Here is a 53564-nt window from a genome sequence, read left to right on the forward strand (position 1 = left end):
AAGTAACCGCGCTTAATTTGCTGACAGGTACATAACACCGTCTAGTGCGACAGATAGCCGCTAGGAAAGTCGGAGAGTATCAAAAAGTGTGGGCAATCTTATTGTCTGGCTTATCTAGCTGTTGGTTTGCTCTTGTTTCGGGAACTCGTCGGGTGTGAGCCTGATATCTGCTTCGGTGAATGGGAAATTGTGGCCATTGGCAAATCCCAATTGATAGGCTGCTGGTAGACGTTATAGGCGTTTTGGGGTGTTCCAGTGAAAACAGACAGTGAGCTAAGATAGGTTGCTTTCCAGGTCGTGTTCAGATTGATGGGGCGAGCGGTAGCCGAGCGCGGAGTGGCGACGGTCTAGATATAAAGTAGACGTCGAGGTACCAAGCGATTTCCAGGCGAGCTTCTTCCAACGAGGCAAAGGCGTTGCCGGGGATGAGTTCGGTTTTGAGCGTGCTCCAGCCCACTTCCGCCTGGGCATTGTCCTAGGGATTGCCGGGTTGGCTGAAGCAGGGCAGCGCGCCCGTCTGGTCGATGCGGGCGCGGCAGGCGGCACTGGTGTACTAGCTGCCGCGGTCGGCGTGAATAAGCAAGCCCGGCGCGGGTCAGCGCAGCGTCAGGGCCTGTTCCAGGGCCAGCAGCACGAGTTCAGTGGGCATTTGCTCGGCCAGGTGCCAGCCCACCACCCGGCGCGGGCAGGTGTCGGGCCACGTGGCCAGGTAGCACCAGCGGCAAATAGGTGATGTCCCCGACCCACACCCGGTCGGGGGCGTGGGCGCGGGCTGGCCGAGTAGCCGTTTTTCGGCCACAATGGCGGCCAGGTCCGGGACCGTGGTTCGGGGGCGTTGCAGGTGGGCGCTCAGGGCCTGTAGACCGTGCTGGTGCAGCCAGGAGCGCAAGGCGAAGCGCCCCACGGCGTGGCCTTCGGCGCATAATTCGGCGCGCAACCAGCGGGTGCCCTAGCGGCGGGCGTGGCGTGTAAAAGCGGCTTGTGCGGCGGCTTGCTACGCCGCTGCCGGCCGGGTCGGGCGCTGGGGCCACTGGTAGTAACCGGCCGGACTCACTGCCAGCAGGCGGCAGAGTAACTGCACTGGCCACGGCTCGGTGCAGGCTCGGACAAAATTCGTATAGTATAATGAATTAGGTGGTTACGCAAAGATGGTCACGACTTTTTTTAAAATATCTCGCTCTATTTCTACGCGCTTGAGCTCAGCCCGTAGCCGCTTGATTTCGTCGCGTTCCGCACTACTGGGCACGGCTTGCTCCAGCGCTTGGCGCTGCCAACGACCGAGCAAGGCCGGCGAAATGCCCTGGGCACGGGCCACATCGGTTTGGCGGGCACCGGCCGCCACTTGGCGCACGCATTCCGCTTTGAAAGCCGGCGTGTATTTCTTGCGAGTGACAGACAAGTTGCTAGGGTTCAGGTTTTCAGTCATGGGCAGTGGAAGTTAAGACTTCGCACTGTCTATTTTAGCTAGACCACCTCAATAGTACCCATTCGCAGTAGCTATGGTCCTTTTGCTGTCGACAACCTCGAAGTTATTTAGTTGCTGTTGGAAAAAGCCGGCGCAGTTAATACCCAGCCTATCACCACTACCACTACACCCACTGGTACCATGCTTTGCGCCCAGCATCCTAGTATGGGGTAGTGCAGTGGAAGACCAGAACTCGTCTAACAGATTCTTGGCTGAAGAGCAACTCTCAATAGCACAGTGATTCACATTGGAATCAACGCCGTCTAAGCAGATAGAAATACTGTCACTTCCCCTGCGTACGTCAGCGTGAGCAGGTGCATGGCCCGGGTACACGCAACGTAAAGCATGCTTTTATCGACCGCCGTTTTGTAAATACGAGCGGAGGCAAAGGGCACAATAACCTCGTCGAATTCCAGTCCTTTGGCCAAATGAGCTGTAGTGACGATGACGCCTTCTTTGAAGGCCGTGGATTCATCCGTGAGTAACTGAATACTGACGTCTTCCAGCGCCCGATACGCCTGCTCGGCCTGCCGGAGGGTTTTGCATATGATGCCTAGGGAATGACGGTCGGAGCGTTGAAAGGCCCCAACCATCCGTTGAATAGCCTGCAATTCCTCGTCTTCGCTAGCGAAGCGCGCCACAACGGGCTCTGGTCCGTGCCGTTCCAGGGGGATGATGTTCGGATTGGGCGTGATACGCTGGGCGAAGGCGGTAATCTCGACGGTTGAGCGGTAGCTCCGATACAGCCGAACCACCTCGGCTTGCGGGAAGACACATTCAATAGCTTCGGCAGAAGACGCGCTATAGGGATTCACTGTTTGGCTGACATCGCCGAGGATGGTTTTTCGACAACTAAATACGCGGGATAATACGGCGTACTGCACGGGGGTATAATCCTGCATCTCGTCCACCAGCAGGTGCTTGACATGGTCGTAGGCAGTGATGCCCTCCAGCCGTATGCGCAGGTAAATGAGGGCAAAGACGTCCGCGTATTCCAAGCTCGTACTGTGGTCGAACCGGAAGAGCGCAGGTTTTCCAATCCAGCGATAAAAATCCCGGTAGAAGTCCAGCACGTTGTTGAATTTGAACATACGAGGTATCGCCTCCCCAATGGTCATTTTCTCTTGTCCGGTCAGCTTACGGCGGGTAGCGTCCCGGACGTGGTTGCGGACGTCTTCGGCCACCAGCGCAAACCGTTTCAGAAGCGGAACCCGGTGGTAGGCCTTGAATTTAGCCTGAATGAACGGCAAAGGGACAATTATTTGGCCAACTCGCAGCTCATTACCAGTAAAATAGTTATTCTCTACATAAAGAAGATACTGGTTCAACTGGCTGAGAAAGTCCGACGAAGACTTGAATTGGATGCGTTCGATGAAGGCCGGGTTGTGGTCCTCCAGCAGTGCCGATACCTGCTCGAAGAAAGTCTGGAACGGGTACTTGTTGTCGAGCAGGTCGGCCGCCAGCTCTTCCATGCCCAACTCAGGAAGGTGCTCCTCCCCCAACTCGGGCAAAACGTTCGAGATATAATCGGCAAAGACTTTGTTGGGCGAGATAATGAGCACGTCTTTGGCCGCAATGCTCTCGCGGTAGCGGTAGAGCAGGAACGCAATCCGGTGCAGAGCAATCGAGGTTTTGCCCGAGCCGGCCACACCCTGAATGACCATCACTGGCGCGGTCTCATTACGAATCACCGCGTTTTGGTCGCGCTGGATGGTCGCGACAATGTTCTTCATCTTGTCGTCAGAAGACTTGGCCAGTTCGCGCTGCAGTACATCGTCGTGAATGTTCACATCATTTTCCAGCATGAACTCCAGGCGGCCGTCCCGAATCTTGTATTGCCGTTTAAGCTCAATGGTACCCGGGACCATTCCAGCAGGCGTGGCGTAGGCTGCTTCTCCCAGCTCGTAATCATAGAACAGGGACGAGATTGGAGCCCGCCAGTCGTAAATCAGGCCCTGTCGCTGACGCTCGTCCATGAAGGAATACACTCCGATGTAGACCGGCAATTTTTCCTTGCCTTGGGGGACGAAATCAATGCGGCCAAAATACGGTGATTGGCTCAATTTGAGGAGCCTACGTTTCCGGCCCACGGCGGCCTCACCTGTAAAAGCCATGCGGTCGATGGACTGGCCGGCGGCAACCATGTCGGCATCATCCAGGCCGGACTGGTGCTCGTGGAGGTATTCCTTTTTCTGCCGCAGCTCGTCGGAGAACTGCTTGACTGCGTCATCGCCTCGCCGGATGGCCAGCGCCAGTTTCTCCTTGATTTCTTCGAGGTATTCTCGTTCTTCTTGCTCCGTTACGTTCATCCGGTCGGCTCATTGAAATGAATGGCAAAGGTCACCGCAAATTTCGACCGGCAGAAGCGGTTGGTTGGCTTTATTTGACATCTAGCTTTCTCTCCTGTGCGGGCAGCAGAAATCGGTACGGAGGGTATAACCCCAGATCAATTTGAATAGCTTCTAATTAATAATGGAGCCGGAAACCCGGGGCTGAGAAACGTGGTCTGCATGTAGTGCATTCAGCAGCGCAGCGGTGGGTAAGCAGTTACTCACATTTGTTTATGGTTAGGTGTAAAACTGGGCTCCTACCCCCCAATCTCCGGCCAGTTGGTGCCTATCAAGCAGCGCACAAGTCTGGGATACCCGAGACAAAACTGACAGAATGTACTTGATAAATATCAAATTTTAAACAGTAAAAACTTGCTAATCATACGTTTATAATAATTGTAATTGGTAAAAGAATAGTGATAAAATTTGTACAGAAAAGCGCGCAAAAACACTAGTAGACAGCATATCTTTGTTGCAATCTGCTGCCGCTTATGATTTCATCTGCTGACATTGTCTGCTTTGAAGAAACGTTCTGGGACCTGCTAGCCGGTGGCCACCGACCTGCTGGCTCTCCGTGCCAGGTGGGCGACGCTGAGTTTGGCCATAAAATGCAGGCGATATTGGTTGCGCACAGCCTTGACCCGGCACTGGTGCAGTTAAGCGCCACCCATCTGACTGGCCTGGTAGGCCTGTGCTACGGGAGCCGCTGTGGCCAGCCAGCGCAATACCGCCTCGCCCATTTTCCCCGATAGCAACCTTCAGATGTTGGTGCAAGCCGCCTGACCACACCACCTCTCTCCTAGTCATTCACATTCCATCCCTTTGCTATATGAGTAAATACATTTACAGCACGGTGCAATCGATTGGTATATCATCGCTCCTCTGTCTGAGCCAGGTTGCGCTCGGCGCTACAGCGACGGCGGCTCACTCTAATAATGCAGAGGATAGCTGGATATGCGAAAAAATCCCCGGTAATCCAGTTAGTGGGAAGGTAGTCGACGCAAAAGGCGAAGCGTTGCCCGGCGTCAACGTTGTCGTTAAAGGCAGCGCACGCGGCACCAGCACCAGCATGACCGGAGAATTTACCATACCAGATATCGAAAAAGGAACCACTTTGGTATTCAGCTTCGTCGGCTACGTACCCAAAGAGGTTGTCATTGGCGAGCAATTGGCTATCAACGTCACGCTGGCAGAAGACTCACAATCCTTGGAGGAAGTGGTGGTAGTGGGTTTTGGTACGCAGAAAAAAGCCACCGTCACCGGGGCCATTGCCTCCGTCTCGACCAAAGAGTTGGTGCAGTCGCCGGTGGCCAACATCAGCAACTCGCTGGCGGGCCGGGTGCCAGGCCTGTTTGCCGTGCAGGGCAGCGGCGAGCCGGGCGGCGACGCCTCGACCCTGCGCATCCGGGGCACGAGCACCTTTTCGGGCGCCGCCGACCCGCTGATTCTCGTCAATGGCGTGGAAGTGAGCAACTACAACAACATCGACCCGAACGAGATTGAAAACCTGACCGTCCTGAAAGACGCCAGCGCCACGGCCATCTACGGCATTCGGGGGGCCAACGGCGTGGTGATTATCACCACCAAGCGCGGCAAGATTGGCAAGCCGCAGCTGAGCTACACCTCCAATGTGGCCATCACCAGCTTCCCCAACGTGCGCCGGGGCATGAACAGCTACGATTACGCCCGCCTCTACAACGAGGCCCTGCGCAACGACGCGTTCGTAACGGGCTCGGTGTACACGCCCCGCTTCAACGACGCGGCGCTCGAGGCCTACCGCACCGGCAGCGACCCGATTTTCTTTCCGGATACCGACTGGTACTCCCTCGTGCTGAAGAAGCGGGGCCTGCAAACCCAGCACAACCTGAACATCAACGGCGGCACCGAGAAAGTGCGCTACTTCATGTCGGCGGGCTTTTTCACGCAGGGCGGGCAGTTCAACAACACCGACATCGTCAAGGAATACGACGCCAACCGCAACTACAAGCGCTACAACTTCCGCTCCAACTTCGACTTCGACGTCACCAAGAACTTCAAGCTGGCCGTGGACGTGTCGTCGCAAACCGAAAACCTGCGGGGCACCAACAACCTTGCCAACGGGAGTGGTACCGGGAACATCGGCGGAAATACCAACGGCATTATCGAAGCCATTGCCAAGGCCAGTCCGCTGACCTCACCAGGCATCGCCGACGGCAAGCTGGTGAATTTGACGGGCGTGGGCGCGGCCACCAACCCCTTGGCTGACCTGTTCGCCCAGGGGTATCAGCGGCAGTTTCGCAACTTCCTGCAAGGCTCGGTTCGGGCCGATTACCTGCTCGACTTTCTGGTGTCCGGCCTGAGCGCCACGGGGATTATCAACTATCAAAACAACAACACCGAAACGCTGATTAACCGGCGCCCGCAGGTCACCTACAACACGTACAACGCCGTGCGGCTGCCCAACGGCGGCGTCAACTACCTGCCCCAATTCGTGGAGGAGCCGTTCGGCTTCCAGCAAAACATCGGCAAAAACCGGCGCGCGTACGCGCAGTTCGGCTTCGACTACAAGCGGGTCTTCGGCGACCACGCGGTGTCGGGCCTGGTCAACTACAACCAGACCAAATACGTCGACCCCAACCTGGCGTTCCTCGTGCCCAACGGCTACCAGGGCGTGGTGGGCCGGGCCACGTACAGCTACAAGGGCCGCTACCTGGGCGAGTTCACTTTCGGCTACAACGGCACCGAAAACTTCGACGTGGGCAAGCGGTTCGGGTTTTTTCCGGCCTACTCGGTCGGCTGGGTGGCCTCGGAGGAGTCGTTTTTCCCGAAGAGCGACGTCATGACCAACCTGAAAGTCCGGGGGTCGTACGGTGAAGTGGGCAACGACCGCATCGGCAACGACCGGTTTCTGTACCGCCCGGCGTCCACCACAGCCACGAACGGCTACTTTTTTGGGGAAACGGGCAGTACCCAAACCGGCTACACGCGCGCCATCGAAGGCAGGCTGGGCAACCCCGACGTGACCTGGGAGCGGGCCATCAAGCAAAATGTGGGCCTGGACATGGCGTTCTGGAAAGGCAAAGTCGCCGTCACGGCCGACGTGTTCAACGAGGAGCGCAACAACATCCTGACCAACCTGAACACGGTGCCCACCGTGGTGGGCGCCACCTTGCCTGCCTACAACCTGGGCCGCATGCGCAACCGCGGCTTCGAGGGCGACGTGACCTACAGCGACAACCTGGGGAAATTCAATTTCACCGTGCGGGGCAACTTCTCGTTTGCCCGCAACAAGGTGCTGTTTCAGGACGAGAACGCCCGGGCGTTCTCGTACCAGTACCGCACGGGGCAGCGCTACGGGCAGTATTTCGGCCTGGTGGCCGAGGGGCTCTACAACACGTTGGCCGAAGTGAACGACGCCAACCGGCCCGTGTCGGCCTTCAACAACAACCGGCTGCAGCCCGGCGACATCCGCTACAAAGACGTCAACGGCGACGGCATCATCAACGACGACGACGCCGTGGCGATTGGGTTCTCCAACCTGCCCGAGAAAATCTTCGGCGTTTCGCTGGGCGGCAACTTCCGAGGCTTCGATTTTTCCGTCCTGTTTCAGGGCGCCAGCAACGTGTCGTACGCCTACACTCGGCGGCAGGTGCGGGGCTGGTTTGAGAACTCCGGCGCGGTGGACTACCTGGTCAACAGCTGGTCGCAGGAACGCTACGAGCAGGGGCTGCCCATCGACTTCCCGCGCGTGACCACGGAGGCGGACGCCAACCACAACAACCGGATGTCGACTTTCTGGGTGCGTGACGGCAGCTACGTCCGGCTCAAAAACGCCGAACTCGGCTACAACCTGCCCACGGCCTTGCTGAGCCGCCTCGGCGTGAGCGCCACCCGCGTGTTCGCGAGCGCCAACAACCTCTACACCTGGAGCTCGCTCTTCCGCGGCGTCGACCCCGAGCAGTCGGGCACGACCCTGGGCAGCACCGGCGCCGGCACCAACAACCAAGAACCCTATCCCCTGACCCGGACCGTTAATTTCGGGCTTAACCTTCGCTTCTAGTATTCATCATGAAAGCACTTTTCAAAGCTTTTGTCGGCGGTGTGCTGTGTTTGGCTACGTCGGCCTGTGACAAGCCCATCGACGAGTTCCTAGATAAAGCCCCCGGCGTAGACGTGACGGAGAACACCATTTTTTCGTCGCGGGTACAGCTGGAAAACTTCATCACCGGCACCTACCGAATCGGTATCCATTCCCCGTTCCCCTACAACGACGGCGCCCTGATTCCGACCGCGCGCACCTTCTGCATGAACGCGCCCATCACCGACGAAGCCGAGTGCGAGGTGACGTTCATGCACCCGGAAACCTGGAACGCGGGCAGCGTCGTGGCCAACAGCGGGCTCGTGGGGTCGGAAGACGAGCGGTTTTTCATCCGCTGGACGGCCATCCGCAACTGCAACATCATCCTGGAGCGGCTCGATGAGGTGCCGCTCACGGACAGTCAATCAGACAAGGACTACAAGAACCAAGTCATTGGCGAGGTGAAGTTCATCCGGGCGCTCAATTATTCGGAGATGCTCAAACGCTACGGCGGTGTGCCCATCATCGACAAACGATTGTCGGTGGACGAGGGCAAAGTGCCCCGCAGCTCGGTTGAAGACGTGGTCAACTTCATCGTGCGCGACTGCGACGAGGCCATCGCCAAGCTGCCCGCCACGTACCCCTCAACTTTCCGGGGGCGGGCCACCAGAACCGCGGCGCACATGCTGAAATCGCGCACGCTGCTGTACGCCGCCAGCCCGCTCTTCAACACTGCTACCCCCTACCTGGCCCTTGGAAGCGCCGACGATAACAAGCTGCTCTGTTACGGCAACCAGGACAACACCCGCTGGAAACTGGCGGCCGACGCCGCCAAAGCTGCCATCGACGCAGCACCGGCGGGCGCCTTCGCGCTCATCAACACCCCAGACGTGAACAGGAACTACAAGATTGCCTGGGAGCAGACCGACAACGCTGAGATTGTGCTGGCCGAAAAAGCATTCGCGGCGGCCCGCCGGCGCGACCAGTACCCGTTTCTCGGGATACAGCCCTTGACCGTATTCAACTCTTTTGGGGGCATATCGGTCATTCACAACTTTGTACGGAAGTACGAGAAAAAGGACGGCACCCCCCAAACCTGGCCGGGCGGCAACAACCTGCTGGCCAAATACAACGAGCTGGACCCGCGCTTCGCCCAGACGGTCGGGTTCGTCACCTCCCGCTACAATGCGGCTGTGGCCTCGCTGGAAACGTTTGAGGGAGGCCTTCACGCCAGGGACTGCGAAGGCGGAGCTTGGCTGAAAAAATTCATCCCCGACGCACTGTCCGCGTCGCAAACCGCGGCGCCAAACTCCATCGTGTTCCGGCTGGCAGAGGCTTACCTGAACTACGCCGAAGCCCTGAACGAGGCGCAAGGGCCTTTGCCCGCCGCTTACGATGCCGTTAACCGCATCCGGCAGCGCTCGGGCATGCCGGTGCTGCCGCCGGGCCTGAGCAAGGACCAGTTCCGGGCGCGCGTGCACAACGAGCGCGACATCGAGTTGGCCTTTGAAAACCACCGCCTCTGGGACATCCGCCGCTGGAAGGTGGCCGAGCAGGAAGGCGTCATGAAGGGCGCCTTCCAGGGCCTGCGCATCACCCGCGTCACGGGCAGTACCGACTTTGCCTACCAGGTGTACAAGTTCGAAGACCGGACGTTTCAGCCCCGGATGTACCTGCACCCCTTCCCGGCCAACGAAGTTTTTAAAGGCTACCTCGTGCAGAATCCCGGCTACTAAATCAACCGCCATCAGGGGCCTTTCCTGGCCATTGACCGGCTCGTGAAGGCCCCTGATGACGCTCATACGCCCACCCCTGACTTCGATTATGATGAAACCATACCATGTGCTTGTTTTTTTGGCGTTGCCGGCCCTGGGGTTCAGCCTCCCCGCGCAGGCGCAAGCCCCGGCCGGCGACACCCTGAGCGCCGGCAGCCCGGGGAGCCCGCAGTACGGTGTTGACCGGAACGTGACCCTCCCGATTGGGTTCGGGCAGCAGCCGGCCTGGCGCGTAACCAGCGCGCTCTCGACCGTGGCGGGCGCGGACCTGGAGAAAAGCTTCACCACCAACCTGGCCAACACGCTGTTTGGCCGCCTGCCGGGCCTGAGCGTGCAGCAGAACGGGGGCGAACCCGGCAACGATTCGCCGGGAGTGCTGGCCCGCGGAATTGGCACCTTCGGGCCGGGGCGCGACGTGCTGATTATGGTCGACGGCTTCGAGGGCACCTACGAGCAGCTGGTGCCGAGCGAGATTGAAACCATTTCCCTGCTCAAGGACGCCAGCGCGACGGCCATTTACGGCCTGCGCGGGGCCAACGGCGTGCTGCTGGTCACCACGAAACGGGGCAGCAACGGCCCGCTTCGGGTCGATTTCAGCACCCAGCAAGGGTTCCACCAGGCCACCCGGCTGCCGCAGTTTCTGGGGTCGTACGACTACGCCCGCCTCTACAACGAAGGCCGGATTAATGACGGCCGGGCGCCGCTCTACACCGACGCCGACCTAGAAGCCTACCGCACGAACAGCGACCCCTACTTCCGGCCCAACGTGAACTGGTATAAGGAGGTGCTGAAGAAGACGGCGCCCATCTCCAACTACAACCTGAACTTCCGCGGGGGGAGCAGCACGGTTCGGTACTTCGCGATGTTGAACGCCATTCGGAGCAACGGAATATACAAAAACGTGGGCGACCTGGAGGAAGAGAGTATCAACTCGCGGTACTCGCGCTTTAACTTCCGCTCCAACGTGGACGTCAACGTCACCAAGCGGCTAACGGCCGCGCTCACCCTCGGCGGCACGGTGGAAGACAACGCCAACCCGGCGGCCAATTCGACCAGCAATTTCTTTAACTCTCTGGCCACGCTGCCGCCGAACGCCTTCCCGGTTTACAATGAAGATGGCTCATTTGGCGGCCGAGGGGTCATGGTGAACCCGCTGGCCAACCTGCTGCAGACGGGCTCTTATACCTCCAACGGCCGGGTGCTGCAGTCAAACCTACGGCTGACCGAGCAGTTGGATTTCCTCCTGCCCGGCCTGAGCGTGTCGGCGGCCGCGTCGTTCAACAATTTCTTCCGCAGCTATTCCAACAAAACCAAAACCTATGCGTCGCGTTTTTTCACTCGAAACGCGGCCGGCGTAATCGACTTCACCCCCTTCGGCCAGAATACTTCCCTGGTGGGCGACGAATCCCGGTCGGACCAGTGGCGGAACAACATTTTTCAGGGAAACCTGAACTACGACCGCAGCTTCGGCGCGCACGACGTTTCGGTGCTGCTGCTGGGCAATTCGAGCAGCTACACCAACGTCAACAACGTCGTGAACGCCGCCAACAGCCTGCCCTATAAGTACCTGGGACTGAGCGGGCGCGCCACCTATACCTACGCCAGCCGCTACATCGCCGAGTTTTCGGCGGGCTACATGGGGTCGGAGGCATTTCCGAAGCAGAACCGCTACGGCTTCTTCCCGGCCGCTTCGGTGGGCTGGATTGCCTCCAACGAAGCGTTTCTGAAGGGCAGCGCCGTGGTCACCTTCCTCAAGCTGCGGGCCTCGTACGGCCTGACCGGCAACGACCAGGTGGGCGGCACGCGGTTCATGTTTGAGCAGCGGTTTCCCTTCGGGCCGCAATATACCTTCGGCACGAACAACGCGCAGGTTTTTGGCATAGCCGAGGGCACCCCTGCCACCACCGATTTGCGCTGGGAAAGCGAAAAAAAGCTAAACCTTGGGCTTGAGCTCACCCTCGCCCAGCGGTTCGACCTGGGCCTAGACGTATTCGAAAACAACCGGTACGACATCCTGACGACGCCTAGCCGCACGGTGCCCCAGTTCTTCGGCGTGGCGCTGCCGCTCCTGAACCTGGGCAAGGTCCGCAACCGCGGGTTCGAGGCCACGGTGCGCTACCGCAGCCAGCCGGCCACGGAGGCAACGGCCGGCGGGTTGCGGTACTCGGTGGAGGCCAGCGGCTGGTACGCGCAAAACAAGATTGTGGACAACTTCGAGGCCATCCGGGTGAATACCTACCAGTACACCTCCGGGCAGCCCGTGGGGCAGCCGTTTGGGCTAGAAGCCCTAGGCTTGTTTCAGAACCAGGCCGAGATTGCCGCCAGCCCCCGGCAGACGTTTGCGCCGGTGCAGCCGGGCGACGTCAAGTACAAGGACCAAAACGGCGACGGGCTGATTGACGGCAACGACACCCGGGCCATCGGTAACACGTCGGTGCCGACCCTGACCGTCAGCCTGCACCCGCGCGTGGAGTTCCGGGGGTTCGATTTGGATGCGCTCTTTCAGGGCGTGACGGGCCGGACGGCGTACTTCGGCGGCCCCGTCTTCCACGCCTTTCAGAACGGCGGCAACGGCCAGATTGGGCCCATCGCCCTCGACCGCTGGACGCCCGAAACGGCGGCTTCGGCGACGTATCCGCGGCTGTCGGCCACCGACAACCTGAATAACTACCGGTTTTCCTCGTTCTGGCAGCGCGACGGCAGCTTCGTCAAGCTACGGAGCCTTGAGCTGGGCTACACGCTCCCCGGCTCCCTGCTCCAGAAAGTGCGGGTGGTCGACGCCGGAACGGCGGTCGTGCGCCTGTTTGTCAACGGCACCAACCTGTTCTCGCTCGACCATATGGAAGGCTACGTCGACCCGGAAGTGAGCAGCGGCTACCCTGCCCTGCGAACCATCAGCGGCGGCCTCCGCGTCCAGTTTTAACCCCAGTCTTACCTTCAACATGAAACGCATTTTATTTTTCCTTTCGGTGGCTGCGGTTGCGGGGCTGAGCGGTTGTGAAGACCTGGACCGGGAGCTTAACACGGACCTCACCCGGCAGCAGGTCACCCGTTCCTTCGACATCACGCAACAACGGCTCAACGCCGTGTACGCCGAAATGCCCGCGGGCTACCTGCAAATCGACGGCGCCATGCCCGCCTCGGCCACCGACGAAGCCGAGCACACAAACGAAACTTCCGCGGTGCAGCGCTTCAACAACGGCTCGTGGAACGCCCTCGACAACCCCGAAAACCTGTGGCCTGTGCTCTACCGGGGCATTCGGAAGGCCAACCAGTTTCTGGTCGCCACCGACAGCATCAATCTGGAGCAGTTTCGGCTCGACCCCTCCACCACGGGCCAGGCTACCTTCCGGGAGCGCCTGACCAACATCAAGCGGTGGAAATACGAAGCCCGCTTCCTGCGTGCGTACTTCTACTTCGAGCTGGTGAAGCGCTACGGCGGGGTGCCCCTGTTCAGGCAGGCGCTTTCAATCAACCAGGACTTCTCCAGCGTGCAACGCAATTCGCTGGCCGAATGCTTCAAATTCATCACCGACGAGTGCGACTCGGCAGCCGTCAACCTGCCCGTTACCTACCCCGCCGCCGATTTGGGCCGGGCCACGCGGGGCGCCGCGCTGTCGCTGAAAAGCCGGGCGTTGCTCTACGCCGCCAGCGACCTGTTCAACACCACTTCCTGGGCGGGCGGGTACGGCAAGCCCGAGCTGATTACCCTAACCGGCGACCGGCGCGCCCGCTGGGCGGCGGCGGCGGCGGCGGCCAAAGCCGTCATCGACCTGCCCGGCACGGGCTACGCGCTGCACAACAACTACCGCAGCCTGTTCGTCACCAACAGCTACACGATTCCGGAGGTCATCTTTGCCCGGCGCAACAGCAATGCCAACGATTTTGAGCGGGCCAACTACCCCATTGGCTACGATTTGGGCGCCAGCGGCACCACGCCCTCGCAAAACCTCGTCGACGCCTACGAACTGAGCAACGGCACCAAGTTTGACTGGAACAACCCCGCTCACGCAGCCAACCCGTACGCCAACCGCGACCCCCGGCTGGGCCTGAACGTTGTGCTGAACAACACAACCTACAAAGGGCGGGCGGTGGAAGCCTGGACCGGGGGCCGCGACGGCCAGGGGGTGGCCAACGCGACGAAAACGGGCTACTACCTGAAAAAATACGTCAACGAAAACCTGAACCTGCTGCTCAACAACACCAGCGCGAAGTCGTGGAATGTTTTCCGGCTGGCCGAAATCTACCTGAACTACGCCGAAGCCCTGAACGAAGACTCGCCCAACAGCCCAGAAATCAAGCGGTACGTGGACTTCGTTCGCACCCGGCCGGGCATTCTCCTGCCTCCCTTGCCCGCTGGGCTGTCTCAGGCTGAAATGCGCGAACGTATTCGCAACGAACGCCGGGTCGAGCTGGCCTTTGAAGACCACCGGAGCTGGGATGTACGCCGGTGGATGATTGGCCCGCAAACGTTGGGCGCCCCGCTGATGGGCGTTAACATCACCCGCCAAGGTAGCGGCTCCACTGCCACTTTCGCATACAGGTTGATAGAAGTTGAAAAGCGCGTATTCGAACAGAGGATGTACCTGTATCCAATTCCGCAGAGCGAACTTAACATCTCCAACGGCCTGATTCAAAATCCTGGCTGGTAATGCATTACAGAGCCAAGCCGTAATTTGGAGGGTTCGAGTGAAAACAGGCAAAGGGCTAAAGTAGGTTGAAGTCGCATATCGATGCGGTGAACGGCAGCTGATAGTCAAATGGCGGCGGTCCAGATAGAAATAGGTGTCTTGGTAATGGGCGACCTCGAGCCGGGATCTTTTCAGTGAAGCAATGAGCTGCCGCCAGGCAAGAGTTCAGCTTTGAGGAGGCTCCGGCTGGCTTCGGCATAAGCGTTGTCGTAGGAATTGCCCGGCCGGTTGAAGCTGGGCATTTGCCATTGCTTGCTCGATGCGCAGCGCTGGTGTACTGGCTGTGGGCGAGGAGCCCCTGGGCGGGCTGGCGCAGCGTTAGGCTTGGGCTTGTTCCAGCGTGTGGAGCACGAGTTTGATGGGTATCTATGCGGCTAGGTGCCAGCCCACGACCCGACACAAACAGGCGTCGTGCCGCATGGCGAGGTAGCACAAGAGAGTCTCGTTGCAAAATCGTACAGAAATTCTCACCTGTGCGCTAGCAGAGACCGAACGACGGCCCCGCTCGGAAAAAGCAACCGTATAGGTTTCGCCGACAGTGGGCAGGGTTCGGGCCGGCGCCTTGGCAAAGCGTATGCTCGGTGTGGTAATCGGCTGGGGTGAGCCAATAGTTTTACAGTGATGCCAGAGCAGTTCGATCAGATAATAGAGGCCGGCAGAGATATAGGTGCAGGCCATGAGCGGTCCCGTACGCTTGGTGTGCCCGCAGGCGGCGCGGTGCACACTGGCGTTATAGAGCACGCACACGGTGGGGTCGGTACACGTCCGTAATATTGGTCGAGGCCGGCCACTAGACGGGCTTCGGCTACGCCCGCCAAGCCGTGGTGTGGGCGAGCATGCGGCCAGCCGTGCCCGGTGACGTGCGGCAAAGAGTACAGCTAATTGCGGCAACGACTGGCCTCAGTAGTAGCCGAGAATTGCCAACGCCGTCGCCGCATACGGGCTGCAGGCAGCCAAACAGCGTACTTCTTCCTGGCTGAGTTTTGTAGCGACGGGTTGAATGCCTTAATGGAAGCAACTTCTGACTGTATGTTTACTTCTGGTCGACGATTACTTACATAGCGCCAAACGTTCTAAACGGTTTGCAGATAGACCGCTTCGAGTTCACTGGCCGTTAGATCATTGGTCGGCATAGTTTCCACTAGCCGCCCTTCGCGCATGATGCCGATGCGGGTACCAACTTCTTTGGCCCGGAAAATGTCATGCGTCGCCATTAGGATGGCCGTTCCCGAATTACCTAGGTCTAGCAGCAGATCAGAGAATTCGTTGGCCGCTTTGGGATCGAGCCCGCTCGTGGGCTCGTCCAGCAGCAGGGCTTTAGCTTGTTTGGCCAGCGCAATGGCGATACCTACTTTCTGGCGCATTCCTTTCGAATAGGTGCCAAGCCGCTTGAGGTGGGCTTCGGCTTGCAGCCCAGCGCGGGTCAGCAAGTGCCGAAGCTCATCAGGAGTGTAACGGAATCCGGCTAGCGAGGCAAAAAAGTTCAGGTTTTCCAGCCCATTGAGGTTGGGGTAGAGCATAACCGTTTCGGGCAGATAAGCCAGCCTTTTTCTGGTTTCGAGCGGGTGGTCTGCTACGTTCAAGCCGTCGATGACAGCTTGCCCGGAAGTGGGCTGGAGGAACCCCAGAAACAGGTTGATAGTAGTAGTTTTGCCCGCTCCGTTTTGCCCCAGTAGGCAGAATATTTCGCCCGGCGCGATGGTCAGGTTTAGAGCATCCAACGCCGGGCGTTCCGACGCTCCGGATGGGTAGCGTTTGGTCAGGTCGAGGGCTTGCAGCATGGCGTTCTGAATCAGGAATTATGGGGTTTACGCTCAGAGATGGTAGAGATGGCGTCGGAAATTCAGCCAGCCCAGTCCGGCGAGCAGCAGCGCGAACAGCAGCGGGGGCAGGAGGAAGTCGGCGACGCGAATCGGCGAACGGTCCGCAAACGTTTCGACGAAGTGCTGGTCCCAGTTCTCGGCTTTGACGGGGTACTCCTCAAAAATTTTGGGGTAGAAATACAGCCGGAGTCGCTCATGAAAGCGCGTCGTTTCGTCTAGAAAACGGACCTGATTGCCTAACCCCGACCGCGCCAAGTCATTGAGCCGTAGTTGGGCGTGCACCGACGGCAACCAGAGCCCGAACTGGCGGCTGGCCGCTTCGCGCTGATAGAGTTTCTGCCGAAGCTCGCCCGATTCACGGGCCGACTCATCGTCGCCCATTTGTTGCATGGCGTAGTACCAGAGCCAGTTGAAGCTGGTATTGGGCAGCGGATAGTGCTTGAACTGCGGGTAATGGGCGTAGAACTTGGCCACCGTCGGGGCCTGGGGCATGTCCCATTTTTCGTGATAGCCTCTGCGCTGTTTCACCGTGGTAGCCAGGGCTTCAGGTAGCGGGTAGCGGGTCAGTAAGTACTGGTTCACCGCCGCCGGCACCACCACCAATAGCCCCAGCCAAGTCGTGATGAGCAACACCGCGTTGGTGCTCGACGGCCGGTGCAGCGAGGCCACCCAAAAGCAAATTCCAAACCAGCCCAACACATAAAGCACCGCCGTGGCCGCAAACAGCCAGAAAGGCGCATCGAGCGGCAACCCCAGTACCGCTACCCCTCCCCCTAACAGCAGCACCAGCAGTCCTAATACTACCGCCAGCCGCACCGCAAACAACTGGGCGATGAAGCCCATCAGGTTCCGGCTTTGCACGGCCACCACGCGCCACGTTCCATTTTCGCGCTCCTCCGACACAACGCTATAGGTGAAGGCAATGATGAGCAGCGGAAAGAGGTAAATCAGCACGAAGCTGAAATCGATATTACCTAGCAGCAGGTTGGAGGGGTTATTGAGGTCGGCGTCATATTTCTGCCCTTCCAGCCCCCGAATGGTGAGGCGCTGAATGGACGGGTTGACGTCGCGTTGCCCAATGCTCAGGCCAGCCAGCGGAAGCGTTTCGTTCACCAGCGCAAACGGGGCGTAGTACAGCATTAGTCCCATTTCCTTGGAATTGAACTCGGCGAGCTGTCGCAGGTCAGCCTGCTGAGCCGCCACCACCTCACGGTGGTGGCGATGCTGACGGTCAAGAAACTGTCGGCCGACGAGCAGGCTCACCAGCCCCGCCGTGAGCAGAAATCCCAGCCCTATTTTTACGCCCGTTGACCGAATAAAACTCCGAAATAATAAAGTCAGCATCTCACAATACGCTTAGGCGGTGGGCAGCCCCCCGCACCAGAAAAAACAGCAGCAGCAGCCAAAACCCGAACGCCGCCACCGATACCCACTCGGCCCGGAACACTTCCGCCACCGACGGAGCCCGGTACTGAAAATCGGGCACGTCCTGCCAGTATTTGCGGTCGATGGCGTGGTCTTTCTCTGTTGGCCCCCGCTTTTGGTTGGGGATGTATTGTATCTGCAGCGCGTTCATCTGCTGGGCCAGCGCGTAGCGGTACGTTTCGGCCTGCTGCTGAAAACGGCTGTAGGCCAGAAAGTCGGTGCCAGCCAGTGCCATCGACAGGTTCTTAAGCGCTAAATACGGATTCAGAAATGCCATTGTGCGGGCAAACTGGTTTTGCTGCCCGAACCGGGCCAGTAGAAGATGGTAGTGCTTGTTATAAACCGCCGCACTGATTTTTTCGCCCTCTGCCATCACGTAGCCGCCGTAGTTGAAGGGCAACTGCTCCGTCGAAGCCACGTGATAGGCCCGCAGCAGCGAATCTTTGAGGGCCGCATAGTGTGGGTCGTCAGGGTTGTGGCTGTTGCCTTCCCGGCTGATGTCGGCCTGCACCGCGGACTGGAACGCCGTTTTCGAGGGCAGCGCATACACGTACGTCCCCAGCGCCTGCGACGCGCGCGGTAACACCATCGTGAGCATCAGCCACCAGCCAATCAGTGCCACCAGGGCGGTTTTGGTGGTGCGGCTCACGGCCGAAACCAGCACCGCTACCACACAGCACAGGCCCAGGTACAGCCCGTAAAATAAGGCCAACAACACGAACCGGAGGGTCTCGTCGGCGGTAGGCGCGCCGCCTAGCGCCGCCAGCCACAAGCCGCCCGCCAGCGCCAGCAGCGGCCCGTAAAGCGTGAGGCCCACGGCAAATAACCCCGTGCTTTTGCCCACCAACACCTCCGACCAGCTCACGCCTTGGCTCAGCAGCAGCTTTAGCGTACCGTTCTCGCGGTCGGTGGCCACACTGCCCGCGCCTAGAAAGAAAATCAGCAGCGGTAGCAGTACCTGCAACAGCATCGCTAGGCTTAGGTCGCCAAACCGCAGCAGCCCGGTTGAGAAGCCAGCTTCCGAGAAATTGACCGTATTTTGCTTGTGCGCTTCCAAGTACAGGGCGTTGCCCAGAAAGCGGTCCATGCCCCCATCGAAAAGGCTCAAGGGCGAGCGGGACCGGAACGCGAAGTGGCCGTAGTGAGCCATGCGGTGCGGATGTTTGTCGGGGTTGCCGAGCCAGTCGCGCCGGGCTTCCTGCTGGTAGTGCACCTGGGTGGTCCGCTGCTGCTGAAACGCGACCCAGCCCACCGTGGCCGCGTAGCCAGCGCCGAGGGCCATAAGCAACCACAGCCCCCACACGGCCCGGTCGCGGAAGACTGTGTGCCTGATGTGGCGGGCAATCAGCCGTTGGTTGTTGAAGCGCATCAGCAAAGCGTTAGAACCGGTAAGTGAGTGTGAGCACGGAGTTGCGGGGCGCCCCAGGAAACAAGCGGAGGTAGTTTTGCGCGCCCACCCAGTAGGTTCGGTCGGTCAGGTTATTGATATTCAGAGCTACTTGTACGCTGCTCCCGGCGGGGGTGTAATACAGGGCCATGTCCAGGAGCGTGTAGGCCGGCACCTCGAACGCCCGCGTAAACCAGGGCACCTTGCTGCCGCTGTACTGCACGCCCAGCCCAATGCCGAGGTCGCCGAGGGGCGAGTTGGAGGTAAAGTTGTAGCGCGTCCAGAGGTTGCCGCTGTTCACGGGCGTGTTTTGTTTCCGAGCGCCCTGCAAACTGGCATCGTTGTCGGTTACGATGATGGCATCGATGTAACTGTAGGAGGCATAGATTTGCCATTCGGCAGTCAGGTAGCCCGCAATGTCCATCTCGAAGCCCCGGCTGCGTTCGGCCCCGCGCGTCACGAGCGAATCCGGAAAAGCGGGCAGATTGGCGTTGAGCAGCAGGTTACGCTGGTTGATTTCGTAAATCGCCGCATTCAGGCTGAGGCGCCCCTGCGCCAACGTAGCTTTGGCCCCTACTTCTTTCAGCTTGCTCCGCAAGGGCTCAAACCGGTTGGCCGATTGGGCCGTGTTGGCGAACGCACCGGTGTTCGGCATCAGCGTCACCGTGTTCGACTGCCCCTGAAAGCCTTCCAGGTACGTGCCATAAACGTTCAGCGTAGGCAGCAGCGCATATGTCAGACCGATGCGAGGCAGCAAGGCCGTCTTAGTAAACGACCGTTCACCCGGCGACTCGTAATTGGTAATGTCGCGGAAAGACTCGTGGCGTAAGCCCAATAATACCAGTAGCTTATTCCATTTCAGTTGTTCCTGCACGTAGAATGCATTCGTCGTCGTGAGGGCGGCTGGCAGCGCGGTCCGCACGTTCAGCACATAGTCGTTCACGTTCCGAATGGTGTAGTTCGGGTTGTTGAGGTCGAAATAGCTCACGTTGGAACGCGGCAGCGTGACGCCCCCCAATGTAATGGTCTGATAATTGGCGGCGTTGGCGGGCACGAAGGCTCCCACCACGGTGCCGTTGGCGAGCAGGAAGCCCCGCGCGGCGTTCTGCCCTCCGCCTTTCACTTTTTGCCAGTCCGACAGGTCGTAGCCCGCCAGCAGCTTATGGCCGACGGCCCCCGTCGTGAAATCAAAATTGGCGTAAGCGCTCAGGTTATCAACGTTCCAGAACTGTTTGCGCTGCACGAACTGCATGGCTGCCAGCGACGTAACCGGCTTGTCGTTGATATCAACGGCGAAGGCGTTGGTGGTGCGGTGTTCCTGCAAATCTTCCGTCCACGTCTGCTTCATGTACGTAGCGTTAACGCTGATGTGGTCGCTGAATTTATGGGCCAGATTGCCCGTGATAAGAAGCTGTTTGGAGTTGAAAAAATCGTTGCTAGCGCCCAGATTCAGACTAATGGGCGTGCTGTTCAGCTTTGTAGCGCCCGCCACCGCGCCGAATATGGGTTGTCCCCGGTCGAGGTTGCCGGTCATGTTACTGAAAATCAGCTCGGCGTTGAGGGCCGTTTTGGCATTGGGAATGTAGGAGAACGAGGGGGAAAACAGCAACGAGTTGTTTTGTACCAAATCGCGGTAACTGCGGGCTTGCTGGTAGGCCCCGTTGAAGCGGTACAATAGCGTTTTCTGTGAATTAAGCGGCCCGGTAAAATCGAGCGTACCCCGCAATGTGCTGAAACTGCCCACGCTCAGGCTTGCCTCTTTGCGGTCGACGGCCAGCGGTTTCTTGGTCACCAGGTTGATGCTGCCCCCAGGGTCCACCGACGAAAATGTAGCGCTAGCGGGGCCTTTGAGCACTTCCACGCGCTCGATGTTGGCCGTCAGCGGCTGGAGGAAATAGTACTGCCGCGTCCGCATCCCATTGATAATCTGCCCTTCCTCGTTCTGGCTGATGCCCCGGATGGCGTACTGGTTGTAAAAACTCGACGGGGTGACGCCACTGACTGTCTTCACGGCATCGGCTAGTTGAAATGCCTGGCGGTCAGCTATCAGTTCTTTGGTGACCGTACCGATTGATTGCGGAATGTCTTTGTTAAGCGCGGCCGTCCGGGTGGCCGAAAATGAGTACTCGCTGGCGTAGTCCCGCACCGCGCGCCCCACCACCTCCACACTTTGGAGTTCTGCTGCTTCCGGCACCAGCTCGATAGTAAAAAAACGCTGGCGGGCTCGGGCTGTCGTCGTTTTGAACCCCACCGATGAGACTTGTAACGTGCCTGCCCCATCGAGCGAGAATTTTCCGTCAGCATCGGTAGCCGTGCCTTTGTCGGTGCCCAGCAGGCGCACCGTAGCCCCCATTACCGGCTCACCGGTACCGGCATCGCGCACATCGCCACTGATGGTTTGAGCCCGCAGGCAAAATGCGCTCAGGATGAGCAACAGGGTAAACAGAAATTTCATGAGCACAAGTGATGATGAATACGCAGAAAATACAGGATACCCGAAGCGTTAATCCATGTTAGCGAATCCGGTTAATCCAGAAACGGGAACGTTTTGGGACGCAAATTATGCAACATTGTTGTAAAAAAATAACATCGACCTGTTTTGCCTGCTTCAGGTTTCTGAGCATATGGTACACAAACCGCCCATCTACTTATCGCAGCGTGACTTTTGAGCAAAGATTTATACTCGTAACATATTCATCACCCAGGCCGCGCTTCATGCGATAGCGCAACCCTACAAGTGCTCTTAACAGCTAATTCTTTCTTCACGCTGATGCATCGTTGCGTATTTGCCTCCTCGTTCCGCTTTCGCTTATACCCCAGCGAGCACCACGATTTTCCTCTGGCGAATCCTAGGGCCAGATTGCCTATACCTGTTTATCTTGTCCTGCATTTACACGCATACAGGTAAAGAATTTTCGTACGGACTTTAAAGGCCACCTCATCTCAATGAGCCGCTACATCATGGACCAAAAGGCCGACAATTACGCCTTACTGGCTGGCATGTCGCAGCGGGGCGACTGGAAATCCTGGCTGCTGTACATGCTGTGGGCCGTGGAAGCGACGGGTGTATTGATGACCTATGACAAAATTAATGACCTAGTGGCCAGGAGGTCATTTCCGGGCACCACTATTATCTGAATTTGGAACTGCCTCGAATACTGAGCGAATAGGCACATCCTGCGATTAGACGGCGTTGGTTGAAGCCCAACAGGCAGTTTTATTGCAGGATGGGCTCCCCCACCATGGGGTGAACGAGTTGGTTGTTAGCGTACTGCGGCCGCCCGGCGTGCCTCGGCGGCGGTGAAGAATGCTGCCCCGAGCAGGGTCAGGTCCTTGATACGAAAGCCACCCCCGGCACCCACAGCCCATCAACCAAAGCCAACGAGCCGGGCGTGGTCAGCAGAAATGACAGGGTGGTGAGGAACATGAGTACCGCCCCGAGGCTGCCGTAGAAGGATAGGTGCGGTGCTACCGGCCGCAGAGCGATAAGGAGAGCAAACACGATTTCCGCTCCGCCCACCAAGTTGGAGACGACTCGGACCCGGAACACGTCGTAAATCCACGCAAATCGAGGGCTGTGGGTGAACAGCGGCTGAATGGCCGCCGCCTCGGTGGGAGTAAACTTGAAAATGCCAAACCAGAGCACAATCAGCACGATGCTGTAGCGAAGCACGAAAACGCCGGTTTGTTCCAGTGCCGAAATGGGTGCAAGAGACGAGCGGGAAGGATTGGCGGCTGGAGGGGCTACGAAGCGCGTGGGTTGGTCGAGGGCGGAGGAGTTCATGGGAAAAGGTTAAGGTGGATACAGCCAATGGGACGGCTACCTCTCCCAGAACTTACAGCTATTACCCAAGATTTTTGTTTCTTTGGTCTGTGCGGAAAGAATGCGCATCACTTGAGCCCCCTCACAGCTTAGGCGCCAAATACTGACTGGAAAAATATCTACGGAAACCAAACGGGTAGCCAAAGGACGCCGCGAGAGCGCCGTTACCTGCCAGCACGGGCGGTGCTGATGCTTTGGGAATTATTGCTTCAGAGAGCAAGCCCCTACATTCACCGCTATGAAAAGCTCCCTCCTCACGCTAGTTGCTCTGTTGTGCGGGAAATTTTGCCTCGCGCAAACCCCTGCTGCCAAAGATGCTCTACAGTTGAAAGACAACTACTCAGTCCAGTTTTTATACGTCACCAACAAGGATAAGCAAGTCCTTATTCAGAAAAACCAATATGGCTGGAACCCCATCGCCTTGCGTTCCAACAGGCCCCAATCCATCAAGGAAGCGTTAGACAGTTTGGCTGCTTCCATGGGGCTCACGATTGGTGCCCTCCGCTTGGCCGGCCTATACACGTATAAGTTCGAAGGCCTCCCGGACCACCAGCAAGTGTCTTTTAGGACTCACTTCACGGCGAAACTGACTGCCGGAAAGCTGCGCCAGCCAACGGACACCAGCGTCGTCTACCGGTGGGTCTCGATACCGGAAGCCATTGATAGGATTGAGTTTACCCCCGCAAAACAACAAGCCAAGCAACTACTAACTTTTCCGAAGCAGGTATGGGGAGGCTCCTACCTGATTATCTGGAAAGACGATAAGCTGACCGGCTCTAAAGTTTTAGAGCCCGCCTATTCGCTGTCTCCCACCCCGTAAGTAAACCTAGGTTGCGAATGCTAAGTAGAAGCGGACGTGTCGCCGGCGAATCTGCTCCTGCTTTTTTACGCCCTCCCTTCGGCCTTTTCTAGCCCTGAATTTATCTTTTTATTACCTCTAAACGCATCTAACCACTTGTCTGTCACTTGTTCGGAGGTGCCGATGCAAACTCCCGATACAGCCGAATGCCCCACGAAAAGTCTTCCGGCGACGCCGACTCCCAGCCGTTGAAGGCGTGGCCGGCATCTGAGGTGTAACGCAGGCGGTAGCGGGCAGGTTGATGAGTTGAACGGCTTGGCCCTGCTTGCCGAAAACTAAGCTGGAGTAAGTACCCAGCTGGCATTGGTCCGCAGTGCGTTGCCGACTGGGTTCACGTCGGCAACGCCGGCCCGAAACGACTCGGACACTGGTCAAGCCGTGCCCATGATTTGCTCGGCAATTTGGGTGTGCTGCTCGTCGGCTTGTTTGGCTTCGTCCAGACAGGCCTGCAGGTCTTGCTCGGTTTGCTTCATCCCAACTTGCGCGGCATAAGTGCGCAGCGTGCCGCAGGCGTCAATCCACTAATGCAGTGCCAATTGCCCGGCCGCAATGATACCAAGGTCCTGCGAGAAATCATCTGGAGCTTGCTGGCGAATTCGCCGTCTGACTTCATAGTGGGCTTCCAGGATGGGGGGGTGTTGCCCGTCTCCGCCGTCGGCTTCCCATAACGCCCGCTCGATGCGCTCCTGCCACTGCTTCGACTTCTCATTGCCTTGGTCGAGCGCGGCCTTGAGTTGGGGGTTGCGTGCGTCGTTCTGAATCTCATCAGTTGCTCGAGCCGCGACCTCGCCGCCAGCTTTCAGTGCGGCGGGGCCTTGCTGAATGAGGGTCTTCAATGCCTCTTTTGCCATAGCTCAGGTAAGGTTTGGTTGTGGGTAAAAGATGCTGCTTAGGACGAAATATTCAGCGTACAATACCGTGAAAAGTCGCCGTTTCGCACTCGATACATGGGTAGCAACTATCCCAATTTCTCCACCCGGCTTCGGCCAAGTACAACCATTGGCACAACCGTGACCCGCCAGCTGCTTGTCGACCAAACTCCACCTATAGTCAAGTCATTATTTGAAAGGCAAGGGATTTGTGACACGTAGCACAACGATGTAACCAGCATTATCCACCTCCAATCGACATTTCCCCTATCAGCGTAAGCGCCTCGCGGGAGGTGAAGAAAAGCGGTGCCGGAAAGTCAAAACTCAAAGATGAAGCCGATGGTGGGAACCACGAGCGGGTCGTTGTTGGTGAGCAGCAGCGGCACGCCATTGCTGCCGTCGGGGCGGATGGGCTGACCGTCCGTGGTGACGTAGCCCGAGTTGTCGGGCAGGCGCCGGAAGGAGTATTCCGCTACGCTGGGGTTCGTGAGCACGAAGGCGTTCTGCACATCCAGGAACAAGTCCAGCGAGTAGCGCCGCCAATTCAGGCGCTTGTCGAGGCGGAAGTCGAACTGCTGAAAGGCGCCCAGGCGCTCGGTATTGAGGCGGCCGTAATCGAGCACCGCATTGCCAGTGGTGAGGTAGCTGGCCTGCGAGGCAGCCAGATCGAAGGGCGTGTAGGGAGCCCCACCAGCGGCCCGGTACTTGAGGCCCAACTCCCAGCCTCGCCCAAACCGACGGCCCAGCAGCGCCGAGGCCAGGTACCGAGTGTCCCAGGCGGAGGCCACATAGGTGCCGCTGCGCCCCGTAAACTCCGACCGAAAGCCCGTGAGCGAAACCACGGCAAACACTTTTTGGGTAAATTTCTGCTGGAAGAAAAACTCCACGCCGTAGGCCCGGCCCCGCCCGGTGCTGCTCACGGCTTCGTTGCCAAGAGCCGCGAAGTCGCCGCCCAGGTTAGCCAGGCTGATGCCGTCGCGCACGCTCACCGGATAGTTGCGGTACTTCTTGTAAAAGCCTTCGAGGGTGAAGCGGGTGGCCGGCGCCGGCAGCCACTCCAAGCCGGCCACGTAATGGTCGGCACGAATGTAGCGGCTGGGTTGATTGACGAGACTACCCAGCGAATCACGGAAACCCAGGATGGTGTTGGGTGGAATCTTATAGTAGCGGCCCACCGAGGCATTCACATTCACGGTGGGTAACAGGGCATAGCTCAGGCTCACGCGGGGCGACAGAGTGCGGCCGAGGTTGCGCCCATCGTCGGTGAGCGAGTTGCCGTCGGTGCGCACGCCGGCCGAGACAGTCAGCCGGTCGCCGGCCAGAAACGAGCGGGTGAGCTGGCCGAAGGCCCCGAAGCGCACAAAGTCCACGGCCGTTTGGAAGCGGACGTCCACACCGGGTTGTAGCTGGTTGCCAGCGGCATCAAAAACCGGGCGGCGCAGGCGGTTGAAGTAGCGGTTGTCGTACTGCACATACTGGGTCATCAGGCCGTAGCTGTATTGCCAGCGGCCAGCCGTGCCATTCACGTCGGCGCGCAGCTTGTTCTCCACGTCGCCGGAGCGGGTGAGCAGCACGCGCTGGCTTTCGTCGGTGGTACGGCCGCCGGCAAACAGGTCCACTTTGTTGTACTGCTCGGTGCGGCTCAGGGCCACATTCACGAAGCCTTTGCGGATGAGGTGGCGCAGGTTCAGGCCCACCGTGTAGTTCCACTGCTGCAGCTTAGGTGTGTTGCGGATGGTCACTTCTTTTTCCGGGGTGGTTTCGCTAGGCACTTCCACCCGGAAATTGTCGATGGCCCCCAGGCCCAGGGTCGTGAGCGTGGTTTTGGGCGAGAGTTTGCTCGTGACCTTGTACTGAAAATCGTAATAGTCGGGCCGAATAGGCAGATCCAACACCTTGAATAACAGCTGTAAATACGACCTTCGAGCCGAGAGCAGAAACGTGGTGCGGGCCGTGCCGCTGCTGTCCTTGCGGCTCAATGGGCCTTCCAGCGTGGCCGCCACTTCCGTACCCGAGGTGCGCAGGTTGCCTTGCAGCCGCTCGGGGTTGCCGTCGCGCTGCCGGAACTGCAGCACCGATGAGAGCGGGTTATCGTAGCGGGCGTTGAAGGCCGATGTGCTCAGCGTCACATCCTCGATGAAGCTTACATTGAGAATGCCGGCTGGCCCGCCCGCGCTGCCCTGGGTCTGGAAGTGGTTGATAACTGGCACCTCGATGCCGTCGAGGTAGTACACGTTTTCGTTCGGTGCCCCGCCGCGGATAATGATATCGTTGCGGAAACCAGCAGTGCCACCGGTGCCCCCGCCACCCACGCCAGGCAGCGTCTGCACCACTTTCGAAATGTCGAAGTTGCCCCCCGGGTTGCTCTTGATTTCCTCGGAGTTGATGCGCTGCACGCTTAGGGGCGTTTCGGCCGTGGCCACCCGAATCGCGCGGTTGGCCACCACCTGTACCTCGCTCAGCTGCTGCGCCCCAGCGCTCAGCTCAAGGGTCAGAACGTTAGCGTTACCGCTGCTCACCTGCACGTTGGGCCGCAGCAGGGCGTCATAGCCGACGAAGGAAGCCCGTAGGTTGTACGACCCTGTGGGGACACCCGTGAGGCGAAAGCGACCCGCCCCATCGGTGGCCGTCCCAAATTCAGTGCCCTCCAGCGCTACGGTCACGCCGGGTAGCGTCTCCTGCGTTTTTTGGTCGCGCACGATGCCCGCAATGGTGCCTGTGCTTTGTGCCAGTCCCGATTTTACGGTGCATAGTAGAAGGAAGAACAAGAGAAAACGTGAAAGCATAGGAGAAAAGATTACGTGAGAATGCGTGTTAAACGAATGACATCATTCTTTGTTTGCCTCAAAAGTAAAACATTTCGAGTGTTTTACTACTTAATAGCTCTGTTATCAATTTTGTTGAGGAGCGCCGCTAGTTTTGAGGGGTGGCCCTAATCCCGGTCTTGTTCCGTATTTCACAGCCCATGAACTACACGCTGCTTTCTGAATTGCTGCCGCTACTAGCCCAGTACCAACAGACTACTGAGCCGGAAGCGCAGAACGCGGCAGGCTTTGCGGCGTGGCTGCACTTTCAGCAGACGCCTGTTCTGGCTGACTTGCCGGCTGGCCATTATCCCGCCGCCCGCACCCCAGCCAACCCCTACGAAACCGATGCCTCGGTCCTGACCAAACTGCTGACCTTCGTGTACCGCTACGTGCGCGGCTACACGCGGCACGCCCTGGGGGGCACGCCGTTGGTAGGCTTCGATGACTTCATCTACCTGATTTCGCTCTTCGCGGGCGGCCCTGGCACCCGCTCAGAGTTGATGCTGCGCAACATTCACGAGAAAGCAGCTGGTACTGAGGTCATCCGGCGGCTGCTCCGCCACGAGCTAGTCACCGAAGGCCCCCACCCTACCGACCGCCGCCGCAAAGTGCTTCAAATTAGTGAAACGGGCCGCCAGATTCTGTTGGGAGTGATGGGCCGCATGTCGCAGGTGGCCCAAATGGCAACCGGTGACCTCACCCCCGCGGAGTTGCAGCAGCTAGTGCACCTGCTCCATCGTCTCGATGCCTTTCACTATCCCATTTTCGCTGGGTCCCGCCCCGACTCCTTCACTGACTTGGTAGCTGCGCATTTCCCGGGCGTAGCGCCCAACTGGCCGCCGCGCAACCTCCCGCCAGGCACGGGCCCATTGGAAGTGGCCTAGCACTAGAGGTTTAAGCGTTGACTAATAAGACAATAAGCTCCTGCTGCGAACTAGTTCTTGCGAGTTAATTCGTCTACCCCGAAGTTGCCATCAGCAGCATGGCCACCTGGGTGATAGGCTCGCGGCCTTCAGCAAGTACGATTTATACTAAGAAGAGAGCGAAGCCCAGGTGGATGCCCTTTGTCAGCAATTAACCACCGATGGCTTCACGGCCGGCGCGCCCCGCAAGTTCCACAGGCCCTGGACGTTTTACCGCCCGGATCTGGGAGGAATGATGGTGGAGATGATGGCCTGACCGCCCGCCACTTGCTTTGCATTTGAAGCCCCTCCTGTGGTACTGCTGCTTCGTAGTCAGTCCTGCGCGGCGCGAATATTTGTCAAACAACCTCAATATCAGAATTTCATGGTCTCTATGCCGGCCAACTCAAATGTGGGGTTAACGGACCGGCTTCCCAGTGGCCGGGTGCGGTGCCGAACATTCGCTGGAACGGTAAACAGCTGACCGGGCGCGAGTTAAATCGTATGCTGTTCTAAATCAATGCATAGGATACCCTCAGATATTATCTGCTGACGGGAGCCGGCAAGTGGAGCAGGAAGGAAGGCTGCTCAGCCTGAAACGGAGCAATCAGCTGAAGGCTCAAGGGCCCACTCAATGAGATGGAAGAGCTCCTCATTGGCTAGAAAAAATCAGGTCAAGCAAAAGCTGAAGGCTCTCTCAGCCAACGCCATTACTTCGTCTATCCGGGTGATGCGCTTGGCGTCCGACCCCGTTGAGTTGGTCGTCTGAGCGCCTGCAAGTAGGCGCCGGAACTCAACGGCCGACTCGACGCCCTCAGAGGGCATTACGGTTCACTCCGATTTTTAGCGGCTGCGCTCTGGAAATATGCCAGTTGACACCCAAAGCTGCACCCTCCCCGGCTCTATAACAGTTTGAAAGACAAATCATTTTTTCACTTCAAACCCTTATTCGCTTATGTACACTTCCTTCTCTCTTCTGTCATTCCGGCGTCTGTTTGTGATGCTGGTTGCGCTCTTTGGTTTCGCCCTCGCTGGTTGCGACAAGAATGATGTCGCCAAACCGGCCCCGACTCCCGAGCAGAACATCGAGCAGCTGGCCCGGGGTAACTCCGCCTTGTCAATCGTGCAGGTCGCGCAGAGCAACCCCAACTTCTCGGTGCTGGTTGCGGCCGTCGTGAAAGCCGACTTGGCCACTACGCTCAGCAGCGCGGGGCCCTTCACCGTGCTGGCGCCGACCAACGCCGCCTTTGCCCGGTTGCCCGCACCATTTAATACTGCCGCCAACATTACGGCCATCACCGATGCCGCGCAGGTTGCGGCCCTGAAAAACATCCTGCTCTACCACGTGCTAGCCGGCCGCAAAGCTGCTGCCGACTTCCCCACCGGGACCAGTGCCCAGGTTACGGCCAAGCCTGCTTCCGCCCCCGATGTGAATGACAACACAGTGTATATCTCCAAAAACAATAACAGGCTTTTTGACCGAATTCTAATCAACGGGAACACCAGGGTGATAACCGCCGACATAGCTGCCAGCAACGGCATCATCCACGCCATCGACAAGGTGCTCATGTTCCCGACTGGTAAAATAACCGACCTCGTAGTGGCGGCCACCACAGGCTCGAACCCCCAGTTTACGCTGCTGCTTAAGGCCTTGCAGCGCCCCGCTGCCGCCGCCCTGCTCACCGCCGCCGCTGACCCCGCTTCCAACCTGACGGTATTTGCCCCCACCGATGCGGCCTTCCGGTTGCTGCTCGCGCAACTGCACCTCAACGACCTCGACCAAGTGCCCGATGCCACGCTGGTCGCTGTGCTCAAGTTGCACATCATCGGCAGCCGGGCCTTCTCCTCTGACCTGAGCAGTGGCTCGTTCTTTTCAAACCAGGTTGTTACGACGTTGGGCGGCCCTGTGACCGTCGCGGGAACGGTATCTTTCCTCACCGTTCGGGGCCCCGGCAACAAGTTCGCACCGGCCAACGCCCGCCCAACCGACCTTCTGGCCAGCAACGGGGTGGTTCACGTCATCGACCGGGTTTTGCTGCCGTAGCCTGACCACCACACCAACCAATTACAACAGCCTCGTTGCCTTCCTCGCGGTCGGTGGCGAGGCTGTTACTGGTTTAGCCTTTCTGGCCGAGGAAGCTCCTGTGTGCATTGGCCTGCTCAATACAGAAACGCCACTCTTAGCGTCTCTACACTGGACGGGCAGCCTTCTGGCAAATGCAAATAACCGTTATGATTGAGTTGTGGGTGAAGCCCAACTGGCCGTTACGCAGCCTCCCACCTGGTGCGGGCCCACTGGAAGCAGGCCAACAGTAGCATTTTAGATAAGTTTATGAGCAGGTAGCAGGCACTTGAACACCTACCGGGAGCTGGCCGCTTGGCTACAACCTGCTCCACCTCACGCGTTATGCGGTATACCGAAATCGTTCCCCACCCCCATCTTCAAGCTTATATCAACTGCTTTTGGGTGCTGGAGGAGGTCATGGCTGATACCACCCCCGACCCAGTATTTCCCGATGGGTGCCTGGAATGGATGTTCTATCTGCGTGGCGCCTCCCAGCGGGTTACACTGGCTGATGGTACGTCAAGCCTCAATCCGCGCTTCGAAGTTGTGGGCCAGATGACTCGTCCATGGGGCATCCGGTGGACGCCGGGCGTGCACTTGCTAGGGGTGAGGTTTTTTCCACATACGTTTGCCTACTTCGCCCCGCGGGGCTTGCCGGTGCACGAACTCAACGACCAGAACCTGGGTGTTGAGGACCTGCTGGGAGGCGGGTTTCAGGAGGTGGCGCGGCGGCTGACCGACTGCGCCGAGCCGGCCGCTGGCGTGGCCCTACTCGAAACCTACTTGCTGGCACACTTGCGCCGCTGCCCGCCTCTGGTGGGGGCTTCGTATCTGGAATTTGCCGTGCCTTACATTTTGGCTGGTCAGGGCCACGCCAGTCTCGACGCCTTGGTGCGCAAGCTGGGCATTGGCGGGCGTTATTTGGAGCGGTTGTTCAACCAGCAGGTTGGCGTGAGCCCGAAGTATTTCTGTCGCATCATCCGCTTTCAGCAAACCTTTCGTTGGCTGGAACGCACGGACTCTCTCACGGCCGTGGCCACAGCGTGTGGCTACTACGACCAGGCTCATTTCATTCGCGACTTTCGCCACTTTACCGGCACCACGCCCTCAGCGTTTCGCCGCGCCGCAGGCCCCATCAGCACGACTTTTCTGGCGGAAGGCAGCAGTTCGTATCTGTACAATTTTCGGGAGTAGGGCCGCCGGTTCTTGCGGAGGAAATGGGCAAAGCAGCGCCGTCAGGAAACCCCTGAGTTCAATGCTCCGGCTTTGCCCCAAACTTCCACAACATATTCCGCCCCGTGCTGTTGCTTTTCCCATTCAGTCTATTTGCCCTCGCCGCGCTGGCCCAGACTTCAGACGTTGCCCTCGCTCCCACCGACCCCGAACAACCCGCCATTCAGGCTTGCATAAGCTACTACTTCCAGGCTGGCGACCACGCCAGCGCCGCCGAACTCAGTGCCGCCTTTCACCCCGGCGCCCTGATGTTTTGGGTGGATGACACGGGCCTGATGCAGCACCTTACCCAGACGCAATGGAAAGCCCAGCTGCGTGCGACTCAGGTGCCCACTCCAGCCACTAAGCGCACCATTGTGCTGGTTGACCGGACTGGCGATGTGGCCGTGGCGCGCCTGACCTCAGAGTTTTCCGACCGCGTGTACTACGACTACATGAATCTGGTGAAAATCGCCGGGCGCTGGCAGATTGTCACCAAAGTGTTTCACCGCGCCGGGGCGCCTGGCGGGACCCAGCCTGTGGCTAACCTGGCCGCGGACCGCCAGCAAATCGAGCAGCTACTTGCGACCAAGTTTCGCGCCATGGATACCTCTGACCCCGACCTCCTGGCCAGGGCCTACCACCCGCGCACCCAATCTTACTACACCGATGAGAATCAACTCGTAGCCGTATCCATTGGCGAATGGGAAGCGCGCTACGCCGCCGACCGGCGCGCCCAAACGCCCGCACCAACGGCTGTGCGGACCATCCGGCAAATCGACTGCTTAGGCACAGTGGGCTATTCTCGCTTCACCCACACCTTCCCCAACGGCCAGGTGGTGACTGATTATACGCTGCTGCTAAAAATTGAGAACCAATGGCGCATTGTGGGGCTGCTCATCACCAACAATCAGGGAATCGGCAAATAACGGAATCGGGGCCACCAGCATCAGACGCCAGATAACTAGTTTATTGCTAGCACCTGTGGTTGATTTGCTTACTTTAAAACTCAATACATGAAACTCCTACTATTGTCCGCTGTGGCGACACTGCTTATCGGCCGGGCTGCACAGGCTCAGCAGGCCACTCCCGGCCCGCTGGCGCGCTTTGCCGTGTGGCAGCCCAAAGACAACGTGGGGCAACAGTTCGCCAGCGGCTACCAGCAGCATCTGGCTTGGCATGCCCGCCAGCCCGACCCGTGGAATTGGTATGGCTGGCTGGTGGCCTCGGGTCCGCGCCAGGGCTGGTTCGTAGATGCCACCTTCGGCCACGCCGCCACCGACTTTGACCACCCGGTGGACCCGGCCGGCGACGCCGCCGATAATGCCTTGCACACCGAGCCTTTTGCGCGGTTCAACGGGTCTTTCACGGTGACCCTGCTGCCCAATGCCGGTACGCCGGGCCCCTTACAGCTGACGGCCCCATACTTGCGCGCTTACTTCCTGACGCCTACCTACTCAGCGGCTCTGCAAAGTCTGCTTCCCAAGCTCCTGGCAGTGGCAGCCCGGAAGTACCCGGCCCAGCGGTTGTACTGCTTCGAATGGCTCGACGGCGGCAAGCTGCCGCAATTGCTACTGTTGCTGCCCTTTGCCAGCTTCGGGGAAAGCCTGGTGCCGGCGCAATTACTGGGGGAGTTGGAGGCTCTGGACACTCGCCACGTGGTGCAAGGAGTGGAAGCCGAAACGTGGCGCTACCGGGCAGACCTGAGTTACTTTCCTGCCAAGTAGCGCCAAAACAATTGCCTGGAAATTCCAGCAGAAACGCCGCCTATAACCACGGTCATGCAGCTGCTTTACTCGCAGATTTCCTCAGCAGCTATTCTATCGGGTAAGGCCCCTCGGTGAACGATTGGGCGTGGTATTTCTTCTTGCCGATTAGCTGCGCCAGAGGGCTGCGCGGGTCAGTGCCGGCTTGCAGGCAGTCGAGGATGTGGCGGAAATCGTAGCGCGGCTGCCAGCCCAGGTTCTGCCGGGCGTGCGCATTCACGTACACCCGCCCGATGCCGGGAAACATCTGCCATCCCTGCCGGGCGTAAAGAGTCTCATAATCCGGAAAATACCGTCGTACCACTGCTGGGCCATCGGTGCGCAGCTCGGCTAGGTCATCCGGACCGAAAGGCGTGGTGGCGCTGATGATGTAGCGGCCGAAACCTAGCTCCGCCGCTCGGGTCAGGGCCAGCAGATGGGCACTTACTACATCCTCGATGTCGACCCGACGGTAAAGATATTCATTTGCCTTCGCGTTGCTGTCGACGTATGCTTGGCGGGTTAGGGCGCTGTCGTCGTCCTCCTGAAAGAACCGGGACGTCCGGAGCACAAGGCACGGCAGCCCTTTGTTGCGGCTGAACAGCTGGCACAGGTCTTCGGCGGCCGTTTTGGTTACCCCGTAAATATTCTTGGGCACTGGCACTACTTCCTCGGTTATCCAGGCAGCCGGCGCGCCTAGCGGCGGGGTCAGCGCATCGCCAAACGTGCTGGTGGTACTTGTGAATATAAACGCGCCCACCCCGGCCTGCACGGCTTCTTCCAGTAGATGAAGCGTTCCGGTGATGTTGGTATCGACAAAGTCTTGCTGGGAATGCGTGGCTACGTGCGGTTTGTGCAGCGTGGCCGTGTGGAACACGGCTTCTACCCCGCGCACGCACTGCCGGACGTGGTTGCGGTCGGTGAGCGACCCCGGCTGGTTGGTGAAAGCCGATGGTATCAGGTCAAGGCCAACCACTTCGTGGCCTTGTTCGCGGAGCGTTCGGGCCAGTGCTTCTCCCAAATGGCCACTACTTCCCGTTACTAAAATTCTCATGAGCACATCAAGTAAAAAGTCGAGTGTTTCCCGTCGGTAGGGGCCAGTTGGCCACTGTGTTTTGATTATTGCTTGCCGAAATTAAAGATTTGCCAGGCAATACTGCCCCAAAAATATGCCGACAAGCATCCTAACTTCGGCCATGCTGCCGGCCGCAACAATTATAGTCGAACTGGCCTGAACCAGCCTTATCGAGGCTGGTTCAGGCCAGTTCGGGTTAGCGGCCGTGATGTCAAAGGCAAATCATAAACACGTCCGTGGACGGAGGGCACTCTTTGTCGCATAAGCATTGATTCAAGATGCGGAGCGTGCTCACTCTTGTATTTTGCAACCATACATCGACTTTTCGAACAGCGCGGATTCAGTGAGTAGCTCGCGAGGTGCTTATCCTTCGCCCCTCAACCACAAACCGATTGATGCGCATTCTGTCTCAGATTTACCGATTGGCCTCACTGCTGATGCCGGCCGTAGTCGCTGCCCAGGCACCGCCAGTGGCCATAAACCCCGACACGGCTGCGCAGCGACTGGGTACAAAATTCGTCACCACTGGTGACCATATCGGGCTGTCCATCGGCCTATACGACCGCGGCCGAACCTACTTCTACAACTTCGGCTCGACGGCAATCGGTGCTCACCGTACCCCGACGGCCAACACGTTGTACGAAATCGGCTCCATTACCAAAACCTTCACCAGTCTCTTGCTAGCGCAGGCCATTAGGGAGAAAAAGCTGGCGCTGAACGACGACATTCGCCGCTACCTCGACGGCCAGTACCCCAACCTTACGTACCAGGGCCAGCCCATCCGGCTGCTGCATTTGGCTAACACCACCTCGGGCCTGCCCGACAACCTGCCGGACCGCCCCGACGTCTTCCAACAAAAGCAGCGCCCCGACTCGGTCACCGCAATTTTTTCCCGGCTACACCGCGGTTACACCCGGCCGCAGTTCTACCAGGACTTGCGTCAGGTCAAGCTCAGCCGGGCGCCGGGCACCCGGTCGCAGCACTCCAATGTGGCCACTCAGCTGCTGGGCTACATTCTGGAGCGGGTGTACAAAATGCCTTATGAGGAATTGGTGCAGCGCTACATCCTGGCGCCAAACGGCATGACCAGCACTACGCCCGCCACCGCTGTGCCGGCCGCCAGCACCGCCCTACAAGCCAAAGGCCACAGCAGCGAAAATCACATAACGCCCTTCCTGACCCTCCCCGACCTCCTGCCCGCCGGCGGCCTAAGCTCCAGCACGGCCGACATGGTGAAGTATCTACAGTTGCAGCTCGCCGAGAAAAGCCCCGCCGTAAAGCTCTCCCACCAAGTCACGCACGGTAGCATTGAGCAGGAGGCGGTGGGTTTCAACTGGTTTATCACCAAAACGGTGGCTAGCAAACGGGCTCTTTCGCACTCCGGCGGCAGTTTCGGTTTCGCTAGCTACTGCGTGTTCTACCCCGAGCAGAACCGCGGCCTCGTCCTGCTCGCCAACAAAAACAACGGCAGCACCGAAACCCGCCTGGCGGAGCTGGCCGTGGCCTTAGAAGAAAGCACCTACGGCCTGCCGTCCGGATTGCGAGCCTTCCGTACCGAGCTGACGAAACGCGGTTATCAGAATGCGCTGGCTGTTTTTACGGCCACCCGCCAGCAGCACCCGGAGCTGTTTTTGTCGGAAGACTATGTTAATAGCTGGGGCTACGGTCTGTTGGCACAAGGCCGGAAGCGCGAAGCCATTGGGGTATTTCAGCTGAATGTGGGGCTGTACCCGGACGGTGCCAACACCTACGACAGCCTCGCCGAAGCCTACGAGGCCAACGGGGAACGGGAACTGGCCATTAAGAACTACCGACGCTCTGTGGAACTGAATCCCGCGAACTCAAACGCCGTGGAGCAATTGAAGAAGCTAGGCGCCAGCGGCAAGTAAAACGGTACTCCGAACCTCCTTAGTGGCATATGCCGCGACGCCCCGCCAAGGACAAGGCCTAGGCTGATCCGCATAATAGGCAGGTCATTAAGTTACACTGACGCACCGTTAGCAGAACAGCTGTAGTGACTTGATTGCCAATGCGAGCATCATCGCTGCTTCCTCGGAATTAGTCCCCGGCAGCTGATTGATTATTAGATAATTTCATGTGTATTTATGACAATTATTCACGAAATTGTTTATGCAATAATGTTGCATTTATAAAATGGTCGTTTACTTTTGCTGTGAAAACAAGCAATTGACTGCTGGCTAGTGCTCAAACCATTGCATCCTATTATACCACCCTGATGGTTGATTCTGCTTGACTTTTTCGCTGCTTGGTTCTTCTCAATGCCAGCTTCGAAGCAGACGATGCACAGAACTTTGCCTCTTGGAGCTGAAGCTTATTACGGGCGGTAATAACGAAGCGGAAGCGTCATTTGTGGGCTTTACCGCCGTGTGGCTGTCTGGCTGGCGCAAGCTAAGTGCTAGCAAGGTTCGGCCTGTGTAAGTCCGGAAATTCACTCCCGAGCAGACGGACTCATGAAAAATTATTTGCTGGTTATGCGAAGCATTGATGTATGTAGTGGAATAGTCGTAGCGGCACTGCTGAGTTTGCCGACCCACGCCCAGGACGTCCCCATCTTCCCGCCGCCGGCTACGCCACCCGTGGTGCGCGCCGTGCGGGCCCAGGGTCCGGTTACCATTGATGGCCGCCTCGACGAGGCCGCTTGGCGGGCCGCGCCCGTTATCCGCAACTTTCGGCAGGTGGAGCCCAATCAGAGCCAAGCGGCCCGCCCCGACACGTACGTGCGCATTGTGTTTGATGAGCGCAACCTGTACGTGGGCGCCTTCTGCCCCGATTCGCTGGGTCGGACCGGGCTGCGGGCTCCCGACATGCGCCGCGACTTCGACTACTTTGAGCACGACCTGTTTGGGGTGGCCTTCGATGCCTTTCGCACCCAGCGCAATGCTACGGCCTTCCAAACCAATCCCTACGGCGCTCAGCGCGACTTGCAAGCCTTCGACGACAATCTTTACGACCGGGAGTGGGATGCCTTGTGGAAAGTGCGCACCACCCGCACTGATTCCGGCTGGGTATGCGAAATGCAGCTGCCCTGGGCCACACTACGCTACCCCAGCGGCGGCAAAAGCAACCCAGCCGACAGTACCGGCTGGTTCGTGAACTTCAACCGTATTGCTCGGCGCCAGAACCAGATTTCGGGCTTCCCCGGCTATCCGCGGGCCTATTCTACCTATCGCATGGGCTACGTGGCCGAGCTGCGCGGCCTGCAACCGCCACCGGCGTCGGCCAACATCCGCGTGGCTCCCTACGTGGTGGTGCAGAATGACCGCCGCCGCGAAGCCGACGACCAGCCGATGACTTCGGAGACGAAGGTGAAAGTCGGGGGCGACCTGAAATGGGCCCTCAACCCGCACGCCGTGCTCGACCTAACCGTGAACACCGATTTCGCCCAGGCCGACGCCGACCGCCAGGTTATCAACCTGCGCCGCTTCAACGTGTTCTTCCCTGAGCGGCGGCAATTTTTCCTGGAAAATGCGGGCTTGTTTGCACCCAGCACCCCGCTGTTTCAGCCGTTTTTCTCGCGCACCATTGGCCTCGGCGACAACGGCCTGCCACTGCCCCTCACTGGCGGGGCCCGCTACACCGACCGCACCGTGGGCCGCGGCATTGGCGGGCTCTACGTGCGTCAGAAGGAAGATGATTTTGCCGGCGGCCAGAATCCGGCGCACTTTGGCGTGGGGCGCTACCTCAAGAACTACGGCAAGCAAAACAACGTGGGCCTGCTCGTAACCAGCCGATACGACGAGGCCGGCCAGGGCCGCGCTTCCGGCCAGAACACCACCTTTACCGTGGACGGCCTCATCCGCCCCAGCCAGCCGCTCACCGTGCAGTATCTACTGTCGGGGTCGCTGGACCGGGGGCCGGGCGGCGAAGGGCTGGCCGGCTACGTGCAAGCCAGCTATAGCACCAACCAGTTTTTCATTTCCACCAGCCATAGCCTCATTTCCGCCCGCTATCGGCCGGCGATGGGCTTTGTGGCGCGTCAGGACCTGATTTATCACAACCCTTACGGCTACCTCATCTGGCGGCCCAGCTGGAAACCCAAGTTCATCCGTTCCATCGAGCCCGATTTCTCGGCCGACATCTACCAGGGCGCGAGTGACGGCCGGTTTCAGGAGGGCGTGTTCTCCATGAGCCCAGTATTCTTCTTGCTGCAAAATGGCGGCTCAGTGTACGTGAAGCTGGAGCACAACCGCCAGAACCTGCCCGTGGATTTTGACCCCGTGGGCATTCTGATTGCCAAAGGCAGCTATCGCTACAATCGCATAGAAGCCCGCTTCGCCACAGACCCATCAAGTAAATTGTACTTCCGCGCTACGGGTAGCAGCGGAGGCTACTATAACGGGACCCTGCGGCGGGCCGATGGCAGCCTGCGCTACTCGGCCTCGGCCCACGCCGCGCTGAGCTTGGACGGCGAGTACAACGCCCTGCGCGGGGTAGGCATCGAAAAGGCAAATCAGGAAGCCTGGCTACTGGGGCCGGAGCTACGCCTGGCCCTCAACCCGCGCGCGCAGCTCACCGCCTTTTATCAGTACAGCTCGGCTGCCCGCCTGGCCCGCTGGAACGTGCGCGCCAGCTGGGAATTTCAGCCCTTGAGCTACGTATATCTGGTCTTCAACGAGCTGGCAAACAATCAGCTGGATTCGCGTCAGCAGCAAACCATTGGCAAGGTGAGCTACATCAAACAGTTTTAATTCAAGCGCAATGACAGCTTCTAAAATTGACTTTATCATCGTTGACGGCTCCTACGCGGGGCTGAGCGCGGCCATGGCCCTGGGCCGCGCCCGTTGCCGCGCTGCTGGTACTTGATGCCGGCCAGCCGCGCAACCATACCACACCGCATGCCCACAACCTATTGCTGCACGACGGCGACGCGCCCGCCACCCTGGCCGCCCGTGCCCGCCAGCAAGTAGCTGCTTACCCCACAGTGCAGCTGTTAAACGCCGAAGCCACAGCGGCCGAGCTGCTCCCCGATGGCACATTCTGGGTGAGCACCGCCGCCCACGGCACCTTCGCAGCACCCAAGCTACTGCTAGCTACCGGCCTACGTGACGAACTGCCTTCTATCGAGGGCTTTGCTGCATGTTGGGGCACGTCCATCATTCACTGCCCCTACTGCCACAGCTACGAGGTGGCCGACCAGCCCACCGGCCTGTGGCTCAATGGCGACTTGGTGGGCCACCAAGTGAAGCTGCTGCTGAACTGGACCCGCCAGCTGACCGTGTTCACCAACGGCCCGGCCACATTTGGGGCCGAAGTGCGTACGCAATTGGCGGCCGCTGGCGTAGGACTGGAAGAAACGCCCGTTGCAGCGCTGCCGCACACGGGTTCCCAATTCCATGGCCTGCGCCTGGCCGATGGGCGCGCTGTGGCATTGCCCGTGCTCTACGCTGTGCTGCCCCGCCACCAAGCTTCCGATCTACCCGCGCAGCTCGGCTGCGAAATGGACGAGCACAACCTGCTGCGCGTGGACGAGTACAACCAAACCACCGTGCCCGGCGTGTACGCAGCCGGCGACAACTGCTCGCTAATTCATCAGCTCGCCAATGCCATTGGCGTGGGCAACCGGCTGGGTGGCATACTGAGCCGGGACCTGATTCTGGCGCGGCCCGTATCTGTGCATCCATGAGGCCGCCAACAATTAGGCAATAAACACCCGCGGCACGCGGAGGAAGAATAGCAAGTGTGGGTCGTCGGGTCACAACCTGTTAGCAAGCTCACGTCTGGCGCCATCTTTGCAGCCTTCGGCCTTTGCTCACTAGCCGTATTGCACTTCTATGCGCCTGATTTCCCCTGTTCTCGCCGCTTTGAGCTTGTGGCTCATGAGTGCCCCTGCTGCCGCTCAACAGCCCAACAACGACGGCTTTCATCGTCGCAATGGGCAGATGCACGTCCTGCGCAACGGCCAGTTACGGCCCATGACGCGGGATTCGCGGCTGCCAACGGGCGTCCTCGTCACCAAAGATGGATTCCTGGTGCGCACCGATGGTACCCGAACGGAGCTGCGCGAGGGACAAGCCTGTGACTTCAACGGCAATGTGGTGGCCGTGAGAACGGCCGCGGCCGGTGGGTTGGCGCTAAGTGCTCCAGTCTCGGCGGCCCGGCGTGTGAGCGACGACTCTCCGGCCGCAGCAGAAATTGAGGCGGTGCTCGTAGACGTATTTGACCGCGTCCGCCAACGTGAGGAAAGGTGGGAAAAGGATGACGACCACTACGATGGTAAGCACGCCAAGAAGGCCTGGGAAAAGCGTAAGAAAGAAGAGGAAAAGTGGCGCGAATCCGAGAAGAAGCGCGAGGAAAAAGCACGGGAATATTATAAAAAGCGGGAGGGAAAGCGCCGAGAAGGCAAAGAGTGGGACGATTAGCCCACCCCTGAAAAGCAAACGCCCGACCGCTCAGCGAGCAGCCGGGCGTTTTGGTATCGGGCGAATTACTAACGCTGCGGAAACAGGATATCGAGGATGTCGCGAACCACGGTGCCGGGCCGCCGACGCTCCTCTTCTCGCCAGTTATACTCAGCATCGTAGGCCCGGTCCCCATGCAGAATAAACGCACCGGGCTCCAAGCGAATGCCCGCGAGTCGGTTGCAGCTGGTGGGTGAAGGTTGCTGCCCCGCAGGACGGTTAGGGTACCATATCCGGCACTCGCCGGGAGGCGGGTAATGGCCCCGCGGCACGCCCGCCAATTCCCGAGGACCAGCCGTGCCTGCCCGCGGGAGAATAACCCGGCCCAGAATGTCACCCAGGCCACCCGTCGGGCGCGTATTCCGCTTATCATAACGGCCGTCTTTGTCGTTCTTATAACGGTTGTCGCGGTCCTTATATTCTTTGTCTTTATAGTCTTTGTCCTTGTATTCTTTTTTATCCTTGTCCTTGCCTTTGCCTTTGCCATCGTCTTGGGCCGAAGCCGCCGAAGTCGAAAGCAACAGGCCGGTGGCGAGCAGGTAGTGAGCGAGTTTCATAAGAGTGGGGAAAGTAGATAATGAGACCATTACGCCTGCTTACTGTCAAAGTTCGGGCCACAACGATTTACGCTCCTCGCTAATTCTAAGCTCGGGTGTAGAAGCACCGATTTCGGTTTGATAGAAAGTGATTTCTTTGTTTGACTATGCTGCACAATTTCCTCTTCACGCCCTTCGCCGACTCTGCCACCGCTCAGCTTTACGACCGAGTAGTGGTCACCCTGCGGGCCGAGACTGGCTCCGGCGTAGCGTTGCTGCTCGGCAACTTTGCCGTGGAAGAAGGGGGCGAAACGCTGAATGCGGTGGTCATCCGGCCGCACAGCATCACTATCTTGGTCTTGGTGCCCCGTGGCGGCAAGCTTCCGATGCCCGCCTTAAGTTACGGCGCCTGGCAACTCGATGGCCAGCCTTTGCACGGCCCCAGTACCGAAGTTGATAACCCCTATGAGCAGTTTCAGCGGCAAAAGGCCATGTTGGCCGCGTGGCTAAAACCGCAGTTTGGGCCGGAACAGGCTAACCTACAGTTCATTTCCGGGCTGGTGGTGTTCGGCGCTCCCGTTACCTTCAGCCCCGAAGTAGAAGAGCATCTGAGCCAATTACCCGACGGCAGCTTTCAGCTATTGGTCACTGCCACTCAGCTGCCCCGCCGCCTGACCCAACTCGCCCGCCCCGAAATCGACCTAACCGAGGCCGAACTTACGGAATGGGCCCGCAATTTAGCCGACGACCTCGACCTGACACCTGTGCCGGCCATTTCCACCGCACCACCCGATGACGAGCTGGTACCTGCCCGAAGCTTCCTGAGCCGGGCCTGGAGTTGGCTTGGCGCCGATGACATTCCCGAAGATACCCCTTACGGCCACCCCGCCGCACAGGCTGCCGCCAACAGCGCCGAAAAGCAGCGCCTCGAACGGATGCAGCGCGACACTCAGGCCCAAGTACAGCAGCAGCTCCGGGCCCTCGAAGCCCAGGAAGCCGAGCGTGAGCGGCGCATGGAAGCGTTGCGCGCGCAACTGGAGCAGGCTCCAGCCGTCACCACCGAGGCCCAGGCCTTGCGTGACGTGACCGGTTGGCCGCCGAAAGCCAGGAAAAAGCTGTGCTGGAGGAGACCATTCGGGCTTCCCGCGCCGAGTCAGCAAACCTCAACCGCGACCTTGATGCTAATATTCAGCAACTTGGTCAGTTGATTGAGCAGATGCATGCACGGGCGGCAGTTGGTTCGAGCGGCGGCCCTGCGGCCCCGGTTGCGCCGGTTCCGCTGGCTGGTACTCCCCCACCCCCGGTCGGCTACCGGAAGCTGCGGGTATGGCGCCGTCGGCTGCCCCGTATTGCCGCTGTTTTTGGCGTGCTTGGATTGTTAGGCCTCGGGGCGTGGGGGCTGCGCCGCATCAAGTCTGGCCCACCCACTCCGTACCAGGAAAACGGCAAATGGGGCCTCGTCGATGCTAGTGGAGAACCGGTGGTGCCGGCCAAATATTCGGCCGTCAGCCCAGTGCAGCAGGGACGCGCCGTGGTGGAAGACAACGGTGTATATGGCCTTATCGACGAAACCGGTAAGGAAGTGGTAGCTCCGGCGTACGACGCCCTTAACTCCTTCGCCGGTGGCTACGCCCGCGTTCGGGTTGGCAATGCGTACACCTTTTTAGATGAGCAGGGCCAGGAGTTTGCAGACTTCTATTTCAATGCCCTTGACTTCTCCGAAGGTTACGCCGCCGTGCTCGACCACCGCGGCTGGCACTACCTCAGTGGTCCTGAGCCGGAAGACCCTACTAAGCCGCCTGTGGTGTTCAAGGAAGCTTATTCTTTTCACGAAGGCCTCGCCCGGGTACGTCTCACCGATGGCTACACCTACATCACCAAAGACTATTTTGCCGACCCCACCCGAGGCACCAAGCCGTTTGGCCGCTACGAGCTAGCCACCGACTTCGAAAATGGCAAGGCCCGCGTTACCCAAAACGGCCGCAGCTTTATCATCGACACCGATGCAGAGCCCATTCACTAGCCAGTGGTCCCGTACCGGAGGCTGTATGCAAAGTCAGGATGGCTATAAGCGCCGGCACGTGAGGTGACTCATGGCCACGGAAATCCAGGCGCGACTACTTTGAGACGTAGCTTCCATCCTCCAGTTGCGCTATTTTTATGAACAACCAAGGAGAATGAGTGAAGAAAAACGGGTTGTTATTTAGGCAAAACCACCTCCCGGACCAGGATGAAGCCCCCCATTGCCAGCGTGAACCACCCAAACGCGGGCTTGAGCGTAGCACCCGGAATGAAGCGCGCCAGGTAAGTGCCGAGCCCGATGCCGACCAGAGCAAAAACCAGAAAACGGAGCAGGAAAGGCCAGTCGATAGGCATGCCGGCGCTTAAATCGCCGAGAAAGCTAATGAGGGAGTTGGCCGCGATGATGGCCAGCGACGTGCCCACGGCCCGCGGCATGGGCAGGCGCGCGAAGAGGACCAGCGCCGGGAGGATGAGAAAGCCTTCACCCGCCCCCACAAAGCTGGTGAGTGTGCCCACCACTAGCCCAATGGTCAGCACCAGCGGGTAGTTCAGCGCACCCGGACCGGCAGCCGATTCGGCGGGCTCCGGACCAGCTCTCCGAATCATGGCGTAGGCCGCGCATACCATGAGCAGGGCAAAGGCCACCAGCACGAGCTGGTCTTTGGTGAAGACCAGGTGCCCGACCGTGAACAGCTCGGGCGGCACAGCTGGCAGCAGCACGTTGCGCGTGAGAAATACGGCCACCAGCGAGGGCAGCAGGAACACGGCCGCCGTGGGCACCGACACCAAGCCCCGGCGGAAGTAGCTCGTCGCCCCGACCAGCGAGGTGCTGCCCACCACAAAGAGCGAATACGCCGTGCTCAGCACCGGGCTCACGCTCAGCAGGTACACCAGTACGGGCACGGTGAGAATGGAGCCCCCGCCCCCCATAATGCCCAGCGAAATGCCAATGAAGATGGCTGCGAAGTAGCCCAGGTAAGGAAGCATGAAGGGCGAGTAAACGGATGAAGTTATAATAATTTATCATAACTTACCCTTAACTACCCCGGCCACTACTACTCTCGACTTTACGGCCGAGAATGCGGTCAGCAGCCGCAACATCCCCAGCCAGCGCGACTGCGCACAGAAGTTGCAGGCAGCCTCAGACCCCATCAGCGCACACCAGCTGAGCTTGGATGGTGGGGGCGGTTGGTTTTCGGCAGCAAACACCCGCTGTGCAGAACACTTACTACATTGACCTCGATTCGTTTTCGTTGAGCTACTACCTCACTACGGACTGTATCGTGACTCACCGGCTTTGGACAGCATACCGCGCCTATTATGTAACGCCCTCACCGACAAGTCATAAACCACAATAAATTTTTATCCATTAAAGTTGACCGGCTGTTCGACCCCAGCAACGAAGCAGTCTACCGGTAGTGGAGAACCCCTTTATGCGCAGAGACCATTGGAATAGAAATCAGATGAATTATATTTTCTGATTAAGTAAGATAGGTTAGGCTTAACAGGGGGTTTAACCAAAATGATTATATCAACTTCCGCAGCTTGTGGACTGGATAGCCGACTGATTGAAGCATTCAGAATCTGGAAGATACTAGACTTCTCGTTTTTTCTACGGCGCTATTCGATTAGCTCTATCATCGGCACACGCCGCTGCTTCGCGACAGTACCCCCGTCCACTACGCTCTTTTTTTAACGTCCATCAAAATCAGTTCCCGGGGTGGCATGTTGCCCGCCCATTTAGGCATCGCTCCTGCTTGCACTCTGGGCCTTTGATAAAAGGCTGATCCAAATGCAGCTTCTGGACCAACCTCTTATCAAATTTATTCGCACATGAACAGCTTCTGCGAGTGCGAAGCTACTTAGGGCAGTTAAAAACGTTTTGAGAATTAAACTGAATTTTATTCACCCGAATATAGACTTGGTCCTTCCAATACACTCTGAATTCAACTTGATGACCAACAGGCCATCCAGCAATCTGGACCGCAAACTCAACGGGAGAATTTGCTTTAGCGAAATTCTTGCGCGTGATGACGCGCGATCCTAGTCGTTGTTTTGAGGTCGCGTCATATGCATCGAGGGTGGCGACTGAGTTATTATCTGCCGTGTTATTGTCAATGGTCAGGTTAAAGTAGGCCGTTCCTTCGACTACGCTGGGATTGTTGAAAGCGGGCGTCAAGCCGGTGTAGTAAGGACCAAAGATGAGGTAACCTGGCGCATCCTGCGCCGGGTTGGCCGACCAGCCGGAGGTGCCATCCTGGCGCCCAATGCCGTGCTGGAGTTGTGCTCCGGTCCAGCTAGCATCTGGCTTAGGACACTCCGATATTACATGGGCATCGACGGTGGCGGTGCAAAAGCCCGCCCCCCGGTTCGGCTGGAACTGCACCTTGTCCAGGCGCAGGTAGGCCCGGTCAAGCCACTTCACCCGGAACTCAATCTGGTGTCCGTTGAGAATCTCACCGGAGTAGAACCAGAACTGCTGCGGCGTATTAGCGGCTTTGAATGACTGTCGGGTCACGTTGTAGGTGCCGATGACCTTTTGCGCTGTGGCGTCGTTCACTTCCAATACGGCGACAATCTCGTAGGTACTGCCGGCGGGTGGCGGGGCCGTATTATTGTCGATGGCTAGGGTAAAGTAGACGTAGCCCGTGAAACTGGCTTGCGTGGCAATGGGCGGATTGGGGAATACGACATAAGGGCCAAAGGCGAGGTAGCCCTCGGCATCCTGCGCCGGGTTAGCCGACCAGCTGGCGGGGCCATCCTGGCACCCAATGCTGTGCTGGAGCTGAGTGCCCGTCCAATTACCGAGCAGCGGACAATCAGTTGTATTTTCCAAACTGTTTGCCGTTGAGGTGGTAGGTGCCACCGGTGCCGCAGCATCCGGGTCGCGTTGGCAGCTACTTGCCAGCAGCGCACTGCTCACTATGCCCGCCCACGCCAGCGTAGAAAAGAGCGTTTATTTCATTAGAGTTAAGAGTAAGAAGTGAGAAAAGGAAATACAGCAATGAGGTACCTGCCCCCTAAGGCAATACAAGGTGCCCAGCCAAAACGAAGGAACAGACACAATATTTTTGCGTCGGCTGCTCGGCGCACCAGCCTTAGCACACCGCACAGGGGCGATAATGAAGTGCAAGGCAGTAGCCGGGGCACTTGGGGCTGACTGCTTTGGGCAGCTCCAAGTGCTCAGTGGCCCTTAGTTTAGTGCTATTATCAGCTTACGCCAGCTTTTTGCCGGCGGCGGACCATGCTGGCTAGAAATTGAGCTCAAACTGCGCGGCTCCGGCGCGGGTTCTTCAACGGGGCAATGACACTTACCAAAAGAGGTACTCGGGGCCTGCCGCTTTCAAAGCCGGCGCCTGGATTGTCCAGTTACAGCAGCGGTTATATAATTTGAGTGAGGCTTACGATATAACCTTGCGAGGTCAGGGCCTCGGCTAATCGCTCTGGCACCCGCCGCCGGCTTCTGATGCCTATGGCCACGCCCACGATGCTGACGGCCGCATCCACAGGCCTGGCGGGACTTTTGGACCACGAGACTGGTGGCTTCGCCGTCCAAGGGCCGCCCGACGACCTCAGCTACGGCATCGCTACGTTCCGCATCACACCGAGTTCAGTTGGGATGTCATCAAACATAAACTCGTGGATATTTGCCTCAGTTGACTTGGGCGCTGCACCAAGAGCCGCCGCCTTACTATTGGTTCCTAGCACGAAAAAGCCCCCGGCACTGGTGCGTCGGGGGCTGCATACTGGGTGGTGCGGGGCCTAGCTCATGGCCTGCTTGGCGCAGAGGTAAAATAGCTGCAAATGCCGCAGCCAAATGTGGGCCTGCTCACCTGCCTGTTGGCGAACAGCTTAGTGCTTTTCAGCAAGGCCACGTCAATCAGAGAGTGGCTGGTGTCACTGGCTCACCAGCAAAGAGCCTCTACACAAGGGATGTGCGGAGGCTCTCTGCGTTTAATGATTAGCATCCGATTCAAAACCTAATACAATCAGGCGTACCGGACGAGCGGTTGCTTTGTGCCGGGCTACGGTGCTGAGGTTGTCCAACTGAATCTGGTGTACTTCGCCCAGCGTGGGCACAGCTACGTACGCAAATTTCTCGGTGGCTTCTAAAACCGGCTTATAAGTATCGGCTGATGCCGTGGCCGGAATTACGCCGGCCTCCTTTTTAAGGGCACCACTAGCCAAGTCATAAACGCGCAGTTTGCCATCCAATGTGAGCACCAGCAGGTTTTTGCCGGCGTAATCGGTTTTGCACTGGAAGGCATCGTTGCCAGCGTAAATCGGAGTGATTTGGTTGCCGGTCAAATCAATCAGATAAGCGCCTTTAGTGGCCGCGAATCCGATGAATTTGCGAGCCTCTTTGGCGTAAAGAATAGTGCCCAAGCGGAAAGCCCCAAAGTCAGCAGGGTTGGGAATCAGGCGTTGCTGCCCGTCCTTGTTCACAACCAGCGCCCCGGCGCTGGCGTTGGCGGTGGACGTCCAGGCCCCAAATACCGAGTTTTCGCCGTCAGAAGCGTTGCCGTGGATAGCGCCGGTTTGCAACGTGGAGGCGTGTACCAGACGGCCACCTTTGTCAATCACCTGCACACGGGTGGGGCTGGCACCGCTGGCGCTGGCCGTAGTAACGGCATACGTGTCGTTGCTAAAATGCGCCATGGCTCCGTGGTGGGGCATGAGGCCCGCGTTGATGACCGTGAACTGGGCGCCCGAATTATGAAAATTTGCTTCGTTGCCTACGCTGAGCGTGCCGTCCCCGTCGTTAAAGATTAGGGTCTCGTCACCTTTGCTTTTGAAGTGCGACGGCCGGGGCGCGGTAGCCGTAATGGTGCCCCACTTGGGCGTACCTTTTATGTCGATGTGGTCGCCATGAGACTCCAGCCCTGTATCAAATACCTTGACCAAGTTTTGAGAGGAGTACAGCACCGTGGCAAAGCGGCCGGAAGCCGTCGGGTAGAGGGCGCCCAATGGGAAATCCGCATCGAATGAGGCAATAGAAGCGTTGTGCGGGGTAATCTGCGTCAGCTTAGGCACCAGTTCGTCGGTGACCAGTACCCGAACAAAGCGGTACTCTTTGGCGGCAGGAACCACCTCTTTGTCGTCCTTGTCGCAAGCCGCCAGAACCGTCGCCGCTGTCAAGCTCAGCGCCAATTGAAAGGTACGATTAGTGAGTCGCGTGTTTCTCATGTTGGAAAAGAAATGAATTAATAGATTACCGCCACAAAGATAAGCACTGATTTGCAACAAAGATGCATTTTAATCCATTAGTTTTTTGCCAAACGCGACCTTGAATAAACTGACCTAACTGCTAGAAACATCTTTAAAGAGCTCAATAACAGTTGGCATTAAATAATAAGCCTGTTACCTTCGAATTTCCATTCTTATGAAACGACATCGTGTGTGCATCCATGTTGTACAAACAACTTGTGCCTTAATCAAGGCGCCAATTTGGACACAGTAGAATGCGCTGATTGGAGTTAACTCAGTGCCCGCTGTTCTTAAAGTCATCGGCTGAGTCAACGGTGTTGCTCCTCAAAACGAACAGCTTAAGAATAAGATGACGCTCTTCACCCAGTGGCTGCCAGCGCAGGACCAATAGCCAGACAGCCCTCTCATTTGTCAGCAATGCGATTCCCTTTTGCCCGAATCGTCGGCATAGTCCTTTTCGCTCTATGCTGCCTAGGCATACCTACTCCCCCTACTATTGCCAGCACGCTCCCGACTGTGGCCCTTCTACTTTCCATCAAGTGGCATCTGACACCATTTTATCGCCATTAATGCGGTTTTTGCAGGTGTATCGGCAGCAGGTGGTGTTCGTGGTGTAGGGTAATTTGTGGGTGGCGTGCCGAGTCAGGCGCCACCCGCCGCCTGACTCGGCACGCCACCCAGAGCGTAGCGCCACGCTACTCGCCCGACGGCGGCCGTTCTTCTCGACCTGGCACGGTAGCCAGCAGGTGTGCGTTTAACAACATCCCATGANACGGTAGCCAGCAGGTGTGCGTTTAACAACATCCCATGATGTGGCGCCTTTCCGCTTCCTGTTCCTCTCAAACAGGCTGCCATATCAGTCGGCACACTGTATCACTGCCGCAGCCTGGGGCTACACCTCCCCTACTTACCAGCTATACTGCTTGCCTCCCTTACCCAGACAGCTAGCTGTATCAGGCAAAGGGCATTTTGCGCTTCTCACGCTCCTTTTCCGGCAGAGGCTTATCGGCTTCTGCCTTTGCGGCGTATAGCAATCCTAAGGCTTCGTCGAGGAGTTCATTGAGCGGTGTACGGCTCCAGTAAGCCACGCGGTGCAGCTTAACCAGGGTAGCCGCCGGGAGTTGGGACCCAAAGCGCAGCTTCAACTCCTCAGCTTCCGATTCGGTCGCGGGAGAAGCTGCGACTGGCGCGGAAGCGAATAATAGGTCGTCAGGATTGGCTTTGGTAGTAGCCGGGCTGACCCGACTAGCCACGTTGAATTTGGAAGATGAGTTTTTCATGTCGATTGAATCAAATGAGCTAAACAAGTCGGAAGAACTATACTATCTATACAGATTAATTTGATCAGTATGTATGAACAAGTAATATCATCTGCTCTTTTTAGATAAGATAGCTGGCTCAGATAAGGCAGAGAGTATTTCCTGAGTGAGTAGGTCATAATCCACGCAGGCATTGCTGTCAGGAGCGTAGTCGTGGAGGGGCTCTCGCTGCAATTGAGCCTCCTCCACGACACTGTTCTTGCGGATGGTTTGCTCCATGAGCAAGGGGCCAATTTCAGGGTGAGCCTCCAGCATCTCCACAAATTCCCGGTGCAGGCGCCCGCGGTAGGATTTCGCGTAAGACGTGAGAAACATGCCACCGACCCGCAACTGGGGGTTGTAGTTGCGTTTGATGCGACTCACCACGTCAAGTAGCGAGGCCAAGCCCTCATAGGAGAAGTAAGAAGGATGGGTCGGGATGAAAACGGCATCGCTGGCTACCATCGCAGCTACGGCCAGCGGCGAGTGAGGGCTGGGGCTGGTGTCGAATAGCACATAGTCATAGGCATCCGGGGGCAGGGTAGCCAGAGCCGTGCGCAGGGCAAAGGGGTAATCCATGTCGGTGCCGAGCATCTTTTCCACGGCCGTTAGTTCCGAAGTAGCCTGCACCACCGAGGTGTTCGGGCCGACCTGCGCAATAGCTTCGGCCAGAGGGTGCCCGTCGCGAATGGCCAGGCCCAAGTGCTGGGCTGCCGGTACCTCCGGCAAGGCCATGCTCAGATTACATTGCGGGTCGCAGTCGACGAACAATACCCGGTTGCCCAAATGAGCCAATGCGTGGCCCACGGCCCATACGGAAGTGGTTTTACCCACACCGCCTTTTCGATTAGCAAAAGTTATTTTCTTCATAAAGCAAAGATAGATTAACTAATCTTACTTCTACGAACCGCTCATATTATTTAGAAACCCTAAACAATATGAGCCGTTGTAACGGTTACACTTATTCATGTTGTATAACCCAAATAATACATCTGATTGGGTCATATATTCTGATTTCATATCCAGAAAAAATCGGACCCATTCCGCTTATGAACACCCGCTCCTGAGCGTATAGCTGTACTACCAAAAGCCCGGCCAATGGCTGAGACGCAGTAAACAACTCAGACCCGTCTTGAGCTTTTTCGCAAGGACAAGACCAATATTGTCGGACAAATTTGCCGACACGTTAAGAATAGGGCAGGGGGAGCTTGGTCAGAGGCCAGATAGCGCACTGTATCCGCAATCCGCACGAATAAACCCGCGAGCCGCAGTAGTACACCGTCTACTACTAGCTGACCCAAGTTGCGCAGCGGTAGAGGAGGCATAAAAAAAGTCTGTTCCTTGCGGAACAGAGTAGGTTTGAAGTATTTGACGCTTCATTCCTGCCTTTGACCGTGACGGAACAGACCGTGGCAATGTACTGCTTTATGGACGATTTGCTGGCCGCTACCCGCCCGGCCTGGGCACCGGCGCCGGACCCGCGCCAACGCCTGAGTGACGCCGAGGTGCTGACCACGGCCGTGGTGGCGGCCCGCTACTTTGGCGCTAACCTGGCCCAGGCCCGGCGCTACATGCAGGAGCACTGGGGGCAGCCGCCGCTGCACAAAAGCGGCTTTTCGCGCCAGTTGCACCAGCTCAAAGACGTGCTCGATGAGCTGTTTGCCACCTTCGGCCAGTTGCTCAAAGACCAGCACGCCGAGGCCCGCTTCGTGCTCGATTCCTTTCCCATACCCGTGTGCCACAACACGCGTATCGGTCGCTGCAAACTACTCACGGGAAAGGCTTTTCATGGGCGCTGTGCCAGCAAACGATGCTGGTTCTAGGGGGGCAACGTGCAGGTGCTGGCCACCAGTGACGGGCAGCCCGTGGCCTACCACATCCACCCCGGCAGCGGAGCCGACCAAACCGGGCTGCGCCAGGTCGACCCCGACCTGCCCGAGGGGAGTGTGCTCTACACCGACGCGGGCTATACCGACTACGTCCAGGAAGACGTGTTTGCCGAGGCCACCGGCAGCGAACAGCACACCGCACGGCGCGGCAACAGCAAGCGGCCGAATGTGCCGGCCCGCGCTTTCCTCATCCGCCACTTCCGCCACGGCATCGAAACCTGTTTCAGCGGCCTCCTCGACCGGTTTGCTAAGCGCATGCACGCCACCTCAGCCGCCAGCGTTGCCTTGACAATCGCCCTCTTCGTCTCCGTACATGCCCTCGACCGGTTTGGGTTATAGGCCGCAACTTGGGTTGGCTAAGAGCATCACTCGTAGCTAAGGAGCCTACCAAGAGCTTGAATAACTGGCTGAGCGGAACGCGCTATACATTATTCCAGATTGACCTAGCCATAGCGGATGGCCGCCACGATATACATGCAGGACAAGTTTGGGCACGCGCTCTTGCACATTATCATCTAAGCCTACTTCTCCTAGGCAAGTATGAGGTGGCTCCGTCAACCGGTGTTCTCTTGCAATTTGGTAGTTGTGGTCATAATACTTCACCTGTCAAAAACCCTATGTCTATCGACTAAAACCTTCGCTAACTGTAGCAGTACAATGCAAATGAGATAATTTTAGCGGGTGGAAAAGCTTTTTTTACCATTTTTAAGATACCGAAGCTGTTTAGGAAGTCTTTTGCCGGGCGATTTTACGCAGTAGAAGTGTGGTGAAGGCGAGCCAGTGCAAAGCGAGCCAGTTTTGCAGACATGTTTCGTTGCGGACGAGCAATGCCTTGAAGCCGTCGAGCCACGCATTCATCTGTTCAATGACCAGCCGGCGGCGGTAGAGTTCGGGGTCGAGCGGCGTGTCATCGTCGGTTTGCCAATCGGCTGCCCGCCGGTTGCGGGCGACATTGGCCTCGATGCCACGGCTAGCACACGCTTGCCGTAATTCGCTTGTATCGAAGGTTTTATCGGCGTTCAGAAATACGCCATCCAGGCTTAGACCGGCCTGGACCAACAGGTCACAGAGTTCGGCGAATACGCGCCCGAGGCCGAAGGTGTCGTGGTGGTTGCCCGCTTGAGGCGTGGCCACGGCCAGCGGTTAGCCCGTGTTGTCGGCCAGGAACGGGGCATTGGTGGTGCGGGCCGCTTTGCGGCCCTGATAGCCCACGGCTGCCCCGCCGTTCTTAGCCGGGGTATGGCTGCCGTCAAGCGGCACACTCGACAGGTCGAGTTGCCGGCGGTGGTGGCGCAATACGCTCACCCATACCCGTTTCCAAGCGCCTTGCTTGCGCCATTCATTGAAGTGATAGAACACCCCTTGCCAACTCAACGGCCGCTGGGGCAGCAACTCACGCACGGGCAGAAAGCGCCACTGGCAGCCGGTTTTGAGCTTGTAGAGAATGGCGGCTACCACCTCTGCTGGCTCGGCGGCGGGGCGTCGCCCGCCCGGACGAAACGGCAAATGGGGTAACATACAGGTCACGATGATATCTTTGGACAGGACTTCCATGGCGGAGAGAAAGGAGATGGGTCGCACCTCAAATTTCGCTCATGCCGTGGGAGTCCTTTCTGTTTTAGCCGCTTCGACCCTTCCTAAACAGGTTCACCCTTTATTAGCGTACTTGTTGCGAAAACGCAGACTACACGATTTACCAAGAGTAGGTAAAGCACGGGTTGAATAGCACACGGCACTGCTTGGTGTTGCAGATGCTATTTGTCGATGCTCATCGCTGGCAGTTCGACTTGGTGCCTTTTTTGGAGTTTGGACCACTTCAGACGCAGAAGGACGCTGCCTAGACGGTGTTATGTACCTGTCAGCAAATTAAGCGCGGTTACTT

At 58.3% G+C, this 53564-nt stretch carries 39 protein-coding genes and 1 pseudogene; 20 read left to right on the forward strand and 20 right to left on the reverse strand.

From position 1 onward, the window contains the following. Nucleotides 1-595: 595 nt before the first annotated feature. From WX88_RS30410 to WX88_RS22690, 3 genes are all read right to left on the reverse strand, one after another. The gene (locus WX88_RS30410; RefSeq protein ID WP_046246720.1) at nt 596-937 is read right to left on the reverse strand and encodes a hypothetical protein; all 342 of its coding nucleotides are present in this window, start codon (nt 935-937) and stop codon (nt 596-598) included. Nucleotides 938-1138: 201 nt separating this feature from the next. Then, nucleotides 1139-1426, reverse strand: coding sequence for a transposase (locus tag WX88_RS22685; RefSeq protein ID WP_077068282.1), 288 nt, complete (start codon nt 1424-1426; stop codon nt 1139-1141). Between the two features lie 302 nt (nt 1427-1728). After that, the gene (locus tag WX88_RS22690; protein WP_046246721.1) at nt 1729-3774 is read right to left on the reverse strand and encodes a HelD family protein; all 2046 of its coding nucleotides are present in this window, start codon (nt 3772-3774) and stop codon (nt 1729-1731) included. Nucleotides 3775-4286: 512 nt separating this feature from the next. Here WX88_RS22690 and WX88_RS22695 point away from each other — a divergent pair. The 5 genes from WX88_RS22695 to WX88_RS22715 all read left to right on the forward strand — a co-directional run bounded on the left by WX88_RS22695 (nt 4287) and on the right by WX88_RS22715 (nt 14279). Next, nucleotides 4287-4547, forward strand: coding sequence for a hypothetical protein (locus tag WX88_RS22695; protein ID WP_046246722.1), 261 nt, complete (start codon nt 4287-4289; stop codon nt 4545-4547). A gap of 77 nt (nt 4548-4624) precedes the next feature. Beyond that, a complete protein-coding gene (locus tag WX88_RS22700) occupies nt 4625-7834 on the forward strand; it encodes a SusC/RagA family TonB-linked outer membrane protein (RefSeq protein WP_046246723.1) in 3210 nt (1069 codons plus the stop codon). Between the two features lie 8 nt (nt 7835-7842). Then, the gene (locus tag WX88_RS22705; RefSeq protein WP_052733006.1) at nt 7843-9588 is read left to right on the forward strand and encodes a RagB/SusD family nutrient uptake outer membrane protein; all 1746 of its coding nucleotides are present in this window, start codon (nt 7843-7845) and stop codon (nt 9586-9588) included. A gap of 88 nt (nt 9589-9676) precedes the next feature. Further along, the gene (locus tag WX88_RS22710; RefSeq protein WP_052733014.1) at nt 9677-12550 is read left to right on the forward strand and encodes a SusC/RagA family TonB-linked outer membrane protein; all 2874 of its coding nucleotides are present in this window, start codon (nt 9677-9679) and stop codon (nt 12548-12550) included. A 19-nt stretch (nt 12551-12569) separates the two neighbouring features. Next, nucleotides 12570-14279, forward strand: coding sequence for a RagB/SusD family nutrient uptake outer membrane protein (locus WX88_RS22715; RefSeq protein WP_046246724.1), 1710 nt, complete (start codon nt 12570-12572; stop codon nt 14277-14279). A gap of 1112 nt (nt 14280-15391) precedes the next feature. Here WX88_RS22715 and WX88_RS22720 read toward each other — a convergent pair. From WX88_RS22720 to WX88_RS22735, 4 genes are read right to left on the reverse strand one after another with little or no spacing between them, the layout of a single operon-like run. After that, nucleotides 15392-16099 (reverse strand): ABC transporter ATP-binding protein, encoded by a 708-nt coding sequence (locus WX88_RS22720; RefSeq protein WP_046246725.1) that lies wholly within the window; start codon nt 16097-16099, stop codon nt 15392-15394. 33 nt (nt 16100-16132) lie between these two features. Continuing rightward, nucleotides 16133-17485, reverse strand: coding sequence for a DUF3526 domain-containing protein (locus WX88_RS22725; RefSeq protein ID WP_046246726.1), 1353 nt, complete (start codon nt 17483-17485; stop codon nt 16133-16135). Between the two features lies 1 nt (nt 17486). Next, nucleotides 17487-18935, reverse strand: coding sequence for a DUF3526 domain-containing protein (locus WX88_RS22730; protein ID WP_046246727.1), 1449 nt, complete (start codon nt 18933-18935; stop codon nt 17487-17489). Nucleotides 18936-18945: 10 nt separating this feature from the next. Continuing rightward, on the reverse strand, nt 18946-21408 hold the full coding sequence (locus WX88_RS22735) for a TonB-dependent receptor (RefSeq protein ID WP_046246728.1): 2463 nt from the start codon (nt 21406-21408) through the stop codon (nt 18946-18948). A gap of 491 nt (nt 21409-21899) precedes the next feature. Between WX88_RS22735 and WX88_RS22740 the strand changes: the two genes are divergently transcribed. Then, complete coding sequence (locus WX88_RS22740) at nt 21900-22091, forward strand: hypothetical protein (RefSeq protein WP_046246729.1); 192 nt, start codon at nt 21900-21902, stop codon at nt 22089-22091. 187 nt (nt 22092-22278) lie between these two features. Here WX88_RS22740 and WX88_RS22745 read toward each other — a convergent pair whose 3' ends face one another. Next, nucleotides 22279-22737, reverse strand: a complete 459-nt coding sequence (locus WX88_RS22745) for a DUF417 family protein (protein WP_197076904.1) — start codon at nt 22735-22737, stop codon at nt 22279-22281. Between the two features lie 277 nt (nt 22738-23014). Here WX88_RS22745 and WX88_RS22750 point away from each other — a divergent pair, with 277 nt between their 5' ends. Then, entirely contained in the window at nt 23015-23596 is a 582-nt protein-coding gene (locus tag WX88_RS22750) for an NUDIX hydrolase (protein WP_046246730.1), read from the forward strand. A 410-nt stretch (nt 23597-24006) separates the two neighbouring features. Here WX88_RS22750 and WX88_RS31845 read toward each other — a convergent pair whose 3' ends face one another. The 3 genes from WX88_RS31845 to WX88_RS22760 all read right to left on the reverse strand — a co-directional run bounded on the left by WX88_RS31845 (nt 24007) and on the right by WX88_RS22760 (nt 27290). Further along, on the reverse strand, nt 24007-24153 hold the full coding sequence (locus tag WX88_RS31845) for a DUF892 family protein (protein WP_316932342.1): 147 nt from the start codon (nt 24151-24153) through the stop codon (nt 24007-24009). 3 nt (nt 24154-24156) lie between these two features. Continuing rightward, nucleotides 24157-24486 (reverse strand): hypothetical protein, encoded by a 330-nt coding sequence (locus WX88_RS22755; RefSeq protein WP_046246731.1) that lies wholly within the window; start codon nt 24484-24486, stop codon nt 24157-24159. Nucleotides 24487-24821: 335 nt separating this feature from the next. Further along, nucleotides 24822-27290: a TonB-dependent receptor gene (locus WX88_RS22760; RefSeq protein WP_046246732.1), complete on the reverse strand. Its 2469-nt coding sequence runs from the start codon at nt 27288-27290 to the stop codon at nt 24822-24824. 179 nt (nt 27291-27469) lie between these two features. On the opposite strand from WX88_RS22760, the gene WX88_RS22765 reads away from it, so the two are divergent. From WX88_RS22765 to WX88_RS22785, 5 genes are all read left to right on the forward strand, one after another. After that, nucleotides 27470-28195: a MarR family winged helix-turn-helix transcriptional regulator gene (locus tag WX88_RS22765; protein WP_046246733.1), complete on the forward strand. Its 726-nt coding sequence runs from the start codon at nt 27470-27472 to the stop codon at nt 28193-28195. A 973-nt stretch (nt 28196-29168) separates the two neighbouring features. Continuing rightward, nucleotides 29169-30257 (forward strand): fasciclin domain-containing protein, encoded by a 1089-nt coding sequence (locus tag WX88_RS22770; RefSeq protein ID WP_082116247.1) that lies wholly within the window; start codon nt 29169-29171, stop codon nt 30255-30257. A 363-nt stretch (nt 30258-30620) separates the two neighbouring features. Next, on the forward strand, nt 30621-31472 hold the full coding sequence (locus WX88_RS22775; protein ID WP_082116248.1) for a helix-turn-helix domain-containing protein: 852 nt from the start codon (nt 30621-30623) through the stop codon (nt 31470-31472). 104 nt (nt 31473-31576) lie between these two features. Next, nucleotides 31577-32419 (forward strand): nuclear transport factor 2 family protein, encoded by an 843-nt coding sequence (locus tag WX88_RS22780; RefSeq protein ID WP_046246735.1) that lies wholly within the window; start codon nt 31577-31579, stop codon nt 32417-32419. Nucleotides 32420-32506: 87 nt separating this feature from the next. Continuing rightward, nucleotides 32507-33217 (forward strand): hypothetical protein, encoded by a 711-nt coding sequence (locus tag WX88_RS22785; RefSeq protein WP_046246736.1) that lies wholly within the window; start codon nt 32507-32509, stop codon nt 33215-33217. Between the two features lie 88 nt (nt 33218-33305). Here WX88_RS22785 and WX88_RS22790 read toward each other — a convergent pair whose 3' ends face one another. After that, the gene (locus tag WX88_RS22790; protein ID WP_046246737.1) at nt 33306-34289 is read right to left on the reverse strand and encodes an NAD-dependent epimerase/dehydratase family protein; all 984 of its coding nucleotides are present in this window, start codon (nt 34287-34289) and stop codon (nt 33306-33308) included. Between the two features lie 416 nt (nt 34290-34705). Between WX88_RS22790 and WX88_RS22795 the strand changes: the two genes are divergently transcribed. The 4 genes from WX88_RS22795 (at nt 34706) to WX88_RS22810 (ending at nt 40690) form a co-directional block, all read left to right on the forward strand. After that, complete coding sequence (locus tag WX88_RS22795) at nt 34706-36199, forward strand: serine hydrolase domain-containing protein (protein WP_046246738.1); 1494 nt, start codon at nt 34706-34708, stop codon at nt 36197-36199. A gap of 582 nt (nt 36200-36781) precedes the next feature. Beyond that, nucleotides 36782-39019 carry a carbohydrate binding family 9 domain-containing protein gene (locus WX88_RS22800; protein WP_052733008.1) on the forward strand — a complete coding sequence of 746 codons (2238 nt, stop codon included), beginning with the start codon at nt 36782-36784 and terminating at the stop codon, nt 39017-39019. 161 nt (nt 39020-39180) lie between these two features. Further along, on the forward strand, nt 39181-39954 hold the full coding sequence (locus WX88_RS22805; RefSeq protein ID WP_052733009.1) for an NAD(P)/FAD-dependent oxidoreductase: 774 nt from the start codon (nt 39181-39183) through the stop codon (nt 39952-39954). Between the two features lie 193 nt (nt 39955-40147). Beyond that, nucleotides 40148-40690, forward strand: a complete 543-nt coding sequence (locus WX88_RS22810; RefSeq protein WP_156176360.1) for a DUF6799 domain-containing protein — start codon at nt 40148-40150, stop codon at nt 40688-40690. Between the two features lie 68 nt (nt 40691-40758). Here WX88_RS22810 and WX88_RS22815 read toward each other — a convergent pair whose 3' ends face one another. After that, the gene (locus tag WX88_RS22815; RefSeq protein ID WP_046246740.1) at nt 40759-41286 is read right to left on the reverse strand and encodes a hypothetical protein; all 528 of its coding nucleotides are present in this window, start codon (nt 41284-41286) and stop codon (nt 40759-40761) included. Between the two features lie 146 nt (nt 41287-41432). Here WX88_RS22815 and WX88_RS22820 point away from each other — a divergent pair, with 146 nt between their 5' ends. Both WX88_RS22820 and WX88_RS22825 read left to right on the forward strand, forming a co-directional pair. After that, nucleotides 41433-42473, forward strand: a complete 1041-nt coding sequence (locus tag WX88_RS22820) for a hypothetical protein (protein ID WP_046246741.1) — start codon at nt 41433-41435, stop codon at nt 42471-42473. Then, on the forward strand, nt 42383-43288 hold the full coding sequence (locus WX88_RS22825) for a WG repeat-containing protein (protein WP_156176361.1): 906 nt from the start codon (nt 42383-42385) through the stop codon (nt 43286-43288). Before WX88_RS22820 ends, WX88_RS22825 begins: the two co-directional genes overlap by 91 nt. 176 nt (nt 43289-43464) lie before the next feature. On the opposite strand, the gene WX88_RS22830 is transcribed toward WX88_RS22825, so the two are convergent. Further along, nucleotides 43465-44274 (reverse strand): sulfite exporter TauE/SafE family protein, encoded by an 810-nt coding sequence (locus WX88_RS22830; RefSeq protein ID WP_046246743.1) that lies wholly within the window; start codon nt 44272-44274, stop codon nt 43465-43467. A gap of 871 nt (nt 44275-45145) precedes the next feature. Next, nucleotides 45146-46123, reverse strand: coding sequence for a hypothetical protein (locus tag WX88_RS22835; RefSeq protein ID WP_156176362.1), 978 nt, complete (start codon nt 46121-46123; stop codon nt 45146-45148). 636 nt (nt 46124-46759) lie between these two features. Here WX88_RS22835 and WX88_RS30415 point away from each other — a divergent pair. After that, entirely contained in the window at nt 46760-47053 is a 294-nt protein-coding gene (locus WX88_RS30415; protein ID WP_156176363.1) for a hypothetical protein, read from the forward strand. Nucleotides 47054-47241: 188 nt separating this feature from the next. Here the strand turns inward: WX88_RS30415 and WX88_RS22845 are convergent, their stop codons facing one another. The 3 genes from WX88_RS22845 to WX88_RS22855 all read right to left on the reverse strand — a co-directional run bounded on the left by WX88_RS22845 (nt 47242) and on the right by WX88_RS22855 (nt 50663). Continuing rightward, on the reverse strand, nt 47242-48474 hold the full coding sequence (locus WX88_RS22845; protein ID WP_046246746.1) for a hypothetical protein: 1233 nt from the start codon (nt 48472-48474) through the stop codon (nt 47242-47244). A 974-nt stretch (nt 48475-49448) separates the two neighbouring features. After that, nucleotides 49449-49775: a hypothetical protein gene (locus WX88_RS22850; RefSeq protein ID WP_046246747.1), complete on the reverse strand. Its 327-nt coding sequence runs from the start codon at nt 49773-49775 to the stop codon at nt 49449-49451. 87 nt (nt 49776-49862) lie between these two features. After that, entirely contained in the window at nt 49863-50663 is an 801-nt protein-coding gene (locus WX88_RS22855; RefSeq protein ID WP_046246748.1) for a ParA family protein, read from the reverse strand. A gap of 524 nt (nt 50664-51187) precedes the next feature. Here WX88_RS22855 and WX88_RS32315 point away from each other — a divergent pair. After that, nucleotides 51188-52021 (forward strand): annotated as a pseudogene (locus WX88_RS32315) (IS982 family transposase). Between the two features lie 384 nt (nt 52022-52405). Here WX88_RS32315 and WX88_RS31560 read toward each other — a convergent pair. Both WX88_RS31560 and WX88_RS31565 read right to left on the reverse strand, forming a co-directional pair. Then, the gene (locus WX88_RS31560; RefSeq protein WP_052733012.1) at nt 52406-52816 is read right to left on the reverse strand and encodes a transposase; all 411 of its coding nucleotides are present in this window, start codon (nt 52814-52816) and stop codon (nt 52406-52408) included. A 9-nt stretch (nt 52817-52825) separates the two neighbouring features. Further along, the gene (locus WX88_RS31565; RefSeq protein WP_052733013.1) at nt 52826-53236 is read right to left on the reverse strand and encodes an IS5 family transposase; all 411 of its coding nucleotides are present in this window, start codon (nt 53234-53236) and stop codon (nt 52826-52828) included. Nucleotides 53237-53564 lie beyond the last annotated feature (328 nt).

This window comes from Hymenobacter terrenus (assembly GCF_000972495.1).
Classification (GTDB): Bacteria; Bacteroidota; Bacteroidia; order Cytophagales; family Hymenobacteraceae; genus Hymenobacter; species Hymenobacter terrenus.

What these genes read in the sequence shown, in the direction of transcription:
- WX88_RS22785 (WP_046246736.1), top strand. Translation starts at nt 32,507, where the DNA reads ATGAAACTCCTACTATTGTCCGCTGTGGCGACACTGCTTATCGGCCGG.
- WX88_RS22705 (WP_052733006.1), top strand. Translation starts at nt 7,843, where the DNA reads ATGAAAGCACTTTTCAAAGCTTTTGTCGGCGGTGTGCTGTGTTTGGCT.
- WX88_RS22850 (WP_046246747.1), bottom strand. Translation starts at nt 49,775, where the DNA reads ATGAAAAACTCATCTTCCAAATTCAACGTGGCTAGTCGGGTCAGCCCG.
- WX88_RS22740 (WP_046246729.1), top strand. Translation starts at nt 21,900, where the DNA reads ATGAGCCGCTACATCATGGACCAAAAGGCCGACAATTACGCCTTACTG.
- WX88_RS22790 (WP_046246737.1), bottom strand. Translation starts at nt 34,289, where the DNA reads ATGAGAATTTTAGTAACGGGAAGTAGTGGCCATTTGGGAGAAGCACTG.
- WX88_RS22700 (WP_046246723.1), top strand. Translation starts at nt 4,625, where the DNA reads ATGAGTAAATACATTTACAGCACGGTGCAATCGATTGGTATATCATCG.
- WX88_RS31565 (WP_052733013.1), bottom strand. Translation starts at nt 53,236, where the DNA reads ATGGAAGTCCTGTCCAAAGATATCATCGTGACCTGTATGTTACCCCAT.
- WX88_RS22760 (WP_046246732.1), bottom strand. Translation starts at nt 27,290, where the DNA reads ATGCTTTCACGTTTTCTCTTGTTCTTCCTTCTACTATGCACCGTAAAA.
- WX88_RS22750 (WP_046246730.1), top strand. Translation starts at nt 23,015, where the DNA reads ATGAAAAGCTCCCTCCTCACGCTAGTTGCTCTGTTGTGCGGGAAATTT.
- WX88_RS22815 (WP_046246740.1), bottom strand. Translation starts at nt 41,286, where the DNA reads ATGAAACTCGCTCACTACCTGCTCGCCACCGGCCTGTTGCTTTCGACT.
- WX88_RS22830 (WP_046246743.1), bottom strand. Translation starts at nt 44,274, where the DNA reads ATGCTTCCTTACCTGGGCTACTTCGCAGCCATCTTCATTGGCATTTCG.
- WX88_RS30415 (WP_156176363.1), top strand. Translation starts at nt 46,760, where the DNA reads ATGGCCACGCCCACGATGCTGACGGCCGCATCCACAGGCCTGGCGGGA.
- WX88_RS22820 (WP_046246741.1), top strand. Translation starts at nt 41,433, where the DNA reads ATGCTGCACAATTTCCTCTTCACGCCCTTCGCCGACTCTGCCACCGCT.
- WX88_RS22685 (WP_077068282.1), bottom strand. Translation starts at nt 1,426, where the DNA reads ATGACTGAAAACCTGAACCCTAGCAACTTGTCTGTCACTCGCAAGAAA.
- WX88_RS22795 (WP_046246738.1), top strand. Translation starts at nt 34,706, where the DNA reads ATGCGCATTCTGTCTCAGATTTACCGATTGGCCTCACTGCTGATGCCG.
- WX88_RS22695 (WP_046246722.1), top strand. Translation starts at nt 4,287, where the DNA reads ATGATTTCATCTGCTGACATTGTCTGCTTTGAAGAAACGTTCTGGGAC.
- WX88_RS22755 (WP_046246731.1), bottom strand. Translation starts at nt 24,486, where the DNA reads ATGGCAAAAGAGGCATTGAAGACCCTCATTCAGCAAGGCCCCGCCGCA.
- WX88_RS22800 (WP_052733008.1), top strand. Translation starts at nt 36,782, where the DNA reads ATGAAAAATTATTTGCTGGTTATGCGAAGCATTGATGTATGTAGTGGA.
- WX88_RS22810 (WP_156176360.1), top strand. Translation starts at nt 40,148, where the DNA reads ATGAGTGCCCCTGCTGCCGCTCAACAGCCCAACAACGACGGCTTTCAT.
- WX88_RS22765 (WP_046246733.1), top strand. Translation starts at nt 27,470, where the DNA reads ATGAACTACACGCTGCTTTCTGAATTGCTGCCGCTACTAGCCCAGTAC.
- WX88_RS22720 (WP_046246725.1), bottom strand. Translation starts at nt 16,099, where the DNA reads ATGCTGCAAGCCCTCGACCTGACCAAACGCTACCCATCCGGAGCGTCG.
- WX88_RS22730 (WP_046246727.1), bottom strand. Translation starts at nt 18,935, where the DNA reads ATGCGCTTCAACAACCAACGGCTGATTGCCCGCCACATCAGGCACACA.
- WX88_RS22770 (WP_082116247.1), top strand. Translation starts at nt 29,169, where the DNA reads ATGTACACTTCCTTCTCTCTTCTGTCATTCCGGCGTCTGTTTGTGATG.
- WX88_RS22725 (WP_046246726.1), bottom strand. Translation starts at nt 17,485, where the DNA reads ATGCTGACTTTATTATTTCGGAGTTTTATTCGGTCAACGGGCGTAAAA.
- WX88_RS22710 (WP_052733014.1), top strand. Translation starts at nt 9,677, where the DNA reads ATGATGAAACCATACCATGTGCTTGTTTTTTTGGCGTTGCCGGCCCTG.
- WX88_RS22845 (WP_046246746.1), bottom strand. Translation starts at nt 48,474, where the DNA reads ATGAGAAACACGCGACTCACTAATCGTACCTTTCAATTGGCGCTGAGC.
- WX88_RS22735 (WP_046246728.1), bottom strand. Translation starts at nt 21,408, where the DNA reads ATGAAATTTCTGTTTACCCTGTTGCTCATCCTGAGCGCATTTTGCCTG.
- WX88_RS22775 (WP_082116248.1), top strand. Translation starts at nt 30,621, where the DNA reads ATGCGGTATACCGAAATCGTTCCCCACCCCCATCTTCAAGCTTATATC.
- WX88_RS22690 (WP_046246721.1), bottom strand. Translation starts at nt 3,774, where the DNA reads ATGAACGTAACGGAGCAAGAAGAACGAGAATACCTCGAAGAAATCAAG.
- WX88_RS22855 (WP_046246748.1), bottom strand. Translation starts at nt 50,663, where the DNA reads ATGAAGAAAATAACTTTTGCTAATCGAAAAGGCGGTGTGGGTAAAACC.
- WX88_RS22715 (WP_046246724.1), top strand. Translation starts at nt 12,570, where the DNA reads ATGAAACGCATTTTATTTTTCCTTTCGGTGGCTGCGGTTGCGGGGCTG.
- WX88_RS22745 (WP_197076904.1), bottom strand. Translation starts at nt 22,737, where the DNA reads ATGAACTCCTCCGCCCTCGACCAACCCACGCGCTTCGTAGCCCCTCCA.